At 66.2% G+C, this 55543-nt stretch carries 60 protein-coding genes (1 of these 60 cut by a window edge); 42 read left to right on the top strand and 18 right to left on the bottom strand.

Annotated features, from left to right (window positions below):
• Positions 1 to 1539: the 3' portion of a D-aminoacylase gene (locus VF651_04350; GenBank protein HEX7964931.1), read on the top strand. The gene continues 147 nt to the left of window position 1, outside the view; the window shows 1539 of its 1686 coding nt (coding positions 148–1686); its start codon lies beyond the left edge, outside the window; its stop codon occupies positions 1537 to 1539.
• 170 nt (positions 1540 to 1709) lie between these two features.
• On the opposite strand, the gene trxC is transcribed toward VF651_04350, so the two are convergent.
• From trxC to greB, 3 genes are all read right to left on the bottom strand, one after another.
• Complete coding sequence (trxC, locus tag VF651_04345) at positions 1710 to 2150, bottom strand: thioredoxin TrxC (protein HEX7964930.1); 441 nt, start codon at positions 2148 to 2150, stop codon at positions 1710 to 1712.
• A 50-nt stretch (positions 2151 to 2200) separates the two neighbouring features.
• Positions 2201 to 2686, bottom strand: coding sequence for a hypothetical protein (locus VF651_04340; protein HEX7964929.1), 486 nt, complete (start codon positions 2684 to 2686; stop codon positions 2201 to 2203).
• Between the two features lie 77 nt (positions 2687 to 2763).
• Positions 2764 to 3261 carry a transcription elongation factor GreB gene (gene greB, locus VF651_04335; GenBank protein ID HEX7964928.1) on the bottom strand — a complete coding sequence of 166 codons (498 nt, stop codon included), beginning with the start codon at positions 3259 to 3261 and terminating at the stop codon, positions 2764 to 2766.
• A 40-nt stretch (positions 3262 to 3301) separates the two neighbouring features.
• Here greB and VF651_04330 point away from each other — a divergent pair, with 40 nt between their 5' ends.
• A complete protein-coding gene (locus tag VF651_04330) occupies positions 3302 to 3850 on the top strand; it encodes a hypothetical protein (GenBank protein ID HEX7964927.1) in 549 nt (182 codons plus the stop codon).
• Positions 3851 to 3895: 45 nt separating this feature from the next.
• Here the strand turns inward: VF651_04330 and VF651_04325 are convergent, their stop codons facing one another.
• From VF651_04325 to VF651_04315, 3 genes are read right to left on the bottom strand one after another with little or no spacing between them, the layout of a single operon-like run.
• Positions 3896 to 4864: a DUF4097 family beta strand repeat-containing protein gene (locus VF651_04325; GenBank protein HEX7964926.1), complete on the bottom strand. Its 969-nt coding sequence runs from the start codon at positions 4862 to 4864 to the stop codon at positions 3896 to 3898.
• Positions 4861 to 5367: a hypothetical protein gene (locus VF651_04320; protein HEX7964925.1), complete on the bottom strand. Its 507-nt coding sequence runs from the start codon at positions 5365 to 5367 to the stop codon at positions 4861 to 4863. Before VF651_04320 ends, VF651_04325 begins: the two co-directional genes overlap by 4 nt.
• A gap of 2 nt (positions 5368 to 5369) precedes the next feature.
• Positions 5370 to 5945, bottom strand: a complete 576-nt coding sequence (locus VF651_04315; GenBank protein ID HEX7964924.1) for a sigma-70 family RNA polymerase sigma factor — start codon at positions 5943 to 5945, stop codon at positions 5370 to 5372.
• A gap of 110 nt (positions 5946 to 6055) precedes the next feature.
• Here VF651_04315 and VF651_04310 point away from each other — a divergent pair, with 110 nt between their 5' ends.
• The 8 genes from VF651_04310 (at position 6056) to VF651_04275 (ending at position 12140) form a co-directional block, all read left to right on the top strand.
• A complete protein-coding gene (locus VF651_04310) occupies positions 6056 to 6361 on the top strand; it encodes a metalloregulator ArsR/SmtB family transcription factor (GenBank protein ID HEX7964923.1) in 306 nt (101 codons plus the stop codon).
• 123 nt (positions 6362 to 6484) lie between these two features.
• Positions 6485 to 7591 carry an alkene reductase gene (locus tag VF651_04305; protein HEX7964922.1) on the top strand — a complete coding sequence of 369 codons (1107 nt, stop codon included), beginning with the start codon at positions 6485 to 6487 and terminating at the stop codon, positions 7589 to 7591.
• 19 nt (positions 7592 to 7610) lie between these two features.
• On the top strand, positions 7611 to 8213 hold the full coding sequence (gene gstA, locus VF651_04300; protein ID HEX7964921.1) for a glutathione transferase GstA: 603 nt from the start codon (positions 7611 to 7613) through the stop codon (positions 8211 to 8213).
• Positions 8214 to 8251: 38 nt separating this feature from the next.
• Positions 8252 to 8638 carry a DoxX family protein gene (locus VF651_04295; GenBank protein HEX7964920.1) on the top strand — a complete coding sequence of 129 codons (387 nt, stop codon included), beginning with the start codon at positions 8252 to 8254 and terminating at the stop codon, positions 8636 to 8638.
• Positions 8639 to 8771: 133 nt separating this feature from the next.
• The gene (gene msrA / locus VF651_04290) at positions 8772 to 9401 is read left to right on the top strand and encodes a peptide-methionine (S)-S-oxide reductase MsrA (protein ID HEX7964919.1); all 630 of its coding nucleotides are present in this window, start codon (positions 8772 to 8774) and stop codon (positions 9399 to 9401) included.
• Positions 9402 to 9418: 17 nt separating this feature from the next.
• A complete protein-coding gene (locus VF651_04285; GenBank protein HEX7964918.1) occupies positions 9419 to 10069 on the top strand; it encodes a LysE family translocator in 651 nt (216 codons plus the stop codon).
• Between the two features lie 585 nt (positions 10070 to 10654).
• Entirely contained in the window at positions 10655 to 11389 is a 735-nt protein-coding gene (locus VF651_04280) for a LytTR family transcriptional regulator DNA-binding domain-containing protein (GenBank protein HEX7964917.1), read from the top strand.
• Between the two features lie 238 nt (positions 11390 to 11627).
• Positions 11628 to 12140, top strand: coding sequence for a hypothetical protein (locus VF651_04275; GenBank protein ID HEX7964916.1), 513 nt, complete (start codon positions 11628 to 11630; stop codon positions 12138 to 12140).
• Between the two features lie 95 nt (positions 12141 to 12235).
• Here VF651_04275 and VF651_04270 read toward each other — a convergent pair whose 3' ends face one another.
• Positions 12236 to 13249, bottom strand: coding sequence for an Ig-like domain-containing protein (locus tag VF651_04270; GenBank protein HEX7964915.1), 1014 nt, complete (start codon positions 13247 to 13249; stop codon positions 12236 to 12238).
• A 93-nt stretch (positions 13250 to 13342) separates the two neighbouring features.
• A complete protein-coding gene (locus tag VF651_04265; GenBank protein HEX7964914.1) occupies positions 13343 to 14035 on the bottom strand; it encodes a YceI family protein in 693 nt (230 codons plus the stop codon).
• Between the two features lie 45 nt (positions 14036 to 14080).
• Here VF651_04265 and VF651_04260 point away from each other — a divergent pair, with 45 nt between their 5' ends.
• From VF651_04260 to VF651_04205, 12 genes are all read left to right on the top strand, one after another.
• Positions 14081 to 14653, top strand: coding sequence for a cytochrome b (locus VF651_04260; protein ID HEX7964913.1), 573 nt, complete (start codon positions 14081 to 14083; stop codon positions 14651 to 14653).
• Positions 14650 to 15207 (top strand): YceI family protein, encoded by a 558-nt coding sequence (locus VF651_04255; protein ID HEX7964912.1) that lies wholly within the window; start codon positions 14650 to 14652, stop codon positions 15205 to 15207. The genes VF651_04260 and VF651_04255 overlap by 4 nt, the downstream gene beginning before the upstream one ends.
• Positions 15208 to 15241: 34 nt before the next feature.
• A complete protein-coding gene (locus VF651_04250) occupies positions 15242 to 16540 on the top strand; it encodes a hypothetical protein (protein HEX7964911.1) in 1299 nt (432 codons plus the stop codon).
• Positions 16541 to 16554: 14 nt separating this feature from the next.
• On the top strand, positions 16555 to 17295 hold the full coding sequence (locus VF651_04245) for a hypothetical protein (protein ID HEX7964910.1): 741 nt from the start codon (positions 16555 to 16557) through the stop codon (positions 17293 to 17295).
• 78 nt (positions 17296 to 17373) lie between these two features.
• Positions 17374 to 17664 carry a hypothetical protein gene (locus VF651_04240; protein HEX7964909.1) on the top strand — a complete coding sequence of 97 codons (291 nt, stop codon included), beginning with the start codon at positions 17374 to 17376 and terminating at the stop codon, positions 17662 to 17664.
• A 75-nt stretch (positions 17665 to 17739) separates the two neighbouring features.
• The gene (locus VF651_04235; protein ID HEX7964908.1) at positions 17740 to 22065 is read left to right on the top strand and encodes a DEAD/DEAH box helicase; all 4326 of its coding nucleotides are present in this window, start codon (positions 17740 to 17742) and stop codon (positions 22063 to 22065) included.
• Between the two features lie 2 nt (positions 22066 to 22067).
• Positions 22068 to 22946, top strand: coding sequence for an ADP-polyphosphate phosphotransferase (locus tag VF651_04230; protein HEX7964907.1), 879 nt, complete (start codon positions 22068 to 22070; stop codon positions 22944 to 22946).
• Between the two features lie 3 nt (positions 22947 to 22949).
• Entirely contained in the window at positions 22950 to 23396 is a 447-nt protein-coding gene (arsN2, locus tag VF651_04225) for an arsenic resistance N-acetyltransferase ArsN2 (protein HEX7964906.1), read from the top strand.
• A 61-nt stretch (positions 23397 to 23457) separates the two neighbouring features.
• The gene (locus VF651_04220) at positions 23458 to 23838 is read left to right on the top strand and encodes a metalloregulator ArsR/SmtB family transcription factor (GenBank protein HEX7964905.1); all 381 of its coding nucleotides are present in this window, start codon (positions 23458 to 23460) and stop codon (positions 23836 to 23838) included.
• Positions 23804 to 24301 carry an ArsI/CadI family heavy metal resistance metalloenzyme gene (locus VF651_04215; GenBank protein ID HEX7964904.1) on the top strand — a complete coding sequence of 166 codons (498 nt, stop codon included), beginning with the start codon at positions 23804 to 23806 and terminating at the stop codon, positions 24299 to 24301. The genes VF651_04220 and VF651_04215 overlap by 35 nt, the downstream gene beginning before the upstream one ends.
• A gap of 6 nt (positions 24302 to 24307) precedes the next feature.
• Positions 24308 to 24805: an arsenate reductase ArsC gene (locus tag VF651_04210; GenBank protein ID HEX7964903.1), complete on the top strand. Its 498-nt coding sequence runs from the start codon at positions 24308 to 24310 to the stop codon at positions 24803 to 24805.
• Positions 24806 to 24937: 132 nt separating this feature from the next.
• Positions 24938 to 25600 (top strand): MIP/aquaporin family protein, encoded by a 663-nt coding sequence (locus VF651_04205; GenBank protein HEX7964902.1) that lies wholly within the window; start codon positions 24938 to 24940, stop codon positions 25598 to 25600.
• A gap of 13 nt (positions 25601 to 25613) precedes the next feature.
• Here the strand turns inward: VF651_04205 and VF651_04200 are convergent, their stop codons facing one another.
• Positions 25614 to 26414, bottom strand: coding sequence for a phosphoesterase (locus VF651_04200; protein HEX7964901.1), 801 nt, complete (start codon positions 26412 to 26414; stop codon positions 25614 to 25616).
• 197 nt (positions 26415 to 26611) lie between these two features.
• Here VF651_04200 and VF651_04195 point away from each other — a divergent pair, with 197 nt between their 5' ends.
• From VF651_04195 to VF651_04170, 6 genes are all read left to right on the top strand, one after another.
• Positions 26612 to 26851 carry a hypothetical protein gene (locus VF651_04195; protein HEX7964900.1) on the top strand — a complete coding sequence of 80 codons (240 nt, stop codon included), beginning with the start codon at positions 26612 to 26614 and terminating at the stop codon, positions 26849 to 26851.
• Between the two features lie 118 nt (positions 26852 to 26969).
• Complete coding sequence (locus VF651_04190; protein HEX7964899.1) at positions 26970 to 27635, top strand: aquaporin; 666 nt, start codon at positions 26970 to 26972, stop codon at positions 27633 to 27635.
• A gap of 277 nt (positions 27636 to 27912) precedes the next feature.
• Positions 27913 to 28632 carry a DUF899 family protein gene (locus tag VF651_04185; protein ID HEX7964898.1) on the top strand — a complete coding sequence of 240 codons (720 nt, stop codon included), beginning with the start codon at positions 27913 to 27915 and terminating at the stop codon, positions 28630 to 28632.
• Between the two features lie 258 nt (positions 28633 to 28890).
• Positions 28891 to 29739 (top strand): DUF1837 domain-containing protein, encoded by an 849-nt coding sequence (locus VF651_04180; protein HEX7964897.1) that lies wholly within the window; start codon positions 28891 to 28893, stop codon positions 29737 to 29739.
• Positions 29739 to 31907, top strand: coding sequence for a DEAD/DEAH box helicase (locus VF651_04175; GenBank protein HEX7964896.1), 2169 nt, complete (start codon positions 29739 to 29741; stop codon positions 31905 to 31907). Before VF651_04180 ends, VF651_04175 begins: the two co-directional genes overlap by 1 nt.
• Before the next feature lie 329 nt (positions 31908 to 32236).
• Positions 32237 to 33718, top strand: coding sequence for a PPC domain-containing protein (locus tag VF651_04170; protein HEX7964895.1), 1482 nt, complete (start codon positions 32237 to 32239; stop codon positions 33716 to 33718).
• 259 nt (positions 33719 to 33977) lie between these two features.
• Here the strand turns inward: VF651_04170 and VF651_04165 are convergent, their stop codons facing one another.
• Complete coding sequence (locus tag VF651_04165) at positions 33978 to 35750, bottom strand: monovalent cation:proton antiporter-2 (CPA2) family protein (GenBank protein HEX7964894.1); 1773 nt, start codon at positions 35748 to 35750, stop codon at positions 33978 to 33980.
• A gap of 109 nt (positions 35751 to 35859) precedes the next feature.
• On the opposite strand from VF651_04165, the gene VF651_04160 reads away from it, so the two are divergent.
• The 3 genes from VF651_04160 to VF651_04150 are packed head-to-tail and all read left to right on the top strand — an operon-like array spanning position 35860 to position 39372.
• Positions 35860 to 36063 (top strand): DUF3311 domain-containing protein, encoded by a 204-nt coding sequence (locus tag VF651_04160; GenBank protein ID HEX7964893.1) that lies wholly within the window; start codon positions 35860 to 35862, stop codon positions 36061 to 36063.
• Positions 36060 to 37604: a sodium:solute symporter gene (locus VF651_04155; protein HEX7964892.1), complete on the top strand. Its 1545-nt coding sequence runs from the start codon at positions 36060 to 36062 to the stop codon at positions 37602 to 37604. Before VF651_04160 ends, VF651_04155 begins: the two co-directional genes overlap by 4 nt.
• Positions 37605 to 37614: 10 nt before the next feature.
• Complete coding sequence (locus VF651_04150) at positions 37615 to 39372, top strand: amidohydrolase (GenBank protein ID HEX7964891.1); 1758 nt, start codon at positions 37615 to 37617, stop codon at positions 39370 to 39372.
• A gap of 6 nt (positions 39373 to 39378) precedes the next feature.
• Here the strand turns inward: VF651_04150 and VF651_04145 are convergent, their stop codons facing one another.
• Together VF651_04145 and VF651_04140 are read right to left on the bottom strand one after the other, a co-directional pair.
• On the bottom strand, positions 39379 to 39927 hold the full coding sequence (locus VF651_04145; protein HEX7964890.1) for a hemerythrin domain-containing protein: 549 nt from the start codon (positions 39925 to 39927) through the stop codon (positions 39379 to 39381).
• 94 nt (positions 39928 to 40021) lie between these two features.
• Positions 40022 to 40738, bottom strand: a complete 717-nt coding sequence (locus VF651_04140; GenBank protein HEX7964889.1) for a DUF2987 domain-containing protein — start codon at positions 40736 to 40738, stop codon at positions 40022 to 40024.
• 23 nt (positions 40739 to 40761) lie between these two features.
• Here VF651_04140 and VF651_04135 point away from each other — a divergent pair, with 23 nt between their 5' ends.
• The 4 genes from VF651_04135 (at position 40762) to VF651_04120 (ending at position 43990) form a co-directional block, all read left to right on the top strand.
• Positions 40762 to 41439 carry a hypothetical protein gene (locus VF651_04135; protein ID HEX7964888.1) on the top strand — a complete coding sequence of 226 codons (678 nt, stop codon included), beginning with the start codon at positions 40762 to 40764 and terminating at the stop codon, positions 41437 to 41439.
• A 92-nt stretch (positions 41440 to 41531) separates the two neighbouring features.
• Complete coding sequence (locus VF651_04130; protein ID HEX7964887.1) at positions 41532 to 43106, top strand: FMN-binding glutamate synthase family protein; 1575 nt, start codon at positions 41532 to 41534, stop codon at positions 43104 to 43106.
• Between the two features lie 8 nt (positions 43107 to 43114).
• On the top strand, positions 43115 to 43435 hold the full coding sequence (locus tag VF651_04125; GenBank protein HEX7964886.1) for a hypothetical protein: 321 nt from the start codon (positions 43115 to 43117) through the stop codon (positions 43433 to 43435).
• A gap of 228 nt (positions 43436 to 43663) precedes the next feature.
• Complete coding sequence (locus tag VF651_04120; protein HEX7964885.1) at positions 43664 to 43990, top strand: hypothetical protein; 327 nt, start codon at positions 43664 to 43666, stop codon at positions 43988 to 43990.
• 1 nt (position 43991) lies between these two features.
• Here VF651_04120 and VF651_04115 read toward each other — a convergent pair whose 3' ends face one another.
• Positions 43992 to 44735: a DUF1223 domain-containing protein gene (locus VF651_04115; GenBank protein ID HEX7964884.1), complete on the bottom strand. Its 744-nt coding sequence runs from the start codon at positions 44733 to 44735 to the stop codon at positions 43992 to 43994.
• 180 nt (positions 44736 to 44915) lie between these two features.
• On the opposite strand from VF651_04115, the gene VF651_04110 reads away from it, so the two are divergent.
• From VF651_04110 to VF651_04100, 3 genes are read left to right on the top strand one after another with little or no spacing between them, the layout of a single operon-like run.
• A complete protein-coding gene (locus tag VF651_04110) occupies positions 44916 to 47702 on the top strand; it encodes a phosphoesterase (protein ID HEX7964883.1) in 2787 nt (928 codons plus the stop codon).
• 44 nt (positions 47703 to 47746) lie between these two features.
• Positions 47747 to 48643, top strand: coding sequence for a tRNA 2-thiocytidine(32) synthetase TtcA (gene ttcA, locus VF651_04105; GenBank protein ID HEX7964882.1), 897 nt, complete (start codon positions 47747 to 47749; stop codon positions 48641 to 48643).
• A complete protein-coding gene (locus VF651_04100; GenBank protein ID HEX7964881.1) occupies positions 48640 to 48981 on the top strand; it encodes a gamma-glutamylcyclotransferase family protein in 342 nt (113 codons plus the stop codon). Before ttcA ends, VF651_04100 begins: the two co-directional genes overlap by 4 nt.
• On the opposite strand, the gene VF651_04095 is transcribed toward VF651_04100, so the two are convergent.
• Both VF651_04095 and VF651_04090 read right to left on the bottom strand, forming a co-directional pair.
• Complete coding sequence (locus VF651_04095; GenBank protein ID HEX7964880.1) at positions 48978 to 49805, bottom strand: PHP domain-containing protein; 828 nt, start codon at positions 49803 to 49805, stop codon at positions 48978 to 48980. The two genes, VF651_04100 and VF651_04095, sit on opposite strands and share 4 nt — an antisense overlap.
• Positions 49802 to 50005: a YdcH family protein gene (locus tag VF651_04090; protein HEX7964879.1), complete on the bottom strand. Its 204-nt coding sequence runs from the start codon at positions 50003 to 50005 to the stop codon at positions 49802 to 49804. Before VF651_04090 ends, VF651_04095 begins: the two co-directional genes overlap by 4 nt.
• Before the next feature lie 73 nt (positions 50006 to 50078).
• Between VF651_04090 and queD the strand changes: the two genes are divergently transcribed.
• Entirely contained in the window at positions 50079 to 50435 is a 357-nt protein-coding gene (gene queD / locus VF651_04085; protein ID HEX7964878.1) for a 6-carboxytetrahydropterin synthase QueD, read from the top strand.
• Between the two features lie 19 nt (positions 50436 to 50454).
• Complete coding sequence (locus tag VF651_04080; protein HEX7964877.1) at positions 50455 to 51303, top strand: alpha/beta fold hydrolase; 849 nt, start codon at positions 50455 to 50457, stop codon at positions 51301 to 51303.
• 3 nt (positions 51304 to 51306) lie between these two features.
• Here VF651_04080 and VF651_04075 read toward each other — a convergent pair whose 3' ends face one another.
• Positions 51307 to 52566 (bottom strand): retropepsin-like aspartic protease, encoded by a 1260-nt coding sequence (locus VF651_04075; protein ID HEX7964876.1) that lies wholly within the window; start codon positions 52564 to 52566, stop codon positions 51307 to 51309.
• A 111-nt stretch (positions 52567 to 52677) separates the two neighbouring features.
• Between VF651_04075 and VF651_04070 the strand changes: the two genes are divergently transcribed.
• Positions 52678 to 53232: a chalcone isomerase family protein gene (locus VF651_04070; protein ID HEX7964875.1), complete on the top strand. Its 555-nt coding sequence runs from the start codon at positions 52678 to 52680 to the stop codon at positions 53230 to 53232.
• Between the two features lie 50 nt (positions 53233 to 53282).
• Here the strand turns inward: VF651_04070 and cysQ are convergent, their stop codons facing one another.
• On the bottom strand, positions 53283 to 54080 hold the full coding sequence (cysQ, locus tag VF651_04065; GenBank protein ID HEX7964874.1) for a 3'(2'),5'-bisphosphate nucleotidase CysQ: 798 nt from the start codon (positions 54078 to 54080) through the stop codon (positions 53283 to 53285).
• Positions 54081 to 54130: 50 nt separating this feature from the next.
• Here cysQ and yrfG point away from each other — a divergent pair, with 50 nt between their 5' ends.
• Complete coding sequence (yrfG, locus tag VF651_04060; GenBank protein HEX7964873.1) at positions 54131 to 54802, top strand: GMP/IMP nucleotidase; 672 nt, start codon at positions 54131 to 54133, stop codon at positions 54800 to 54802.
• Between the two features lie 113 nt (positions 54803 to 54915).
• Here yrfG and VF651_04055 read toward each other — a convergent pair.
• A partial coding sequence (locus VF651_04055; GenBank protein HEX7964872.1) for an isoprenylcysteine carboxylmethyltransferase family protein occupies positions 54916 to 55543 on the bottom strand: 628 nt, incomplete at its 5' end.

Genomic DNA, 55543 nt, shown 5'->3' with positions numbered 1-55543 from the left:
ATCCGCGACGGGCACATCGCCGCCGTGGGCAAGCTCGGCGATACGAAGGCGAAGCGCGTCATCGACGCCCATGGCCTCACGGTGGCGCCGGGCTTCATCGACATGTTGGGCCAGTCGGACCTCTCCATGCTGGTGGATCCGCGGGTGCCCTCCAAGATCTACCAGGGCATCACCACCGAGATCACCGGCGAGGGCGAGTCGGCGGCGCCCTTGAGCGAGGAGATGATCAAGGAGAACCAGCCCGGCTACGACCACTACCAGATCAAGGTGGACTGGCGCACGCTGCCGGAATACTTCGCGCGCCTGCGCAAGGGCGGCATGGGCATCAACCTCGCCACCTATATAGGTGCGGCCTCCGTGCGGGAGATGGTGCTGGGTTACGGCGACCGCCAGCCCACGCCGGAGGAGCTGAAGAGGATGCAGGGTATCGTGGCGGATGGCATGCGGGCCGGGGCCATGGGCCTGTCCACGGCATTGCAATACACGCCGGCTCCCTACGCCAGGACCGAGGAGCTGGTGGCGCTGGCCCAGACGGCCTCGCAATACGGCGGCATCTATGCCACCCACATGCGCAGCGAGGGCAACGCCGAGTCCGCGGCCCTGGACGAGACCTTCCGCATCGCGCGAGAGGCGCACATCCCGGTGGAGATATTCCACCTCAAGGCCTCCGGCAAGCAGAACTGGGGCAAGGCGGGGGAGGTGATCAAGCGCATCGAGGCGGCGCGGGCTTCGGGCCTGGACATCGCAGCCGACACCTACGCCTACACCGCCTGGGAGAATTCCTTCTCCGCCTTCATCCCGCCCTGGGTCCACGACGGCGGCAACCGGAAGATGATCGAACGGCTCAAGGACCCGGCGCTGCGGGCCCGCATCCGCCAGGACATGCTCACGCCCACCGACAAGTGGGACAACGAGTGGCTCGCCATCGAGGGGCCGCAGGACATCATCATCGTGGCGGCCAACAAGCCGGAGCTGGCCCGCTACCAGGGCATGCGGGTGAGCGAGATCGCCGCCGAGTGGCACGAGGACGGCATCGACACCATCTGCGACTTCCTGGCGCAGGACAACGGCGCCACCATGGTGGCGGTGTTCGGCATGGCGGAGCCCGACGTGGCCCTGGTGCTGCAGCAGCCCTGGGTATCCATCGACAACGACGCCTCCGGCACCTCCCCGGAGGGCATCATGGGCCGCGAGCACCCGCACCCGCGCGCCTACGGCACCTTCCCGCGCATCGTGGCCAAGTACGTGCGCGACGAGCGCAGGCTCACGCTGCCGGACGCAGTGCGCAAGTTCACCTCCCTGGCGGCGCAGCGCATGGGCCTCAAGGACCGGGGGATGCTCAAGGCCGGGATGTGGGCGGACGTGGCGGTATTCGACGCGGACGCACTGCACGACGTCGCCACCTACGACGACCCCAACCGTTACTCGGTGGGTATGCGTTACGTGCTGGTGAACGGCGTGCCGGTGGTGGACGGAGGCAAGATGACGGATGCCCTGCCGGGGCAGGTCATCCTAGGCCCGGGCTACGGCAAACCCTGAAAAAGTTGGGCTTCGTCTGTAGCAGGATGCGTACGTGCCGCGGAGCACGGGGATGTGCGAGAGCGGCGAGTGTGTGGATTTGCCTCGTGGTGTGCCGCATGCGGCACACCGCTCTGCTTCGGCTCGCGACGCTTTTTCACGTAGCCCCGATTAAAGTACGAGGATCGGATTTAAGCAGCATTCTTCTTGACCCACTCCAGGAACGGCCCCAGCGGCAGCGCGCCGGAGACCCGCGCCACTTCCTTGCCACCCTTGAACATCACCAGCGTGGGGATGCTGCGGATGCCGAGGCGCGCGGAGACCGCCTGGTTGGCATCCGTGTCGAGCTTGGCAAAGCGCACTCTGGGTTCCAGCTTGGCGGCAGCCTCCTCGAACACCGGCGCGAAGCGCATGCAGGGGCCGCACCAGCTCGCCCAGCAATCCACCACTACCGGCAGATCGGTGCCGCCCACCAGCTTGTCGAAGTTGGCATCGGTCAGGGTGCTGGGATGCGCGCTGAACAGCGCCGCGCCGCACTTGCCGCACTTGGGCGCTTCGCCGAGGCGTGCCTCGGGCAGGCGGTTGCTGGCCCCGCAGGCGGGGCAGGCGACATGGAGGGTGGGGTCGGGCATGGGAGACTCCTGGCGGTGTACCCGCTAGATAGGTCCCGGCCCTGATGTTTTCAAGCCTCGCGCGTGGCGCGCGCCTTGCGGCGTGCGCTCTTCTTGCGGGGCGCTTTCTTGCGGCGCGGGTCCGGCGCGCCATGCATGCTCTTGCGCTTCTTGCTGTGGGTCTTCTTCTGGCCGGTGCGCCGGCCGGTGGGGTGGGTGCTGCGGCGCGGGCTCTTCCGCGGGCGCTTCGCGGCACGCTTCTTGCGCGCGACCTTGGACACCTTGCGCTGCTGCGCGTCTTCCTCCACCGCCGCTTCCACACTCACGGGGTCGCTGGCGGGGAATGTCCCGCGCAGTGCCTCGTCCAGGGCGGAATCGGTGTGGGTGGGGCGGGCTGCGCGCTTCTCTTCGGCATCCCGCTCCAGCACCTGGCGGCGGCGCTCCTTCTCTTCCTCCACGGTGGAGTGCACCGTGACGGGGTCGCTGGCGGGGAAAGTCTCCTGCAGCGCCTTGTCCAGGTCATGCTCGCTGGCGGCGGTCTTCTTGATGTCGGCCATGGGCCAATGATGCGCCGCACCGGAGAGGGCGGCAAACGGATTTGCCGTATTCCCTGGAGACATATGCACCGCGGCGCTCAGCCGGCGTAGCGCACCTTCACGATGTAGTAGTGCGCCTGGCCGGCGGGCGTCTTGAGGTCCACCTCGTCGTCCACGGCTTTCTTGAGCAGGGCCCGCGCCAGCGGGGAATCCATGCTGATATAGCGCTTGGCGGGGTCGAACTCATCCGGCCCCACGATGCGGTATTCGACTTCCTCGCCGGCCGGGTCCTCCAGCGTGACCCAGGCGCCGAAGAACACGCGGCTCCGCTCGCCCGGGGATTCGGTCACCACCTTGAGGTCCGGCATGCGTTTCTGCAGGTAGCGGATGCGCCGGTCGATCTCCCTAAGTTCCTTCTTGCGATAGATGTACTCCGCGTTCTCGGAGCGGTCGCCCTCGGCCGCGGCGGCGCTGAGCGCCGCGGTCACGCCGGTGCGCCGTTCCCACAGCCCCTTCAGCTCCGCCTGCAGCACGGCGTAACCCTCGGCGGTGATGTACGGCGAAGATCCAGGGGAAGGCGGGCGCCAGCGGCTCATGTCTTTATTATATGAGGGGCCACCCCCATACTCCGCCGTGATGCGATTCAACTACTACAAATCCCTCAGTGCGAAGGACAAGCAGGTCTACGACGCCAGCGACCGCATCGAGCGCACGCCGCTGCCGGATGCGGAGGGCCTGTGGCCGCTGCTGCCTGAACTGAAGGCGGCGCTGGAGGCGGACGACCGGGCCCGGGTGGAGCGGGTCTGCCAGGGGCTCGCCAGCGGCATCCTCGCGCGCCTCAAGGTGGCGCCGGTGACGCTGCGGGTGCTGGCGGTACGGCCGGCGGACGGTTCCGGCGAGCTGCATGGACTCTACGAGGGTGTGGAGGGCCGCATGCGCACGGCGCGCATCAGCCTGTGGATGCGCACCGCCCGCATCAAGCGGCCGGTGGCGTTCAAGAGCTTCCTGCGCACGCTGCTGCACGAGCTCGGCCACCACCTGGACTACGAGCACTTCAAGCTGGCCGATTCCTTCCACACCGAGGGCTTCTACAAGCGCGAGTCGAGCCTCTTCTACCAGTTGCTGCCGGAGGCGGCGGCGGAGAAGCAGAAGCGCGCCAAGCCCGCCGCCAAGCCGAAAAGATGAGGGGCGCCTCGCGGCGCCCCTCAGGGTCTCGGTTCCGGTAAGGCTTCAATTCTGCAGGTGGATCTCCCCACTCATGGTCTGGGCGTCGACCTCCGCATCCGCCGCGCCGTTGGTGAAGCGCAGCTCCATGCCGGGGCTGTACTTGCTGACCCGGGTGGGCTTGGGCCCGAAGCTGTTGTCGATGCCGCCGCTGAAGCTCGACAAGTCGAAGCGAGCCGAGGGATTCATCCCCACCGCCAGCTGCACGTCGCCGCTCACGTTGTGGAAGTCGTAGTTACCGCCCTTCGCCAGGGTGCCCTGGAACATGAGGTTGCCGGAGGTGGCGCTCATCTTCACGCCGGTGAGATGGCTCGCGCTCACCCTCACGTCGCCGCTCACGCTCTCGGCGTCCACGCTGCCGTCCACGTTGGAGATGTGCACCGTGCCGCTGACGCTGTTGCCGGAGACCTGGGCGTTCTTGGCCGAGCCCACCACCGTGACGTCGCCGCTCACGGTCCTCACCTCGACGCGGCCGGAGCCTGACCTCAGGATGATGTTCCCGCTCACGGTGCCGAGCTGCTGCGACCCGTTCACGTCGTTCGCCTCCACGTCGGCGCTGACGGTGCTCACCTCCAGGCGGCTGCTTCTGGGCACGTTGATCTGCAGGTCGGCCTCGCAGTCGCGGCAGTTGTGCTGCGGCAGGATCACGCGGATGCTGAGGCTGGAGTCATCGCCGGTGATCTCGAGCCTCTCCACCTGGCCGCCGAGGCTGCCGCTCACGCGCACCTCGTTCTTGTCCCAGCCCTCCACCCGCACGGTGCCGGCCAGGTTGTCCACCCGCACCTCGCCGTCCGGCTTGACCGGGCGGCTCTCGTTGACCGAGTGGCCGCCGTCACCGTCGGCGTCACTGTCGTAGTCGCGGTCGTTCCCGTGGGCGTAGGCGGTGCTGGAGGTGAGCGCCATGAGGGAGAAGGCTCCCGCCACGGCGGTCAGGCTCAAGAGCACGTAGGCGATGACGATGGCTAGGCGTTTCATAGTGAGTTCCTCGCGTTGGTCTTGGCATCCGCCTGCTGGGTCGCTGCCAGCAGCCGGGCTTCGTTCTGGTACAGGTCGTAGAGCAGGCCGCGCAGGCGCGGGTTGCTGGGGTCCTTGTCGAGGGCGGTCTGGATGTCCTGCATCGAGCCCTCGATGATGCGCAGATTCTTCAGGATCACCTCGCGCGTCGCCGGCGCGAGGTTCGTGGCGTTCTGCACGCTGCTCTCGGCGAAGGCGGCGCGCTGGGCGAAGTAGGCGCTGTCGTGGCTCGTGCCGGAAGCCACCACCTCGAGCGGCGCGGCGCCGTGCTGCAGGTGCAGGTAGTTCCACACGCTGCCGGCGGCCACCGCCGCCACCAGGCTCGCGGCCAGGCCGTAGGCCCATAGGGGCCGCACCCGGGACTTGCGCGCGATACGGGCCGAGATGCCCGGCCACAGGTCGCCCTGCGGGGCCGCTTCGCGCGGCAGCCGTCCGAGCGCCGCCTTCAGCTTGTCGTCGTTCATGTTCATGCCTCCAACCTCGCCCGCAGTATCTGGCGGGCCCTGTGCAGATGGGCCTTGCTGGTCCCCACGGCGAGGCCGGTCATGCCGGCGATCTCCTCGTGGGTGTGGCCCTCCACGTCGAAAAGTACGAATACCATGCGCGCCGCCGGCGGCAGCTCGGCGATGCACTGTTCCAGGTCCAGGCCGTGGCCGGGATCCGCGTCGGCGCCCGGGACCGAGGCCATCGCGTCCTCGTCGCCGGAGCTCACCCAGGCGGCTTGCCTCAGCTGCGTGCGGTGGCGTTCCAGCACCGCGTTCACGGCGATGCGGTGCACCCAGGTGCCGAAGCTCGCGTCGCCGCGGAAGCCCGCTAGGGATTCCCAGGCCTTCACGAACGCGTCCTGGGTGCATTCCTCCGCCAGCGTCCGGTTGCCGGCGAGCCTCAGGCACACCGCGTGCACCCGGCCCACGTGCTTGCGGTAGAGCTGCTCGAAGGCCCGCATGTCCCCGGACCGGGCGCGCCCGGCCAGCGCGGCGTCGTCGCCGGCTGCGGCCTTGGGTTCCAGTTCCGTGAGGCGCATGGCCGTGGCTGTTTCCATGCCCTTTGGACGGTCGGCGAGGGCAGCAGGTTTAGATGGAGAGGGCAGTCTAGGCCAGGCGGGAAGGGGAAGGCATTGACATATCGAAAAAACTCGATATACTACCGTCCATGGATCAGGTGCTGGTTTTCAAGGCGTTGGCCAACAAGTCGCGGCTGCAGATCCTGAGCTGGATGAAGCATCCGCAGCAGCACTTCGGCGGAGACTGCCCCTCCGGAGGCCCGCGCGGCAAGCTGGTGTGTGTGGGCGAGATACAGGAGAAGCTGGGCCTCTCGCAGTCCACCGCCTCCCATTACCTGGCCATGCTCATGAAGGCGGGTCTCGTGGTGGCGCGGCGGGAAGGGCAGTACACCTTCTATGAGCGCAACGAGGATGCGTTGAAGGAACTGGGCAAGTTCCTGAAGGAAGAAATTTGAGTTGAGCCAGGTCTAGGACTTGGACGACACATGTGCGTGCCCGCAAGGGCCATTTTTTGGATCGGGCATATCGAAATTCATAGATATTTAGTTACAACCCTGAAATAAAAGTAAGGAAGCACCATGAACCAGACGCAGCCCCTGTTGACCCCCGTGAAGCTCGGGGACTACGAACTCAAGAACCGCGTGGTGATGGCCCCCATGACCCGCGACCGTGCCGACAATCCGGCGCTCGCGCCCACGGCCCTGCATGCCGAGTACTACGCGCAGCGCGCCGGCGCCGGCCTCATCGTCACCGAAGGCAGCCAGGTCTCGCCCCAGGGCATGGGCTACCTCTACACGCCCGGCATCTACTCGCCCGCACAGGTCGAGGGCTGGAAGCAGGTGACGGCGGCGGTGCACGCGCGCGGCGGCCGCATCTTCCTCCAGCTCTGGCACGTGGGCGCGGTCTCGCACCCGGACTTCCACGGCGGCGCGCTGCCGGTGGCGCCCTCGGTGTTCAATCCGGGCGCCAAGGCCTGGACGCCCGCCGGCGTGGAGAAGGACACGGTGGCCGCCCGTGAGCTCAGCACCGCCGAGGTGCAGCAGGTGGTGCAGGACTTCGCGCAAGGCGCCAGGAACGCGCTCGCCGCCGGCTTCGACGGCGTGGAGATCCACGGCGCCAACGGTTATCTCATCCAGCAGTTCCTGCGGGACAGCATCAACAAGCGCACCGACCAGTATGGCGGCGGCATCGAGAACCGTGCGCGCTTCCTGTTCGAGGTGGTGGAGGCGGTGGTCAAGGCCGTCGGTGCCGGCAGGACCGGCATCCGGCTTTCGCCCACCAACACCTGGAACTCGCCGGCGGACTCCGACAGCCGGGCGCTCTACGACTACGTGATCGGCAGGCTGAACGACTACAAGCTCGCTTACCTGCACCTGCGTGACGCGGCGGGCCCCGTGGACGACCCGAAGCAGGTGGCGGACGTGACCGGCCATTACCGGAAGGTCTACCGCGGCACGCTCATCACCAACACCGGCTACGACCGGGACAAGGGCAATGCCGCCGTCGCGGAAGGCCGCGCCGACCTCGTGGCCTACGGCGTGCCTTTCATCTCGAACCCGGATCTGGTGGAGCGCTTCCGCCGGGGTGCCCCGCTCGCGAAGGCGGATTCCAACACCTTCTACAGCACCGGCCCCAAGGGCTACACGGACTATGCGCCGCTCTCAGCCGCGGCTTTGACGGCTTAACAACAAGGAGTCTAAGACCATGAAACTGTACTTCTCCCCCGGCGCTTGTTCCCTGGCCTCCAACATCGCTTTCCACGAAGCCGGCCTGCCGGTGGAGTTGGTGGCGGTGAAGGACCATAAGCTCAAGGACGGCACCGACTTCTACAAGATCAATCCCTATGGCTACGTGCCGGCGTTGCAGCTGGACGACGGCGAGGTGTTCACCGAGGGCGCCGCGCTGCTGCAGTACATCGCCGACCAGGCGCCCCAGGCGAACCTGATCCCGAAGCCCGGCACGTTGGCGCGCCTGCGTGCCAACTCGTGGCTGACCTTCGTCAGCAGCGAGATCCACAAGGGCTTCAGCCCCATGTTCAACAAGGAACTGAAGGACGACGCCAAGGAAGTGTTGAAGGCCAAGCTCACGAAGCGCTTCGACATGCTGGACAAGCACTTCGCCGACCACAGCTACCTCATGGGCGAGCAGTTCACGGTGGCGGACGCCTACCTCTATACGGTAGTAAGCTGGGCCCCGCACGTGGGCATCGAGCTCAGCGCCTGGAAGCACCTCTCGGACTACCGCCAGCGCGTGGCGGACCGTCCCAAGGTGCGTGAGGCGCTGCAGAGCGAGCGCGCCGCGGCCTGAGCCACGGGATCAACCAACGAAGAGAAAGGAGTCCATCCATGAGAGACGTCATCCTGGTCGCGGCCCGCATCCTGCTCGCCGCGCTGTTCATCTGGTCCGGCTGGAACAAGCTCGTGCACTACGAGGCCATGCAGGGCTACATGGTCTCCTACGGCCTGCCGGGTTGGTCCATGCCGATCCTGATCCTGTGGGAGCTGGGCGGCGGCCTGCTGCTCCTGGCCGGCGCCTTCACCCGGCCCGTGGCCTGGGCGCTGGCGGCGTTCTCGGTGATCTCGGCATGCATCGCCCACAGCAACTTCGCCGACCTCAACCAGTTCATCAACTTCATGAAGAACCTGGGCCTCGCCGGCGGCTACCTCTACGTGGCCGTGACCGGCGCGGGGCGCATTAGCCTGGATTCCAAGCTCCGGCTGAGATGGGCTTGAGACGGGAAGGGACGGGGCCGGCGGGGCCCCGTCCCTGTTGCGTCCGGTTGGGTACGCAATAAACGCGTCTCTATTAAGGTCTTAAGACGTATCCCCACCGTACCGACCCGGCGCAACGCCGGCAGGAGCCCCCATGTTCGCCGCCCGCAAGAGCCAGATGATCCCGCAGGACCTCGCGTTGCCCGGCCGCGCCGCGCCGCTGCCCGTGCCGGAGACCCACTACGTCAACGGCCATCCCCTGAAGGGGCTGCCGGCGGGCATGCAGGAGGCGGTGTTCGGCCTCGGTTGCTTCTGGGGCGCGGAGCGCAAGTTCTGGCAGGTCCCCGGCGTGTACGTCACCGCCGTGGGCTACGCCGGCGGCTACACGCCCAACCCCACTTATGAAGAGGTGTGCAGCGGCCGCACCGGCCACACCGAGGTGGTGCGTGTGGTGTACGACCCCAAGCGCGTGGCTTATCCGGAACTGCTCAAGGTGTTCTGGGAAGCCCATGATCCCACCCAGGGCATGCGCCAGGGCAACGACGTCGGCACCCAATACCGCTCCTGCATCTACACCTACGGCCAGCAGCAGAAGCAGGCGGCGGAGGATTCGCTCAAGGACTACCAGGACGCGCTGCGCCGCGCGGGTTATCCCGCCATCACCACCGAAGTGCGCGAGGCCCCGCCGTTCTACTTCGCCGAGGACTACCACCAGCAGTACCTGGCGAAGAACCCCAACGGCTACTGCGGCCTCGGCGGCACCGGAGTGAGCTGCGCGCTCTAGACAGGGGAGACCGGACGATGCCGCACGCTGCCACGAACCTGCTGCTGGCCTATTCCGCCTACGCCATCGGCGTGGCGAGCCCCGGGCCCAGCAACCTCGCCATCATGGGCATGGCCATGCGCGCGGGACGCCGGCCGGCGCTGCTGCTGGCGCTCGGCATCGTCTCGGGCTCGGTGTTCTGGGGGCTGCTCGCCGCCTTCGGCCTGTCGGCGCTGCTCGCGGCTTACGCGGGCGCGCTGGTCGCCATGAAGCTCATGGGCGGGCTGTACCTGCTGTGGCTGGCGGTGCGTTCCGCGCGCGCGGCGCTCGGCCCCCACGCGGAGGCCGCGCTGGGCGGCGGCATCGCGGAGAGCGGGCTGCGGATATACCTGCGCGGCGCCGCCATGCATGTCACCAACCCCAAGGCGATCTTCGTATGGTTGTCCATCGTGTCCCTGGCGGTACCGCCCGGGGCACACGCCGCAGAAGCCTTGTGGGTGGTGGCGGGATGCCTGCCGCTGGGCATCGTGATCTTCGGCGGCTATGCCTGCCTGTTCTCCGTCCCGGCCGTCCGCTCGGGCTACCTCGCCGTGCGGCGGGGTTTCGAAGCGGGGCTGGCAGTCGTGTTCGGCTACACGGGCCTCAGGCTGTTGATCCCCATGGACCATCTGCGCGGCGAGGCGCACTAGCGTCAGCTTGCAGGAGAGAAGGGACGCGGATCGGCGGCATGCAACGGGTCCCCTCGGGTCTGGTATGCGGGATTTAACGAGTGGAGGTGTAACCCCGGATACGTTAGGACCGATGGCTATCAGCCAAACACGCCGCTTAAAGGGGTGATCCGCGTCCCTGAAGCAAAAGTGGCCGGATTGTATAGGCCGCTTCCGGGCCGCAGGCGCACTAAGCAACGAAAGCGACCAACCTCAAGTCGAAAGCGCGCAAACTCCAGCCGAACATGCCGGCCGCGGAGCCGCCCCAGCGCCGGCCGTCCCAAGCCCGCTCCGGCGCATCCCCGTCCCGCCACCCTCAGCCCCCATGCGCACCTCTCCGTGGAGCGGCAGACCCCGCGTCCCTCGCCCCCAAAAAATAGGGAAAACGCCCGATACACCCCAGACAGCGGGGGGCTATGTTGCCAGCGTGGCCCCATCCGGCAGCACCTCCGTGGAGGTGGGGCGGCCGGCGGGAAGAGGGGCCGCACAACCGGTGCTAGGGAGGTCGATGTGACTCGGGTTCAGACTCCGCCCACCGGGCGGCAACAGGACCAGCTGGCAGGGGCCATGTACCAGAGCACCTTGGGCGGGCGTTTCATCGAGGTGGACCCGCTGTTCGCGGACATGCTCGGTTACCACTCCGCCCGCGACATGGTCGAGAACATCAAGGACATCGGCGCGCAGCTCTACGCGCAGCCCGACGTGCGCCTGCAGCTCATCGAGCAGCTCCAGGAGCACGGCGCGGTCTGCAACTTCGAGACCCAGCTGCTCCGCAAGGACGGCAGCCCGCTGTGGGTGTCCGAATACAGCCGCGTGCTGCGCGCAGCCGACGGCAGCGTCAGCCGCTTCCAGGGCGCCTTCGCCGACATCGACTACTACAAGAGCCTGGTGCTCGAGCAGGCCGAATCCAACCAGCAGCTCGCCCTCGAGATGGCGGGCCTCCGGCAGGCGATCCTGGGCAGGGGCCGGCGCCGCATCCCGGTCAAGGACGGCACCCGCGTCAAGTTCATGGAGACTTCCAAGATCGCCTTCATCAGGGCCGACGGGGACTACGTGCACGTGCACACCATCAACGGCGAGCGCACCATGACCCGCGACCGCATCAGCAGCGTGGCGCGGCGCATGGACAATACCCTGTTCGTGCGCATCAGCAAGTCGGCGCTGGTGAACGTCAACTACGTCAAGGAGATGCGCTCGCGCCGCCGCGGCGACTACGAGTTCATCATGGACGGCGGCGAGCAGCTCGCCTCCGGCCCCACCTACCGCGAGACCGTGAAGAAACTGCTGGAAGAGCTCCGCTAGGGCTCGGCCGCGCCTCCCGTCCCTTCGGCCGGGCGCACCGCATCTGCCTGCGCGGGCGCGCCGCGCTTCCGGCTTTTCTCCGCAGCCAGGTGCGTGTTCGTCGCGCGGATGGCGCGTTTCGTCGAAAGCGGGAACTGAAGTGTCAAGTCGTTCCCATGATGGGCGCCATGGACACGGCGTCATCCGGGATCAGGGGCAGGGGGCGGCCACGCCGTGCACCGGCGGGGATGGCTGCGGCGTGAACGGCGCGAACGCCTGGCTGCTCAACTTCGGCGCTGGCCTCCGGGCCGCCATCGGCATCCACGACCTGGTATACACCTTCTATCATCCGGAGACCTGCGAGGTCCCGGAGTCCCCGTCCCATCGCCGCCGCACCTTGCTGTGGCGCCGGCACCCGCTGCCGGTGTGGGACCTGCGCACCTGGCTGGACGGCGATGCCGGCGACGCGTGGCCCTACGCCGCGGTCGTGGGCTACCGGGGATGTGGGCGGCAGCCGCAGGAGTATGGCGCGTTGCGTCTCGCGGCACCGCCGCTCAAGGTGCGCCTGGAAGACGAGGACCTGTGTCCGCTGCCGGAGCCCGCGGCGCGCTGGCGCGAGGTGGCTAGTTGCTGCTTCGGCTGGCGGCGGCAGCCGATGCCGGTCCTGGACCTGCAGCGCATGTTCCAGCGCCGCGCCGCGCCCGCCTCCCTGCCGGTGGTCTCGGACCTGCCCCTGCTGCGCGACGCGCCGCCGGAGCCCGTGCCGGGCTAGCCTTCCCCTCCGGCAACTTCGCATGAAAGAAGAGCCGCCCTTGCGGGCGGCTCCCCGGGCGGTGCCGGTGTGACGTCCGGCAGCGCTACCACCCCTCAGAGCACTTCCAGCCTCTTCGTCTCCACGGCCTGGCCGTCCGCCACCACCGAGCTGAACTCCAGCACGCCGTGGCCGAAGCGCACGTCGGTGCCGCGCCCGCCGATCTCCACGTGCAGCCCGCCGGCGGCGGCGCTCACGCTCATCCGGTCCAGCACCGCGTCGAAGCCGGTGCCGTCCGCCAGGAAGGACGTGGTCATGAGGTCGAAATCGTCCGGCAGGTCCTGGGCCGCGAGCTCGGCCTGCATGAACTGCCGGAAGCCCGCCTCCAGCGCGGCGAGGGACTTCGCGTCGGGCGCGCCCGCGTGCATGTCGAACGCGGTCTCGGCGCGGGTGCCGTGCGCGCCGTACCAGCCGCGCAGCATGAGGTCCGTCACCGTATCCAGGTTCGCGATGCCGTCCGCGGCAGCGGCGCCGAACAGCACGCGGCCTCGGCCGTCCTCGGCCTTGAGCAGGAACGGCGCCTTCAGCCCCGCGGTGGAGAGCTGGTAGCGGCCGTTATCGTCCGAGAGCGTCGCCGCCGTGCGGCCCTGCGCGTCCTCGATCGTCACCAGCGCGCCCTTGAGCGGATGGCCCACCGCCACGGTGCCCATCACCGCTGCGGACAGCGTCACCGTGAGAGTGGCGGCGTTGCTGGTGTAGGTGGTGCCGAGGTAGACGGAGGAGGCGGTGATGCTGGCGGCGCCGGCCGCCACGCCGGTGGCGAGGCCATGGTTGTCCACGGTCGCGATCGCGGCGTCGGAGGACTTCCAGGTCAGCGCCGGGTTCGAGACGGTGTTGCCGGCGGAGTCCTTCGCCACGGCGATGAACTGCTGCGTGCCGCCGACGCTGACCGCCGCGTTGGTGGGGCTGATGGTGATGTTGGTGACGATGCCGCCGCCGCCGCCGCCGCCACCACCGCTGCCGCCGCCGTAGGCGCCCCCGGAGCCGTAGCCGCTGCCGCCGCAGCCGAAGGCCAGGAACGCGAGCAGGCTGGTGAGGACGAGACGGGGAGACAGGGTGGTCCTGGACATGGGCGTATACCTCGCGCCGAAAGTATGAGGACCGGCTGGCCCTCTCTACTGCGAGCTAACGCCCAATTCCCGGAGTTTATTCCTGCTTATGTATCAACCCTTGCGGGCCACGATGCGGAACTTGATCGCAACCACGTCCGCCACCGCCATGGCGCCGCCCAGGGCGCTGTGGGGCGTGATGCCGAACTCCGCCTGGCTGATCTTGAACTCGCCGCTGGCGGAAAGGTCGTCCCCGTCCTGGGTCACCGTCACCGGCACCTTGAGGTCGCGGGCCGTGCCGTGCAGGGTCACGCGCACCGTGGCCTCGGCCTTGGCCATCCCGCCCGTGAACTTCACCGATTCCACGCGCACCTCGGAGTAGTGCTCCGCGTCCAGCTCCTCGGGCCCCAGCATGTGTTCGGTGGTGCCCTTCACCGCCTGGGGCGAGGGCTGCTTGGCGAAGTCGGCGCCCTCGTGGGCACGGGCCTCCGGCTCGTCCACCACGAAGGACTTCACCGGCAGCACCAGCGTGAAGGAGGAATCGCCGAAGTCCTTGGCCAGGTACACGTCGCCCTTGAAGTCCTTGGCCAGGATCACGTGGTTGTAGCCGAAGGCGGAGAGGGCACCCGCCTTGTAGACCAGGAAGCGCACGTCCGAGCGCGCGGGATCCACCTGGTAGTGCGCCGCGCCCGCCGCGGCCTTCCCCACCTCGCCGCTGGGCGCGCTGCTGCCGGGGTGGGTGGGCGCAGTGCGGCAGGAAGCCAGCGCGACGGCGAAGAGCAGCAGGGGAATAAGAAACTTGCGCATGGCGTTCACCTTAAGCGATATCCTTAAGCATAGTCCGACCGGAGGGTGGCAGGCATTATTCCGCTTCGCAATTCTGCGATCCGCTTCGGCAGCGTGGCCCAGGGCTTCCACTGGCTCATCGTGGTGCTAGTGATCGTGCAGTTCCTGGTGGGCAGCTATGCCCACGACCTGCCCGTGAGCCTCTTGCGCCTCAAGCTCCTCACCTTACATAAATCCATCGGCGTCACCGCGTTCGCGCTGGTGCTGCTGCGCCTCGCCTGGCGCTTCTATTCCCCCGCGCCGCCGCTGCCGGCCCACATGCTCACCTGGCAGCGGTGCCTCGCCCATGTCAGCCACGTGCTGCTCTACGCGTTGTTGCTGGTGATACCGGTCGTCGGCTGGATCTCGTCCTCCGCCTCCAACCTCACGGTGCGCTGGTTCTTCCTGTTCAACCTGCCGGACCTGGTGGGGCCGGACCCGGCGCTGGCGAAGTCCGCCAAGGCGCTGCACATGGCCCTGGCCTGGACGCTGCTGGCGGTGGCCTCGCTGCACGCGGCGGCGGCGTTCTGGCATGAATTGATAGTGAAGGATGGCGTGTTGCGCCGCATGCTGCCCTTCGGCGGCGAGGAGAGACCGTGAGATACCTGTGCTTGTGCCTGATCCTCTGCGCCGGTGCCGCCCACGCGGATTGCTGGAAGCCGGTGCCCTCGCCCAAGAGCCTCGTGTTCAGCGCGAGCCAGGCCGGCGCGCCGTTCCCCGGCGAGTTCAAGAGCTACACCGCGAGCCTGTGCCTGGACCCGAAGGATGCCGCCCGGAACAAACTGGAAGTGCAGGTGGACGTGGGCTCGGTGGACACGGGCCTGCCGGAGATGGACGACGCCCTTAAGGGCGAGGACTTCTTCGACCAGCCCCGCTGGCCGCAGGCCAGGTTCACCAGCGATTCCCTCAAGCAGGTCTCGCCCGGCCGTTACAGCGTCACCGGCAAGCTCACGGTGCGCGGCGTGACCAGGCCCGTCACCGTGCCCTTCAGCTTCGCGCCGGCGGCGGACGGCAAGCAGGCCCGCCTGGAGGCGAAGCTCACCCTGAAGCGCCTGGATTACGGCATCGGCCAGGGCGAGTGGGGCGATACCCAGTGGGTCGGCGATCCGGTGGACCTCGTGTTCTCGGTCAACTTCGTGCCCGCGGACCGGTAGACTCTTAAGTCCCGGGGACCAGCGGGACAGGGGCATGACCGAATCCGACGCGCGCGAGTTCCGCCTCTACGATCCGGAGGCGGACCGGCTCATGGTGGCGACGCCGGAGCTGTGGCGCTACCTGCCCAAGCTGCTCCTCTATCCCGTCAGCGGCTACGCGCTCTACATCGTCATCATCATGGGCGCCCTGATCTGGCTCGCGGGCTACGCCGGGATATTCGGCCTCGCCCTCGCGGGCGTGCTGTTCGGCTGGATGGGTTACTACGCCATGGGCGTGGTGGAGCGCACCGCCACCGGCCATGCCACGCCGCCGCCCCTCGGTACGGAAGTGCTGTTCCAGGGCGAGAAGCTCAGGCTCGCCCTGCTGGTGCTCTACCTCGCCACGCTCCTGCTGCTCACCCTGGCGCACCTGCGCAGCGGCTGGGGCGTCGCCATCTTCATCGCGGGCGTCTACCTCTTCCCGGCCTTCCTCGCTTCCGTGGCGCTGCAGCCGGACCTGCTCTCGACACTGAATCCCTGGAGCACGCTGCGCTTCGCCTGGCTCACGGGCCTGCCGTACCTCTTCGCCAGCCTGCTCATGGCGGCGGTGGCATGGCTCGTGGCGGTGCTCTCCGGCCAGGTGGCGGGAGTGGTGGGCGGCATGCTCATGGTCTACATGCTGCTCTTCGTCTGTCACCTCATCGGCTACGTGGCCTACCACCGCCAGGACGACATCGGCCTCGCGGTCTCGGTGCAGCGCATGACGCCGGAGCTGCAGGCCGCCCTGGACCAGGCCGAACGCTTCAAGGGATTGCTCGCACGCATCGACAAGCACCTCGCCGCCCACGAGCCCCAGGCGGCCCGCGACGCGCTCATGGCGGAGGAGGGCGCGGCGCTCGCGAACCCGCGCAGCTTCCACGAAGACCTCTTCGACGCGCTGCGCCAGCGCCATGAGGACGCCCTCTCGCTGCTGCAGGGCACGCGCCTGATCCAGTTGCTGGCTCGGGAGAAGCGCTACGGCCGGGCGCTGGACATCTGCGAGCGCTGCCTGGATGTCTCGAAGGGATACCTCCCGCAGCCGCCGGCATTGACGGTGCCGCTGGCAGAGGAGGCGTTGCGCGACAAGCGCCTGCCGCTGTTCGCTCGCCTGGACGCCAACGTACAGGCCGGGCGCCCCGGCAGCGACGAGGCGGTGTCGCTGCAGTTCCTCAAGGCCCAGGCCCTGGTGCAGCAGCGGCAAGACGCCGCGGCCCTGTCGCTGCTCGCGCCGCTCACGGCCCGCGCCGGCCATCCCTGGGCGCCGCGCATCGCGGCCCTGCACCGGGCGCTCAGCGGCGCCCGCAAGAACACCTGAGACGGAGACAAGCCATGCGCCCCATCCTGTTGGCCCTCATCCTGCTGCTGCCGGTCGCCGCACACGCGGCCCTGCCGCCGGAGCTGCAAGCCAAGCTCGAGACCCTGGCGAAGGAATCCGACGGCCTCGCCAAGCAGCGCGCCAAGTGGGAGGGTGTGCAGAAGGCGCTGCTCAAGCAGAAGGAGGAGATCGACGCGGCGCAGAACGCGATCCTGCAGCGCCAGGCTGAGATCAACCAGCGCGGCGTGGCCCACAACCAGCAGGCGCAGCAGCAGTCCGCGCGCCTCAAATCCGCCCAGCAGGACTGCGCCAACGGCAGCAACAGCAGCGGCCATGCCAACGATTGCAAGAACACCGCCCAAGGCCTGAACCAGCAGACCGGCGACCTCAATGCCGACGCGGCCGCCCTCAAGGCGGAGCAGGACAGCCTGGACGCCCGGTACGCCCAGGCCAACCAGACCGCCAGCGACTGGAACCTGCACGAGCAGCAGGCGGTGAAGCAGTTGAACGCCGTCTATAGAGGCATGAACGACTGGCTGGACCGGGCCTACGACATGGTGGTGAACCCGGACTTCCGCGACGAGATCGGCGCGCGAAGCGTGGACGCCGTGTGCGAGAACCGCGGCCTGCCCTCCGGCACCCTGAGCATCCCCGCCATGAACCGCCTCTCGGACTACTACCGCAAGTGCCTGAAGTCCGTGCTGGCGGAGCAGAAGAAGGCCGCCGCCGCGGCGCCGCCCTCCCAGCCGAAATAATCCTCCGCCGCTCCGGGTCCAGTCTCTCGCCGGGACGCTGCGCGCGTCCCGGCGCACCCCCAACCCAGGAGACATGACTTGGATCGCAAAGCACGTGGATTGATGTTCGCCGCCGCCGCTGCCGGCCTGTTCGCCCTCGCGCCGCTCGCGGCCCAGGCCGACGCGGGTTCCAGCAAGCTCGGCGCCTGTTTCGGCGTGAACGCCTGCAAGGGCAAGAGCAGCTGCAAGACCGCCCACAGCGGCTGCAAGGGCATGAACGGCTGCAAGGGCCAGGGCTTCATCGAAGAGGTGAGCTCCGAGACCTGCGCCCAGCTGGACGGCACGTTCCGCACCTACGAGGACGTCCAGAAGGAACAGGCTGCGCACTGAGCCTTAAGCTCAGCCCCGGCCCCCGGCTGACGCCGGGTGCCGGGGTCCCTTGACGGGTGGCGTATCATGGACGGGATGTCTCTGGACCGCTTTCACCCAGCCACCGCAGCCTGGTTCCGCCAGACCTTCCCCGCGCCCACCGGGGCGCAAGCCCAGGCCTGGGCTGCCATCGGCGCCGGCAAGCACACGCTCATCGCCGCGCCCACAGGCTCCGGCAAAACCCTCGCCGCGTTCCTGTCTGCGATCGACGGCCTGATAAGGGAGGGGATCGAGCGCGGCCTCGGCAACGAGTGCCACGTCCTCTATATATCCCCGCTGAAAGCCCTCTCCAACGACGTGCAGAAGAACCTGCAGCCGCCCCTGGAGGGCATCCGCAACGAGCTGTTCGCCCAGGGCCTGCCGGACGTGGAAGTGCGCGCCTGGGTGCGCACCGGCGACACGCCCCAGGCGGAGCGCGAGCGCATGCGCCGCGAGCCGCCCCACATCGTGGTCACCACCCCCGAGTCCCTGTACATCCTGCTCACCTCCGACTCCGGGAGGAAGCTGCTCTCCACCGTGAAGACGGTCATCGTGGACGAGATCCACGCCCTGGCCGGCAACAAGCGCGGCGCGCACCTGGCGCTGTCGCTCGAGCGCCTCGCGGCCCTCACGCCCAAGCCGCCGGTGCGCATCGGCCTCTCGGCGACACAGAAGCCCATCGAGGAAGTGGCGCGCTTCCTCACGGGCGCGGGGCAGGACTGCAACGTCATCGACACCGGCCACGTGCGCAAGCGCGAGCTGCATCTCGAGATGCCGCGCTCGCCGCTCACGCCCGTCATGGCCCACGAGGTGTGGGCCGAGATCTACGACCGCCTCGCGGAGCTCGCGAAGTCCCACCGCACCACGCTCATCTTCTCCAACAACCGCCGCCAGGCGGAGCGGGTGGCGCGCCACCTGGCGGAGCGCATCGGCGAGGACCTGGTCACCTCCCACCACGGCTCCCTGGCGCGGGCGCACCGGCTGGACGCGGAGCAGCGCTTGAAGCGCGGCGAGCTGAAGGCCTTGGTGGCCACCGCCTCCCTGGAGCTCGGCATCGACATCGGCGACGTGGACCTGGTCTGCCAGCTCGGCTCGCCCCGCAGCATCAGCACCTTCCTGCAGCGGGTCGGCCGTTCCGGCCACGGCGTGGGCGCGGTGCCGGAGGGGCGCATCTTCCCCCTGAGCCGCGACGACCTCGTCGACTGCACGGCGCTGCTGGATTCCGTGCACCGGGGCGAGCTGGACACGCTGAAAGTCCTGGACACCCCGCTGGACGTGCTGGCCCAGCAGATCGTGGCGGAAGTGGCCTGCCGTGAGTGGGGCGAGGCGGCGCTCTATGAGACCTTCCGCCGCGCCTGGCCCTTCCGGGACCTGAGCGAGAAAGACTACGGCGAGCTGCTGCAGATGCTGGCGGACGGCTTCTCCACCCGCCGTGGGCGGCGCAGCGCGCACCTGCACCGGGACAAGGTGAACGGCAAGCTGCGCGGCCGGCGCGGCGCCAAGCTCATCGCCGTCACCAACGGCGGCGCCATCCCCGACCAGTTCGACTACGACGTGGTGCTGGTGCCCTCGGGCCTGCGCATCGGCACCCTCAACGAGGACTTCTCCTTCGAGAGCATCCCCGGCGACATCTTCCAGCTCGGCAACACCAGCTACAAGGTGGTGAAGGTCGAGACCGGCCGCATGCTCGTCGAGGACGCCCGCGGCCAGCCGCCCACCATCCCGTTCTGGGTGGGCGAGGCGCCGGCCCGCACCGGCGAGATGTCGCAAGCCGTCTCGCGCCTGCGCGCCGAGGCGGACCGCCGCTTGGGTGCCGGCGAGGACATCCTGCCCTGGCTCAAGGGCATGACGGGCAACGACGTGGCGGCGCAGCAGCTCTGCGAGTATCTCACCGCCGCCCGCGCCGCGCTCGGCACGCTGCCCACGCAAGACCAGGTCATCTTCGAGCGCTTCTTCGACGAGGCGGGCGACCAGCACTTCGTGATCCACTCGCCCTTCGGCGCGCGGGTGAACCGCGCCTGGGGCCTCTCCCTGCGCAAGCGCTTCTGCCGCAAGTTCAACTTCGAGCTGCAGGCCGCCGCCCTGGAGGACACCATCGTCCTGTCCCTGGGCGCCACCCACAGCTTCCCGCTGGAGGAGCCGGCCAAGTACCTGCATCCCTCTTCGGCCATGGACGTGCTGACGCAAGCCATATTGCAGGCGCCCATGTTCGGCACCCGCTGGCGTTGGGTCGCCACCACCGCGCTCGCGGTGCGGCGCAACCGCAACGGCCACCGCAACCCGCCGGCCTTCCAGCGGGCGGACGCGGAGGACCTGGTCTCAGTGGTGTTCCCGGACCAGCTCGCCTGCCCCGAGAACCTGGCCGGCGCCCGCGAGGTGCCGGATCATCCGTTGGTGCAGCAGACCCTCAAGGACTGCATGCACGAGCTCATGGACGCGGACGGCTTCATGCGCATCCTGGAGCGGCTGCAGACCGGCGAGCTGAAAGTGGTGGCGCGGGACCTCGCGGCGCCTTCGCCCCTCGCCCAGGAGATCCTCTCCGCGCGTCCCTACGCGTTCCTGGACGACGCGCCCATGGAAGAGCGCAAGACCCTCGCGGTGCAGTCCCGCGGCATGATGAGCCTGGAAGAGGCGGGTTCCCTCGCGGAACTGGACCCGGACGCCATCCGCGGCGTACGCGACGAAGTGTGGCCCACGGCGCGGGATGCCGACGAGCTGCACGATGCGTTGGTGGTGCTCGGATTCCTGACAGAGGAAGAGGGCAAGCGCGGCAACCCCGGCGACGCTCTCGATTTCGGGTGGACCAACCTCTTCGATACCCTGCGCCAGGCCAACCGGGCCGCGCGGGCACGCCTGCAGACCGGCCCCATCCTGTGGGTGGCGGCGGAGCGCCTGCACGAGTTCCTCTCGGTGTTCCCGGACGCGGACCTCGAGCCCGCGCTGGCCCCGCTCACGGAAGACCCGCTGCCCGCGCGGGAAGACGCGCTGCGGGAGCTGGTGAGGAGCCGCCTGGAAGGCTCCGGCCCCGTGACGGCAGCGGCCCTGGCCGCACTGATGGGCCTCGCCTCATCCGAGATCGATTCGGCGCTCCTCGCCCTGGAAGCGGAAGGCGGCGTCATGCGCGGCAAATATACGGCGGGCGCCACCGAGACCGAGTGGTGCGAGCGCCGCCTGCTGGCGCGCATCCACCGCTACACGCTGAAGCGCCTTCGCAGCGAGATCGAGCCGGTCACGCCGGCCGATTACCTCAGGTTCCTCTTCGACTGGCACGGCGTCGGTGCCGAGCGCACCGAAGGCCAGGCGGCGCTGGCCGCGGCTCTCGAGCAGCTCTCGGGCTTCTCCGCGCCGGCCTCCGCCTGGGAGCAGGACATCCTGCCGGCCCGGGTGCTGGACTACGCGCCCTACATGCTGGACCAGCTCTGCGCCGGCGGCAGCGTCGCCTGGATGCGCCTGGTCCCGCCCCGCGCCACGGACGAGGAGCGCCGCGCCGGTCCCGTGCGCGGCACGCCTATAGCTTTCGTCGAAAGAGATGCGCTCCAGCACTGGCGCACCCTGGCTGAGATGCCGGACGTGGGGGCCATCAACCTGAGCCACGGCGCCCGCGCGGTGCACGACGCGCTGCGCAGCCACGGCGCGCTGTTCTTCTCTGACATCACCCGCATCACGGGCTTGCTGCGGACCCAGGTGGAGCAGGCGCTGGCCGAACTCACCGCCTGGGGCCTCGCGGCCGCCGACACCTTCGCCGGCCTGCGCGCGCTCATCACGCCCGCGAGCAAGCGGCCCACCCTCTCGCACTCCACCCGCTACCGCATGCGCCGCGGCCAGGCGCCGGGGGTGGACGAGGCGGGCCGCTGGGCCCTGGTGCCGCGCCAGGCGGTGGCCGGCGAGGGCGCGGGCGCCGACGCCGAGGCGCTCACCCACCTGGCGGACGTGCTCCTGCGCCGCTACGGCGTGGTGTTCCGGAAAGTATTGGAGCGGGAGAGTGCGCTCCCGCCCTGGCGGGATCTCCTCTACATATATAGGAGACTGGAGGCTCGCGGCGAAGTGCGCGGCGGCCGCTTCGTGGACGGCTTCGCCGGCGAGCAGTTCGCGCTGCCGGACGCGGTGGGTGCCCTGCGCGAGACCCGCCGCCGGGAGAAGATCGGCGAACTCGTCTCCGTCTCCGCGGCGGACGCGCTCAACCTCGTGGGCATCGTGACGCCGGGCCAGCGCGTGCCGGTGGTGGGGGAGAACCGCGTGCTGTACCAGGACGGCGTGCCCGTGGCGGTGCAGGTGGCGGAGGAAGTGAAGTTCCTCGAACACACCGCGCCTGAACAGGAGTGGGAGCTGCGTAATCACCTCACGCGCCGGCGCCAGCCCTGGGGACCCCGCGGAGTGCAGTGAGCGTGGCGGCGATCAAGACCAAGGGTCTCAGGGTCAAACCCGGCGGGAAGCTGGACCTCGAGGACTGGCCCACCCGCATCGAGCCCGTGTACGGCTCCACCCAGCGCTACCGCGAGATTCTCGAGTCCCACGTGAGCCGCCTGAGCGAGCTGCAGCAGCTGCTCTATGCCTCGGAGCGCTACGCGGTGCTGTTCATCTTCCAGGCCATGGACGCCGCCGGCAAGGACGGCGCCATCAGCCACGTCATGTCCGGCGTGAACCCCCAGGGCTGCCACATCCGCAGCTTCAAGCGGCCCAGCGAAGAGGAGCTCAAGCACGACTTCCTGTGGCGCGCCAGCCGCGACCTGCCGGAGCGCGGGTACCTCGGCATCTTCAACCGCTCCTACTACGAGGAGGTGCTGGTCACCCGCGTGCACCCGCAGCTGCTGCGGGGCGAAGGCGTGAAGGCCAGGAAGGTGGACCAGGTCTTCTGGGCGGAGCGCTACCACGCCATCCGCGAGTTCGAGCGCCACCTGCACGAGGACGGCACCCGCGTGGTGAAGTTCTACCTGCACCTCTCGAAGGAAGAGCAGCGCAAGCGCCTCCTGGCGCGCCTGGACGATCCCCAGAAGAACTGGAAGTTCAACCCGGATGACCTCGAGGAGCGCGGGCACTGGAAGGACTACATGCGGGCCTATGCCGACTGCCTCGCCGCCACCAGCACCAAGGACGCGCCCTGGTACGTGATCCCGGCGGACGACAAGGAGAACGCGCGCCTGCTCATCTCCCAGGTGGCGGTGGACACCCTGGCGGGACTCAAGATGAGCTACCCTAAATTGGATGCCGGGCGGCGCAAGGAGCTCAAGGCCGCCCGCAAGCAACTCTCGAAGAAAGGGGCTTGAGCCATGTCAGAGATCGTCCTCGCACCGTTCAGCTCCCATGACGAGGCCACGATGGGCCTGCTGCTGGAAGCGGCGGATCTCTCCACCGAGGACATCACCCCCGGGATGCTGGAGCACTTCAAGGTGGCGCATCTGGGTCCCGTGCTCGTCGGCTGCGCGGGCCTGGACGTGCAGGGCGAGGCGGCCCTGCTGCGCTCCGTGGCGGTGGACGAGGCGCACCGCGGCCTGGGGCTGGGCAAGCGCCTGGTGCAGGCCATGGAGGACCATGCGCGGGAGGAGGGCGTGCGGGAGCTGTACCTGCTCACCACCACCGCGGAAGCGTTCTTCGCCGGCCTGGACTATCGCAAGCTCCCGCGCAGCGAGGCGCCCGCCGGCATCGCCGCCACCGAGCAGTTCGCCGGCCTCTGCCCCAGCTCCTCCAGCTTCATGGCCAAGACCCTTATCCCCTAGCGGAGCGCGGCTTCCAGCTCCGGCTCTTGACTTCCAGTTATATTTCCATATTATTAGAAATATGGAATCAACTACCGCCATCCGCGCCCTCGGGGCCCTGGCCCACGAGAGCCGCCTCGCGATCTACCGCTTGCTGGTGCAGGCGGGGCCGCAAGGCCTGCCGGTGGGCACCATAGGCGAGCGGCTGGACCTCGCGCCCGCCACGCTGTCCTTCCACCTCGCGGGCCTGCGCCATGCCGGCCTCGTGCTGGAGCGGCGCGAGGGCCGCACGCTGCATCAGACCGCCGATTTCGCCGCCATGAACGGCCTCATCGGCTACCTCTCGGAGAACTGCTGCCAGGGCGCCGACTGCGGCGTGGCCGGCGGCTGCGCTCCCGTACCCGCCAAGACCCGCAAGGAGAAGAGACATGAAACGCCTGCACGTGCACGTCGCCGTCGCTGACCTCGCCCAGTCCATCCGCTTCTACTCCACGCTCTTCGGCGCCGGCCCCACGGTGGAGAAGGGTGACTACGCCAAGTGGATGCTCGAAGACCCGCGCGTGAATTTCGCCATCTCCCGGCGCGGCCAGGTCCCGGGCCTGAGCCACCTCGGCATCCAGGCCGAGGACAAGGCGGAGCTGGAAGCCATCGGCGAGCGGCTGATGGCCGCCGAAGCGGTGGCCTACGCCGAGCACGACACCGCCTGTTGCTATGCCCGCTCCGACAAGTACTGGGCCGCGGACCCCCAAGGCATCCGCTGGGAGAGCTTCTTCACCTTCGGCGACGTCACCGTCTACGGCGGCCACGAGAAGGAGGCGGACGCCGCCTGCTGCACCCCGGAGCAGGCCGCCCGCGCGGCCGAGACCGCCGCCACCGCGGGTTGCTGCAAGCCCTCCGAGGCCGGCAAGCCCGGCTGCTGCGCCTGAGGTCCCGTGTCCAAGACCTACAACGTGCTGTTCCTCTGCACGGGCAACTCCGCGCGCTCCATCCTGGGCGAGGCGCTCATGAACCATCCGGCGCTGAACCACGGCCGCTTCCGCGGCTTCAGCGCCGGCAGCCAGCCCAGGGGCGAGGTGAACCCCTTCAGCCTGGAGACCCTGAAGCACAACCGCTTTCCCATCGAGGGCCTGCGCAGCAAGAGCTGGGATGAGTTCGCTCGACCCGGCGCCCCACGGATGGACTTCGTGTTCACCGTCTGCGACCAGGCGGCGCAGGAGCCTTGTCCCTACTGGCCGGGCCAGCCCATGACCGCCCACTGGGGCCTGCCGGATCCGGCGGCGGTGCAGGGCAGTGACGAGGACAAGCGCAAGGCCTTCCGGGACACGCTCCTGGCGCTGCGCCGCCGCATCGAGGTGTTCACCAGCCTGCCGCTCGACAAGCTCGACCGCATGGCGATCCAGAAGCACATTACCGAGATAGGCGCGCAATAAAACGCGTCTTTTGCTTCCTGGCGTCGTTGCGGCCGCCACTCGGAGTCCTCACGTACGTGAAGAGTACGCTCCGGGCTCCTCGGGACGCCCGCGCCTAGCCAGTAAGCAAAATCCATCGTTTTATGGGGATATATGAAACTGAAAGAAGCGCTTCTCGCCGAGTTCCTCGGTACCGCATTTCTATTGGCTGTCGTGGTGGGCTCCGGCATCATGGGCGAGCGCCTCGCGGGCGGGAACGCGGCCATAGCGCTGCTGGCCAACTCCGTGGCTACCGGCTTGGGGCTGGCGGCATTGATCCTCGTCTTCGCGCCCGTTTCGGGCGCCCACTTCAATCCCCTGGTCACCCTCATGATGGCGGCGCGTGGCGACCTCGCTTGGAGCCGCGTGCCGGGCTACCTGCTGGCGCAGTCCACCGGTGCCGTGGCGGGCGTCATCGTCACCCACGGCATGTTCGCGCTGCCGCTGCTGGAGAGCGCGAGCAAGCCCCGCTCCGGTCTCGCGCTCATGTGGTCCGAGTGCATCGCCACCCTGGGCCTGCTGCTCGTCATCCACTGCGTCTCGCGACAAGGGGTCGCGGCGGTGGCCGCCGCCGTGGGCTGCTGGATCACCGCGGCTTACTGGTTCACGGCCTCCACGTCCTTCGCCAACCCCGCCGTCACGGTGGCGCGCAGCCTCACGGATACGTTCACCGGCATCAGGCCTGCGGATGTGCCCGGGTTCATCGCCGGGCAATCGGCGGCGGCGCTGGTCATGTGGGCAGCCTTGTCCGCGGGCCGGCGGCAAACGGCGGGCTAGATGCCCGTCCCTCTCACGTCGAAGACCACCATCCCGTGCCCTCCCTCGGATTGCCGTGCATCTGCAGGGTGTAATCGGCCCTGAAATTCTCCACTCCCCGCAGACCCTTTCCCATGGGGACGCCGCGTGGGTTCGCCACCACGCGGGTGTTCCCGAGCATGTAATCCACCGGCCCATAGACTCCCGCATGCACCCATAGCATGGCGTCGGCCTCGATGACGAGCTCATCTAGGTTCGAGGCGAAGCAGGCGGCTGCCCGGTCGTCCTGGTATCCGGCCGGTATGGAACGCGACGAGGGTGCGTGATGGGTGACGATCACGGTGTGGCCGTCGTCGTACGGATCCGTCGCGGTGCGCCACAGGTAATCCACGCTCTGGCGATGCAGCGCCATCGTATCGGCCGGCGTGACCGGCTTTCCCTCGCTGTTGCGGATGTACTTGTAGTCCTCGCAGAGGTTATCGGCCGCCACCATCCCGCTCACCGCGTCGCCGAACAGCGCGAAGTCCGTCCACAGGGTGGCGCCTATGAAGCGCATGCCGCGGATGAAGATCGTGTCGTTCTGCAGCAGGTGCAGGTTCGAGCCCCAGGCGGTTGCGCGCAGCTCCTCGTCGAAGCCGGCGAGGTCATGGTTGCGGTAAGAGTAGTTTCCCAGCACGTAGATGACGGGGCAGGTGTAGGTCCTGGCCGCCCATTCGACGCCCTTGGTGCCGCAGCCGATGTTGCCGGCCAGCACCATGACGTCCGGCATCTCCGTCGGCAGCGGGGGGCTGCCGAGCTTGTCTATGTACAGGTCAGAGACGATACCGATTCTCACCGCCGCTCCCAGGGTCGCAGGAGCGGCGCCAGAATCCCGAAGATGGCCTGAGTCTTGACCCTCAAGCCCCCATTTAACGCACCGATTCGTCTTAACCCCGCTGCCCCAGGCCTGGGCGCCGCCGCTTGAGGCCGTCACCCGGCTGCAACTATGCTGTTATACGGTGACCGGGAGAATCACCTTTCCAGGAGAAGCCCATGGCCAAGAAACGCAAGAAGACCGCCTCCAGGAAGAAGAAGGCCAGCCGCAAGAAGCGCCCGGCCCGGAAGAAGAAGGCCGGCAAGAAGAAAGCCGGACGCAGGAAGGCAGGCAAGAAGACCGGCCGCAAGAAGGCCCGCGCCCGCAAGGCCCGCTCGATGGTCGCAGCCATGCAGGTCACACCCGTGGATCCCCTCATGGGCGCCGGCGGCATCATGGTGCCCGTGAACGTCGGTTGAGCGCTTCAGGTTCCGCATTTTTCCAAAGCCCTCGCCGGTGGATCGGCGGGGGCTTTGTCTTTATGACTTATGGTGAAATCCGGCGTGACCTTCGTGCCCGTGGCGATATGCTCGGGCGATGCGCCTCTCCGACGCACTCATCGCCGAGTTCATCGGCACCCTGCTGCTGTTCCTGGTGGGCGCGGGCGCGGACATCGCTGCCACGCGCCTCGCCGGCGGCGGCTTCGAGGTGGTGCTGGCGGATTCGCTCGCCGTGGGCTTCGGCATCTCGGCGCTGATCCTGTCGCTCAATCCCGTCTCGGGTGCCTACTTCAACCCGCTGGTCAGCGTGCTCATGTGCTGCCAGAAGGAGCTGGAGTGGAAGCACCTGCCGGCCTATCTCGCCGTGCAGTTCGGAGGCGCGCTCATCGGCGTGCTGCTCACTCACTCGCTGTTCGCGCTGCCGCTGTTCCAGCTCTCGGCCCACCCGCAGCCCGGCTTCACGCTCGCCTGGTCCGAGTGGGTCGCGACCCTGGGACTGCTCATCGTCATCCACCGGGTGGGGGAGACCCGCTCCCAGGCCGTGGCCTACGCGGTGGGCGCCTACCTCGTGGCCGCCACCTGGTTCACGCCCTCCCACGCCGTCGCGAACCCGGCCCTGACCGTGGCGCGCATGTTCACGGACACCGGCGCCGGAATCCGGCCCCTGGATGCGCTGGGCTTCCTGCTGGCTCAATGCCTCGCGCTGGCGGCGCTGGTGCTCGCCATCCGCGCCCGCAAGCGCTTCGGGGCACTCGGAGACTAGTGAGGCCGGTGTTTTATGGTCCTGCCGGTGGCAGGACCATCCGGCCGAATGGGTGGGCACGGGCTGGAAGCGCAGCTTCCAGCGGGCACGCAGGGATGCGTGTCCTGGACCGGGAGCGAAGCAGGATGCGTAGCGACAGGGCCCACCCCTAGCTGCCCGCGAAGCAGGATGCATAGCGGGGAAGGTGGCGTAGCCACCCAGGTCTCTTAGTTTTTTCATGCACGAAGCAAGGTAGATGTATCCTCTAGGGCATATGCCGAATGCCTGGAGCCCTCGCATGGTCCAGAAATCCCGCAAGAAGAAGACCAAGAAGTCCGCCAAGCCCGCCGGCCGTTTCCCCAACGAGACCCCCGCTTACCGCAAGGCGCGGGACAAGCTGCTGAAAGCCGAGATCGCCCTGCGCCGCCAGGTGGAAGAGGTGGCGAAGCAGCGCCGCAAGCTGCCCTTGGGGGGAGAGGTGCCGGAGGACTTCGTGTTCGACGAGGCCGCGGAGGTGGTGGGCATGCGCAAGGTGCGCCTCTCGGAGCTCTTCGCGCCGGGCAAGGACACCCTGATCCTCTACAACTACATGTACAGCCTCGCCATGGAGCACCCCTGTCCCATGTGCACCTCCATCATCGACTCCCTGGAGGGCGCCGCGGGCCACGTGAACCAGCGGGCCAACCTCGCCATCGTCGCCAAGTCGCCGCTGCCGCGCATCATGACCTTCGCCCGCAACCGCGGCTGGCGCAACCTGCGTTTCCTCTCGTCCGCCGACAACAGCTACAACCGCATCTACCACGGCGAGGACGCCTCCGGCGACCAGATGCCGATGATGAACGTGTTCGTGAAGCGGAACGGCAAGGTCCGCCACTTCTGGGGCAGCGAGCTCATGTTCGCGAAGGCCGAGAAGGGCCAGAACTTCCGGCATGTGGATCTCATCTGGCCGCTGTGGAATCTATTGGACCTTACCCCTGAAGGTAGGGGGCGCGACTGGTACCCCAGGGTCACTTATTGAAAAAGCTACTGCGCTCGCCAGGGCGTTGTCTGTAGCAGGGATGCGTACGTGCCGCGGAGCACAGGGATGTGCGGGAGCGGCGAGCGGGCCGCGCCTAGCTCCGCCTTCGCTCGCTACGCTTTTTCAGTGACATCGCCTGTATTAGCTGTAGAGATGTATTAATTAAGTGTGCAAAAGATCTAACTAAAGGCATTCATCCTCTATACTCAAGTTCGGGGAATATCGGGGGATACGGACGCGCTGCAGGGAGGGCTAGGCGTGGCCGATAACATACTTCATGCAAGCCGCGTAATTACGGAGCATTCGTGCACCGATAAGCTTCGTGTCTATTACGTTGGCTTCGAACAAAAGCAATTCCGTCTTGACGCTCTGGTAGAGATTATTACTGGAGTAATCCCGGAATTCGTCTTTGGGTCTAATGTCACAACGGTCGCGAACCGAGATCTTACATACAGAGTCCGAGAGTCAGCGAAACGTCTATACGAGACCGATAAATATCAACGTAGAGGTGAGTTTGGTGAAGTAATTCTTCATCTGCTTCTAAGTGATTTCGTCGGGACTGTCCCTCTTCTTTCAAAGATTTATTTCAAAGACTCAATGAACGCAACTGTTCATGGGTTCGACGGCGTGCATGTACTTGTGAAAGGCGAGAAGCGACAGTTGTGGCTTGGAGAATCGAAGCTTTACGATGATGGTGCCGCAGGCGTTGCTGAACTAGCCAAGGATATAGTGGAACATTTCAAGACGGACTATCTACGAAGCGAATTCTTGCTGCTCTCAGATCGGATAGCTGAAGATACGCCTGATATCCAACATTGGAAAGAACTACTTCATCAGCACACAGTTCTTGACAAGATACTCAACGAAGTTTGGGTGCCTTGTGTATGCACATACAGTGGCAGTGCTTACGATGGGAATGAAGATATATGCGAAAAGTTTACTAATGATTTAAATACAGAAGTAGAAAGATTAGAAAAGAAATTTTCTGAAGAATTAGAAAAAGTCGAGACAAAGTTGAATGTTATTTTGATTCTATTTCCAGTTAAAAATAAAGCTGAACTAGTTACTGCACTTCACGATAAGGTCCAAGCTTGGAGGGATCTCTGATGGAAACATTAGAGCAAGCTAAGGCAACTCTTCTCTCCGAGGCGCAAATCAATTCCGATACAAGTTTTGAAATTGCACGGCTATGCGCAAATAACTTGCGCGGAGCAAATCAGCATTTTGCACGTGAAATAGTGATTCGGATCTTGGATAAATATCATTTGGTACCCGCTGATACCAAGGAACTATGGGCTAGCGTTATCGCGGCTGCGGGATTATTCCCTTATCTTAAAAAGTCGGGTGAAAGTTTGCGAGATGCTCTGTTATATGAAGCGCATAGGTCATTTGGTAATTCCCAAATTATTCTTCACGAAGAGCAGCGCCAAGTAATTGATAAATTGTTGGGTGGTCAGAGCGTTATTCTTGCTGCACCTACAAGTTTTGGCAAAAGCCTATTGATTGATGAAATCATTGCGGCAGACCAGTACAGAAATATTGTGGTAGTGCAGCCCACTCTCGCGCTTTTAGATGAAACGAGGAAGAGGTTAACAAAATATAGTGACTACGCTCTAATAGTTAGTACGCGACAGCTCCCTAGTGACGCACAAAATTTATTCTTATTTACGGCAGAGAGAGTAGTCGAATACCAACATTTCCCAAAGATTGATTTCTTCATTATCGATGAATTTTATAAACTCTCCATAAGTCGCGATGATGATCGTTCAATCATTTTGAATCAGGCTCTATATAAATTGCTGGGTCATACAAATAATTTCTATATGCTCGGGCCTACTGTTAGTGATGTAAGTGGGAATTTAAGAACTAAAACAACGGCGCAATTATATAAAACTGAGTTTTCTACCGTTGCTGTAGATATCAGTAGTGTTGGCGCTCCTAGCCGATTAAGAGGAAAACAAGCAGAGAGAGAAGAAGATCTGTTTGAGTTGCTAGATGCACTGGATCAGCCAACCCTCGTTTATTGTTCATCCCCTGACAAGGCTGAGCGATTGGCGGCTGAGTACGCTAGAAGTTTTGAATTGGAAGACAACACAAAGCTCAAAAGCGCGGAAGCTGAGCAGGTCATAGAGTGGATTGTTGATAACGTCCATGATCAATGGGCTTTGGTACCTACTTTAAAAAAGGGTATTGCATTTCATCATGGCAATGTCCCGCGGCACCTTGGGAGTGCAATCGTTAGTCTTTTCAATTCGGGTTTTACAAGAGTCCTATTTTGTACGTCAACACTTATTGAAGGTGTTAATACTTCTGCAAAGAACGTTGTGCTTTACGACAACAAGAAGGGGAAAAAGGCGATTGATTTCTTTGATTATAGAAACATTGCCGGCCGGTCTGGAAGAATGCAACGATACTATGTGGGGCGTGTATATCAGTTTCAGACAATGCCTACGCAGACTGACTTTGACATTGATGTCCCGCTATTTGATCAGAAAAATGCACCAATCGAGTTGTTATTACAGCTGAGAAAAGATGATCTTGAGGAGGCGAGTGGTAAAAGAATTGAAGAATTTTGCTCCAATCAGGACGAAGGGCTAATTAATTTGATTCGCCAATCACCTGGTATCAGCGCGGCCGGGCAAGTGGCGCTCTATAACGAATTACACGAGAATTTTGGAAGACTTAGAAACCTTACATGGACAGGATGGCCAAGTTATCACGAGTTAGTCGCGGCACTAGAGTTGGGTTGGAAGCATTTTTATGGGAAGCGAGATGCCTTTGATGGCGTTAGTTCTCCCCAGCAGTTGGCTTTGCTAGCCCGAGAATATGGGAGGTTAAAATCAGTTAAGAGGTTAATACGAGGTCAATTGGAAAGCGAGTGGAGTATAAAAAACTATCCCGATGAAATGAAAAGAATACAGGTTACTGTTCAGCGCATGCTTATGATTACTAGGAGATGGTTCGATTTTAGGTTGCCTAAGTGGTTAGTTACAATTTCGCAAATTCAAGCTTATGTTTATAAACAGCATAATCAAACTGGAGGGAACTACGAATATTTTGCGACTGCAATCGAGAATTCTTTTGCTAATGGAATTTTTGCTGTATTGCTTGAATATGATATTCCTGCATCAGCAGCCCAAAAATTGCAGGACAGGTTGCCAACACCCAACTCATGGAGCGAGTTGATAAGAATTCTAAGAAATGCCGATTTAGGTTCATTAGGTTTGAGCTCTTATGAACAGGCTAAGGTAAGGGAAGCAATAGGCCTCGGATAATTTTTTAACTGTGCTCGGTCTTCTTGTGGGAGTTGCCCCAACTTCTGCGCCGCCTCCCGGGACGTCTGCACCAGCTTCGATGTCTGGAATGTCGCCCTGCTGACAAGAATGGCAGGCTCTTGCGTGGCTCTTTCCCTGCATTAAATTCGCTGCATCCCGCCTTTTCCTTCTCGTTATTCCTCCGAATTTAATTCGTCTCTGAACATGTGAAATCACACGCGGGACCGCCGTGTTCCTGTGCTAAATCCTGCCCGGGATAAATAGGGAATCAGCCGCCACGGAAGGTGCGGCCTCGGGTATCCGATCGTCAAACTCATAGGAGACTTGCCATGCGCAAGCAGCACGTCCGTTTGTCTCTGTTCGCATTCCTGGTGGTGCTAGCCACCGCGGGCGTCGCCGCCCGCTCCATCCACTTCAGCCATGACCCCGAGGAGAACGAGAACCTCGCCTACAGCACCAACGCCTCCACCGGCAACTGCGGCGTGGAGCGCTGGTCGGTCAAGACCGGCACCGATGCCGACAAGGGGCTGGTGGACGTCAACAGCAGCACCGCCGGGACCATCGCCGGGCTGCGCGCGCTGGCCAAGCCCGCCACCTTGCCCGCCAACAACCGCATCGCGCCCACCGAGACCACCCAGTACGCACTCTCCGCGACGCTCACCAAGTACAAGCTGGAGGACGACTCCGACTATCACCTGGTGATCCAGGACGCCAGCGGCAACACCATGATCGCGGAGATCCCGGACCCCGCCTGTGTAGGTTCCGGCAGCCCGTTCACCTCGGGCGTGCAGGTGGCCCGCGCCGAGTTCGACAACAAGTACGTCGCCACCGGCTCCTTCAAGACCGTGAGCGTGCCGGTCTGCATCCACGGCGTCGGCTTCTTCGACTTCCTTCACGGCCAGACCGGCGTGGCGCCCAACGGCATCGAGATCCACCCGGTGCTGGACATCCAGTTCAATCCCACCTCCTGCTCGGCGAGCGGCGGCGGGGGAGGCGGTGGCGGCGGCGCTACGGCCCTGAGCAACGGCGTGCCGGTGACCGGCATCGCCGGCGCGGCCGGCAGCCAGACCCAGTTCAGCCTGGCGGTGCCGAGCGGCGCCACCGGCCTCAAGTTCGTCACCAGCGGCGGCAGCGGCACGGCCGACCTCTACGTGCGCTTCGGCTCCGCCCCCACCACCGCCACCTACGACTGCCGGCAGTATCCCTCGGGCGGCAGCGCCACCTGCAGCATCGCCACCGCCCAGCCGGGCACCTACTACGTGATGCTCTATGGCTACACCGCCTTCTCCGGCGTGAGCCTCACGGGCTCCTATAGCGCCGGCGGCGGGGGCGGCGGCAGTTCGCAGCTCATCGGCGACCCGGGCTTCGAGGGCGGCTCCACCAACGTGGCGCCGTGGACCATCAGCAGCGGCGTGGTGAGCAACAGCAGCAGCGAGCCGCCCCACGCGGGGAGCTGGGATGCCTGGATGGACGGCTATGGCGCCACCCACACGGACACCGCCTCCCAGCAGGTGACGCTGCCGTCCACCCTCACCACGGCCTCCTTGAGCTTCTGGCTGCACGTGGACACGGACGAGAGCGGCAGCACCGCGTATGACAAGCTCACCGTGGCGCTCTACAGCACCGGCGGCACGCTGCTGAAGACGCTGGCGACCTTCTCCAACGCCAACGCGGCCAGCGGCTACGCGCAGCACAGCTACGACGTGAGTGCCTACAAGGGCCAGGCCGTGGTGGTGAAGTTCACCGGCACCGAGGACTCGAGCTACCAGACCTCGTTCGTGCTGGACGACGTGAACCTGAACACGCAGTAAGAAAGACGAGTCCGGCCGGCCGTCCAGGCCGGCCGGATTCATCACTCGAATACTAAAGCGTCGCGAGCGAAGGTAGGGCTAGGGCTCGGCGCATGCGCCGAGCCGGCGAACATGGATGTTCGCCGTGGGCTTTGAGCGGAGCAGGAAGCGAAGCGAAAAGGCGAGGCGAGTCCTCGCGCTCGCCGCTCTCGCACATCCCTGTGCTTCGCGGCACGTACGCATCCCTGCTACAGACAACGCCCTGCCGAGCGCAGTAGCTTTAGGCGGATTGCTGCCGGTCTTCCTGTAGTAGCTGCTCCAACTCCTGCGCCGCCTCCCGGGACGTCTGCACCAGCTTCTCCTCGTCCCGGAACACCGCGAACTGACGGTCGAGCAGGGTCTTGTCGTGTTTCTCGAAGGTGGCGACGAGTTTCTCTACCGCGAGCCGGTCCATGCCCATCCGTTCGAGCAAGTCTTCGGCCATCCTGAGGCTGGAGTAATAGGTCTCTCGCACGATCACCTGCACGCCCTGTTCCTTCAGCAGGTGCACGTGGTGGCGGTTGCGGGCCCGGGCCAGCACCGTGAGCTTGGGGAAGTGCTTGCGCACCATCTCGGCGGCCTTCACGGAGGCTTCGATGCCGTCTATGGCCAGCACCAGGTACTTGGCCTGGTCTGCCTTGGCGGCCCGCAGCAACTCCAGGCGCGAGGCGTCGCCGTAGTACACGCGGCTGCCGAACTTGCGCAGGGTCTCCACCTGCTCCACGTCCGCCTCCAGGGCGGTGAAGGGGATCTGCTGCATGCGCAGCAGGCGGCCCACCACCTGCCCGAAGCGGCCCATCCCGGCGATGATCACCGGGTTGCCGGCCTCGTCGATGCGGTCGAACTCCGGTTCCTTCCTATCCTCCACGAACTTCTCCAGCACCTTCTCGTTGAAGAGCACCAGGAAGGGCGTCGCCGCCATGGAGAGGGTGACCGCGAGGTTCAGGAGGTCCGTGAGCCGCCTGTCGAAGAGGCTGTAGTCCGCCGCGGCATTGAACAGCACGAAGGCGAACTCGCCGCCCGCCGGCAGCACGAAGGCGAGGTTCCGCGCGCCGGACTCCGGCAACTGGAAGAGCCTCCCCAGCCCATAGAGCGCCGCCATCTTGAGGGCGAGCAGCCCCAGCAGCACGCCCGCCACCGTGAGGGGCGCGTCCACCATGAGCCGCAGGTTCACGGACATGCCCACGGCCATGAAGAAGAGGCCCAGCAGGAGGCCCTTGAAGGGCTCGATGTCCGCCTCGAACTCGTGGCGGTAATCCGAGTCCGCCAGGAGCACGCCGGCGAGGAACGCCCCCAAGCCCATGGAGAGGCCGATGGAACTGGCCACGAGGCCCGCGCTCAGCACGATGAGCAGGGCCGAGGCGGTGAAGATCTCCGGGTTGCCGAACTGGGTGACGAGTCGGAACAGGAAGCGCAGCACCACGCGGTTGCCCAAGGCCAGCACCGTGAGCACCACGGCGATGACGAGGAGCTTCATCCCCAGGTGCTGATGCGAAGCGTCGCCGTCACCGTAGAGCACGCCCAGGATCGCCAGCACCGGGATAGCGGCCACGTCCTGGAACAGCAGGATGCCGAAGGAGGCGCGGCCGTGGCTCGCGGCGAGCTGCTCCTTCTCGCCCAGCATCTGCAGCACGAACGCGGTGGAGGAGAGGGAGAGGCCGAAGCCGGCCACCACGGCGGGCATGAGCCCGAGGCCCAGCCAGTAGGCGCCGGCCGCCAGCAGCAGGGTGGTGACGACCACCTGCATGGCGCCCATGCCGAACACCAGCCGGCGCATGATCCACAGGCGCGAGGGCTGCAGTTCCAGGCCGATGATGAAGAGCAGCAGCACCACCCCGATCTCGGAGAACTGCAGGATGGTGGGCACGTCGGTGATGAGCCGCAGGCACCAGGGGCCGATGACCACGCCGGCCACCAGGTAGCCGAGCACCGAGCCGAAGCCGGACTTGCGGGAGAGTGGCACCGCGAGACAGGCGGCGATAAGGAACACGGCGACTTGCGGTAGGAAACCCATCTGACCACCCCCACGACCCAGGCCTTTAGGCTACCGAAAAGCGCCGCCCGGCGCTTGCAGGACGCGGTCGAGGCCGCTACCTTGGGGAGCCTTCCGAAGGGAGCAAGCCATGGCCGCACCGCAGCCCAGCCGGGGCAAGCGCATCGTCTGGTACATCATCCTGTTCGTGCCGTTCTTCGCGGCCATCTGCGTGCCGCTGTTCAACCGCGTCGAACCCTCGATAGCGGGCATCCCCTTCTTCTACTGGTTCCAGTTCGTCCTCATCGTCGTGGCGGCCGCCGTCACGGGCGCCGCCTACAAGGCCAAGATATGAATTGGCCCGCGCTCACGGTCTTCTGCCTCCTGTTCGCCCTGGTCACGGTGCTGGGCTTCGTGGCCGCCCGCTGGCGCGCGGCGGACCTGAACCACATCAACGAGTGGGGCCTGGGCGGACGGCGCTTCGGCACCATCGTCACCTGGTTCCTGCTGGGCGGCGACCTCTACACCGCCTACACCTTCATCGCGGTGCCGGCCCTGGTGTTCGGCGCCGGGGCCATCGGCTTCTTCGCCGTGCCCTACACGCTGATGCTGTACCCCTTCGTCTACGTGGTGTACCCGCGGCTCTGGTCTGTGGCCCACAAGCACGGCTACGTGACCGCCTCGGACTTCGTGCGCGGCCGCTACGGCAGCCCGCTGCTGGCGCTCCTGGTCGCCATCACCGGCATCCTCGCCACCATGCCTTATATAGCGCTGCAGCTCGTGGGCATCCAGGTGGTGATCGCCGCCATGGGCTTCAACGACACGGGCTTCGCGGGGGACATCCCGCTCATCGTGGCGTTCATCATCCTCGCCGCCTACACCTACACCAGCGGCCTGCGCGCGCCGGCCCTGATCTCGGTGGTGAAGGACCTGCTCATCTACATCACGGTCATCGCCGCCATCACCGTCATCCCCGCCAAGCTCGGCGGCTACGGCGCCATCTTCGCCGGCATCGCGCCGGAGAAGCTCCTGCTCGCGCCGCCCACGGAGCACAACACTGGCGCCTACGGCGCCTACGCCACCCTCGCGCTGGGCTCGGTGCTGGCGCTGTTCCTGTATCCGCACTGCGTCACGGCGCTGCTGAGCTCCAGCAGCCGCAGCGTCATCAAGCGCAACATGGCGCTCTTGCCGGCCTATTCCCTGGCACTGGCGCTGCTGGCGTTCCTGGGCTACGTGGCCGTGGTGGCCCACGTGCAGGACAACCCGGCCTACAGCGGCTACTTCGCCAGGTACCACAACAACTTCGCGGTGCCGGCGCTGATGCTGGAGTACTTCCCGGACTGGTTCGTGGGCGTGGCCTTCGCCACGGTCGCCATCGGCGCGCTGGTGCCGGCCGCGATCATGTCCATCGCCGCCGCGAACCTCTTCACCCGCAACATATATAAAGAGTACCTGCGCCCCGACGCCACCCCGGCGGATGAGGCGCAGATGGCGAAGCTCCTCTCGCTGATCGTGAAGGTGGGGGCGCTGGCGTTCATCCTGTTCGTGCCCACCCAGTTCGCCATCAACCTGCAGCTCCTGGGAGGAGCCTGGATCATCCAGACCCTGCCCACGGTGGTCATCGGCCTCTACACCCGCTGGCTGCACCGCTGGGCGCTGGCGTTGGGCTGGGGCTTCGGCATGGTCCTCAGCACCTGGATGGTGGTGTCCCAGCAGTTCAAGCCCACCTTCCCCTTGCACCTGGGCGACTGGACGCTGCCGGGCTACGCCGCCTTCTACTCGGTGCTGGTGAACCTCATCATCGCCGTGGTGCTGACCTTCGCGTTCCGTGCCCTCAAGGTCGCGGAAGCGGCTGACCAGACTAGCCCCGCCGATTACGAACACGATCCTGCCTAAGGAGCCGCCCATGCGCCGCATCGCCGTATTCCTGTCCGCTGCTCTTGCCGCGGGAGCGGCGGGCGCCGCGCCCGTAGCCGACCTGGTGCTCATCCACGGCAAGGTGGTGACGCTGGAGGCGAAACAGCCCAGCGCCGAGGCGCTGGCGGTGAAGGACGGGCGCATCCTCGCCGTCGGCAGCGAGGCGGACATCAAGCCTTATATAGGCAAGGCCACCCAGGTCGTGGACATGCATGGCGGCACGGCGGTGCCGGGGTTCATCGAGGGCCACGGCCACTTCCTGGAGCTCGGCCAGTCCCTGCAGCAGCTCGACCTCACCAAGACTAAGGATTGGGACGGGGTGGTGGCGCTGGTGGCGGCGGCGGTGAAGAAGGCCAAGCCCGGCCAGTGGATCCTGGGCCGCGGCTGGCACCAGGAGAAGTGGACGCATCCGCCGCAGCCCAACGTGGAAGGCCTGCCGCTGCACGCGAGCCTGGATAAGGTGTCGCCGGCCAATCCGGTAATGCTCACGCACGCCAGCGGCCACGGCATCTTCGTGAACGGCGTGGTCCTGAAGCTCATCGGCGTGCAGAAGGGCACGCCGGACCCGGCGGGCGGGCAGATCGTGAAGGACGCCGCCGGCGAGCCGGTGGGCTTCCTGAGGGACAACGCCATGAACCCGGCTCACCAGGCCTACCAGGCCGCTATCCAGGGCGCCGGCGAGCAGCAGAACGTGGCGCAGCTGCGCGAGGCGGCGAAGCTCGCATCGGCGGACGCGCTCGCCAAGGGCATCACCAGTTTCGTGGACCAGGGCGAGAGCTTCGCGGCGCTGGACGCGCTCAAGCAGCTCGCGCATGACGGCGGCCTGCCGCTGCGCCTCTACGCCGAAGTGGACCCGGGCGGCGACGACATGGGCCTCGCGGCCGCCGCGAAGTACCAGAAGTATCCGCCCCTGGAGCAGCTGCAGCGCTTCCTGCCTGACCATCGCATCATCGGCTACGCACAGGACCACTTCACGGTGCGGGCCGTGGGCGAGGTGTACTCGGACGGCGCGCTGGGCACCCACACCGCCTGGTTCCTGAAGCCCTACGACGACCTGCCCAGCAGCACCGGCGTGAGCGTGCTGGCGCCCAATGACATCCGCGCCTGGGCCGAGGCTTCCCTCAAGGCCGGCTACCAGGTGACCACCCACGCCATCGGCGACCGGGCCAACCGCGAGGTGCTGGACGTGTACCAGGCGCTCTTCGCCGCCCACCCGGAGGCCAAGGACCAGCGCTGGCGCATCGAGCACGTGCAGCACCTGGACCCCGCCGATATCCCGCGCTTCGGCAAGCTCGGCGTCATCGCCTCCATGCAGTCCATCCACGAGTGCTCGGATGCGCCCTACGTGGTGAAACGCCTGGGTGCAGAACGCGCGAAGCAGGGCGCCTACGCTTGGCACGCCATCATCGCCAGCGGCGGCATGATCGCGAACGGCACCGACGTGCCGGTGGAGGACGAGGATCCCATCCCGAACTTCTACTGTGCCGTGACGCGCCGCGCCAAGAACGACGGCACGCCGTTCTACCCGGAGCAGGCCATGACCCGGGAGGAGGCGCTCAAGTCCTACACCTGGAACAACGCCTACGCCACGTTCACCGAGGGCAAGCTGGGGTCGCTTAAAGCCGGCAAGTATGCGGATATCACGGTGCTGTCCCAGGACATCCTGACGGTGCCCGAGGCGGACATCCCGGCGACGAAGGTGCTCTACACGCTGGTGGGCGGCAAGGTCGCTTACCGGCGCCCGTGATCCGGCTCAGGTCTGCTGCATGAGGTGCTCATAGAGCAGCTCGTAGCGTTCCCCCGGGTTGCGGCCGAACAGCGGGTCATCCACCATCCCGAACTGCCGCTCCGCGTCCTCCCAGTCCGCGGCGGTCAGCGCCTGTTCCGCCCGCGGGAACAGCACGTGCTCCTCCCGCTCCGAGTGCTTGCGCTGGGACTCGAGGTAGGCCCGCCCGATGTCCAGCAGCCGGCCGCGGGCCGTGGTCCCCGGCTTGGGCGCGTTCAGCGCGCATTCGATGATCCACTCTTCCTGCTCGTAGATCTCCCGGTGCTCGCGGCGCGCGTGCTCCACCGCCTCGCGCATGTCCGGCGCGCGCGCCACCAGGCGCGCGAAGATGAAATCCTCCTTGGGATGGTGCACCAGGCCGGGGAAGCGCCGCATGTAGTGCATGGCGTTCGCCAGCAGCACGAAGTCCGGCACGCCGCCGCGCTCCAGGACGGCGAGCTGGTCGCGCACCACCACCAGCACGCTGCGCATGTTGCCGTGCTCCTGGCGCAGGGCGTTGATCGGGTTCACGGGCATGGCTTCCTCCGCCTTGCGGACCAGCCTTTTTATAGCCCGGCGGGACGGGGACCGCCTTGACCTGGATCAGTCGGAGGCGGAAGTCGCGGAAGCCTCAGATGGCGGGTATCACGCCCGTCGGCAGCGCATCGAGGACGGCGGGCGGGTCCTCGTCCAAGAGGTCGTCGTCCAGCGGCACGTAGATGAACGTGCGCTTGCCCGAGTCCTCCGTCAGCTTCATGGATTTCAGGTGCTTCTGGGCCTCCGCCAGGGAGGCGCTCTTCAGCACCCGGTCTCCCTTGGTCGTATGCAGCGTGAGCGTGTGACCGCCGGAGTCGAAGGCGATCAGCAGGCCCCCGACCTTTGGCCCGAACATGGAGGCCATGAACCCCTGGCGCCTGATCGCCTCGTTGAACTGGGTGGCACCAAGCATGAGGCTCGCGTAGGTATCTGAGAGCCTGGTGGGCGTCTTGATATCGAACTTCACATTGAGCCCCAGGGTGCCCTTGGGCTGGTTGCTCACGAACAGTGGGTCCTCTTTCTCGAGCTCAGGCGAGGAGGGCAGGGTGAACCGGCCGTCGGAGTCGATGGGGATGTCCACCGCCTGGCCGGACTTGAGTTTTGCCGTGAGCTTGATGTCTTGGGGCTTCACGGCGGCTTGCGCGGATTTGATGCTCGCGGCGGCCGTCAGATGATCCAGGTCCTTCAGGCCATCCAGGCGGTCCAGGTAGCCTTTGAGGTCGCTGTAATGCAGCGAGGCGCGGGGCGCATCGTCGGCCAAGACTGCAGGACCGGCGAGCAGCAAAGAGGCGGCCAAGACGATGCGGAGCATGTCCGCAGTATATCATTGGGGTCATGCACCCCCTTCGATCCCTGCCCTTCCTCGCGCTGTGCGCGTCGCTCGTCGTCGCCCCCGCCCGCGCGGATTCCCTGTATGACGCCGGCGGCAATACCTACCTCGACATCGGCCGCTTCACCACCGGCTTCCGCTACGCCGACGGCGACCACGAGGGGCACGTGGGGCGCTACGGCGTCGCGTTCGAGGAGCCCCTGGCGGACGACGTCACCTTCGGCCTGCACGGCGGTTATCTCACCTGGGACGCGCAGGGCGAGCCGCCCACTGCGCCGCTGGACTTCAGCGGCCGTTACCTCGGCGTGCTGGGACGCTACCAGGGCAGCCGCGGCGACTACTTCAACCTCGCGGCGGAGTTCTCCTACACCTGGCATGACGTGGACAGCGTGGGGTTCGCCTCGGCGCAGTCGGAAGTTACCTGGTACGAGACCTGGGCCAGCTTCGGCCCGCTGCTGCAGGCCGGGCGCTGGCGGCTCGGCTTCGGCGGCTATTACCAGGGCTTCGACGGCGGCACCGAGACCGATACCAATCCCGGCCGCAAGGCAGGGTTCGAGGCGGCCCGGCACACCGGCGCCTATGTCGGCCTCACGTTCTACGTGGACCCCACGGGCTCGTTCTCCATCATCGGGACCACCGGTGCCCGTCGCGGCGTGAGACTGGTCTTCAAAAGGGAATTCTAAGTACCCTGAAATATCGGCTCCGGCGGGACGGTCGAAGCCTGGGACCGCTGGCTTGGTATGCTTAGGCCAGGGAACCAAGCGGGGTAGGGGTCATGCTCATCTTCCTTTGGATCGTCGGCGGCATCCTGGTCTTCCTGGGGATCGTGGCCCTCTACGACATCCGCCAGCAGCGCCACGCCATCACCCACAACTATCCCGTGATCGGGCACCTGCGCTACCTGATGGAGTTCATCGGGCCGGAGCTGCGCCAGTACTGGGTGGCGGACGACAAGGAAGAGCTGCCCTTCAACCGCAGCGAGCGCACCTGGGTCTACGCCACCTCCAAGGGCCAGAACAACTTCTTCGGCTTCGGCACCGAGGAGCAGCAGTACTCCGTCGGCTATCCCATCATCAAGAACAAGGCCTTCCCCTTCCCGGAGGACAAGGCCGTGCACATCGGCGGCGATCCCAGCGCCGTGCCCTGCCTCAAGGTGCTGGGCGCGACCCACAAGCGCAAGCACGCCTGGCGCCCCACCTCGGTGGTGAACATTTCCGCCATGTCCTTCGGCTCGCTGGGCAAGAACGCGATCTCGGCCTTGAACCTCGGCGCCAAGATGGCTCACTGCTTCCACAACACCGGCGAGGGGGGCTTGAGCCCCTACCACCTCCTGGGCGGCGACGTGGTGTTCGAGATCGGCACCGGCTACTTCGGCGTGCGCGGCAAGGACGGCAAGTTCTCCATGGACGTGCTGGCGGAGAAGTGCGCCCGCTACCCGCAGATCAAGGCCATCGAGCTCAAGCTCTCCCAGGGCGCCAAGCCCGGCAAGGGCGGCGTGCTGCCGGGCGTGAAGGTGGTGCCGGAGATCGCCGCCACCCGCGGCGTGTCAGCCTTTAAGGACTGCATCTCGCCGAACGCCCACGCCGAGTTCGGCACCGTGGACGAGATGATCGACTTCATCGAGCGCATCGCGGACCGCACCGGACTCCCGGTGGGCATCAAGTCCGCCATCGGCTTCACGGACTTCTGGGAGGAGCTGGCCCAGCGCATGAAGAAGCGCAAGGAAGGGCCGGACCACATCACCATCGACGGCGGCGAGGGCGGCACCGGCGCCGCGCCGCTCACCTACGCGGACCACGTCTCGCTGCCGTTCAAGATCGGCTTCGCGCGGGTCTACCAGATCTTCCAGAAGCAGGGCGTCTCGAAGGACGTGGTGTGGATCGGCAGCGGCAAGCTGGGGTTCCCGGACCGGGCCGTGGTGGCCTTCGCCATGGGCTGCGACATGGTGAACGTGGCGCGCGAGGCCATGCTCTCCATCGGCTGCATCCAGTCCCAGAGCTGCCACACCGGCCATTGCCCCACCGGCATCACCACCATGAGCGCGTGGCGCCAGGCGGGCCTCAACGTGGACATCAAGGCCATCCGCTGCGCGAACTACCTCAAGGGCTTCCGCAAGGAGCTGGTGGCGCTGGCCCACACCGCGGGCTACGAGCACCCCTGCCAGTTCCGCGCCTCGGACATCGAGCTCTCCACCGGCGTCAACAAGTTCTCACCGCTCGACCAGGTGCTGGGCTACATGGCGGACAAGGCGCAGTTCACCAGCATGTATGACCTCGCGCCGGCCTCCGCCAAGCCGCCGGTGAAGCTTGAGGCCGTGAAGCCCAGGAAGACAGCGAAAGCCACCGCATAGGAAGACCCATGAGACGCATCGTCCCGCTGATCCTCGCCGCCCTCCTGCTGCCTGTGGCCCACGCCAGCAAGGACGTGGAGGTGCAGGTGAAGTACCTCGGCCAGGGCGTGTTCCAGTTCGGCAAGAAAGCCTACGTCTACGACGCGCTGGTGGACACCCTGCACACGGTCTACAAGGACAAGCCCATAGACTGGGTGATCGTGGACATGGGCACCGTGGTCTCGCAGGCCGACAAGGCCAAGGTCTGCCAGCTCCGGCAGTCCCTGCTCACCAAGGTGATCATGTTCATCACCGTGGATAAGGACAAGCGCGAGCTGTTCTGCAACTAAAGCTGCTGCGCCTCGCATAGCGTCGTTGCACTTCGGATTCGCAGTCGGTCATGCACACTAAGAGTGCATTCCCTCCCGCTCGCCTCGTGCGCCTCGCTCTGCTTCGGCTCGCGACGCTTTAGTGCAATTCTTTTGGCGCCGCTGAAAGGGCGGGCCTGGTCAAGCCGACGTGCTGGTATGCTTTAGGCAGTGACAGCCTGATCAGCATCCTGCGTCGAGGAGAATGAGATGAAGATCTGCAGTCTTGCTCTTGCTGCCGTATTGGCGCTGCTCGCCGCCTGCGCCTCCGGCCCCACGCCCGGCGGCCCCGTGCTGCAGGTGAAGTTCGTGGCGCAGGGTCAGTATTCCTACGACGGCACGGTCTACAGCTACGCCGACTTGCTGAAGCAGCTGCGCGCCGCCCACGGCAGCGCCATAGAAGCGGACATGGATGATGCCGCCACCATCGGCGACATCATGTCGGTGTGCACCCTGCAGTCGGACACCAGCCTGCCGGTGCGGGGCCACTACCTCAGCAACGGCGAGAGCAAGTCCATCACCTGCCAGCAGCAGTAGCTCAGGGCTTCAGCATCCCGCCCGCCGCCTGGATCGGCTCCGGGTCGCCCTGGCGCGAGACCCAGCCTGCCAGCGCATAGTGCGTGGCCTTCGCCGCCGCGAGCGGCGGCGCCAGCGTCATGACCGCCTCGTAGTCGCCGCCCTTGGCGGCGAGGGGCCCATGGGTGTCCGAGACCACCAGGAAGTCGTGCCGCAGGGTCTTGCCGTGGTTCTCGCCGGCGCCCACCGGCACGTCCACGCCGAAGGCCAGCAGCACCACGTGGACTTCCAGCCGGTCGTCCCGCGCCTTCTGCGGGGCGAAGTGCACCGTCACCTTGCGCCCGTCGGCGGCGAGGGAGAGCACGCCCACGGTCCAGCCGCCGTCCAGCGTGAGCGGGCGGTGGTCGAAGAAGTTCAGCCAGTCCTTGCCGTCCATCACGAACTGCGGCGTGTAGATGGTCTTGCCGCCCGCGGCGGCGGCGATGGCCTGCTGGCGCTGGGTGTAGGCGTGGCTATCGAAGGGGTCGCGCCAGCCGAGGTAATCCCAGTAGTCCACGTGGAAGGTGACCGGCACCACGCGCTTCCACAGGCGCTCGTCCCCCTGCAGGTCCGAGAGCCAGGCTTCCGCCGGCGGGCAGCTGTCGCAGCCTTCCGAGGTGTAGAGCTCCAGCAGGCTCACCTTGGCGGCGGGACTCACGATGGTCTGGGGTGCGGCGAGGGCGCCGGTGCTCAGCAGCAACAACAGGGCAGGGGCTGACCGGATCAAAGGCGTTCTCCACGTGGCCGTATAAAGGGAGGACCCAGGCTCCTGTCCGGTTATTGCAGGTGCAGCCGGGGCGGTGGAAAAACCCCTCCGGACGGCGAATTCCTGCCGGGCAAAACGGTCACAAGGAGCAGTATCTTTATAACCGATATCGGCCGGGACCGCTGCCAGGAGGGTGTTGTGATGAAGATCTGCGGGTATGTCCTCATGGGCTGCATGGCCATCTTCTCTCTGGCGCTGCACGCGGACGACGATGATGACCGCGACCGGCTGCCCACGGGCCAGTTCATCACGCCCCTGGCCGCGCCCGGCGCGAGCTTCGAGTCCCTGAACCCGCATCTCAAGGACTTCCCGGCTTACACCGCCGGCCAGGCCATGAGCGAGGCCCTGAGCCCGGACGGCCGCACCCTGCTGGTCCTCACCACCGGCTATAACGTGCTGAACAATGCCACCGGCAAGCCAGACCCGAAGAGCTCGAACGAATACGTCTTCGTCTACGACGTGAGCCAGCCGAAGGCGGTGCAGACCCAGGTGATCCAGGTACCCAACACCTTCGCCGGCATCGTCTTCGCCCCGGACGGGCGGCACTTCTACGTCTCCGGCGGCGGGGACGACGTGGTGCACGCCTATGAGTACTCGGGTGGCGCCTGGGCGGAACCCCGGCCGCCTATCCCGCTCGGCCACAAGGAAGGCAACGGCCTGTTCACGGGGCCGGTGGCGGCGGGCCTCGCCGTGACCGCCGACGGCCGGCGCCTGGTGGTGGCGAACTACTACAACGACTCCGTCTCCATCGTCGATCTCGCGAGCGGCAAGGTGACCGGCGAAGTGGACCTGCGCCCCGGCAAGTCCGGCGGCAAGTCCGGCACTCCCGGCGGCGAGAACCCCTTCTGGGTGGCGGTGGCCGGCGACACCACGGCCTACGTGGGCAGCCAGCGGGACCGCGAGGTGGACGTGGTGGACATCGGCGCCGCGCCGAAGCTCACCGGCCGCATCCCCCTGAAGGGCACGCCGGTGCAGATGCTGCTGGACGCGCCGCAGAAGCACCTCTACGTGGCCTGCGACAACAGCGACGTGGTGGCGGTGATCGACACGGCCACCAACCGTGAGATGGATGCCATCCCCGTGCTCGCGCCGCCGGGCGTGGTGAGCGCGTCCTTCGACTACCGCGGCGTGGCGCCCAACGGCCTTGCGCTCTCGGCGGACGGCACGCGGCTCTACGTGACGGACGGCGGCACCAACGCGGTGGCGGTGGTGGCGCTGGACGGGCCGAAGCCGCAGGTGATCGGGCTCATCCCCACCGGCTGGTATCCCCAGGCGGTGGCGGCGGGCCGCCTGCAGCCGCGGCTCTACGTGGTGAACAGCCGCTCCAAGCCGGGAGCCAATCCGGACAATCCGACCCACCGCGTGAACCCGGTGAAGGCCGGGGCGAACAACCACTACGTGCTGCAGCTCTCCAAGGCGGGGTTCCTCACGCTGCCGCTGCCTTCGGACGAGAAACTCGGCACGCTGACGGAACAGGTGATGGCGAACGACGGCTTCCGCGGCCAGCCCACGCCGGCGGATAAGGCCATGATGGCGGCGCTGCACGCGCGCATCAAGCACATCATCTACATCATCAAGGAGAACCGCACCTACGACCAGATCCTCGGGGATCTGGGGAAGGGCAACGGCGATCCCACCCTGGTAGAGTTCGGCGCCGCCACTACGCCGAACTTCCACGCCATGGCGTCGGGCTTCGTGGACCTGGATAACTTCTACGTCTCCGGCGAGGTGAGCGGCGAGGGTTGGCCCTGGAGCACGGCGGCGCGCGAGAGCGACCAGGGGGCTAAGACCGTGGCGCCCGCCTACGCGGGCCGCGGGATGCAGGACGACACCTTCGCCCTCAACCGCAACATCGACATCGCGGTGCCGGACGTGAAGTCGCGCCTCGAGGTCGATCCCGAGACGCCCCAGGACCCGGACATCCTGCCGGGGACGGCGGACGTGGCGGGCATGGACGGCCCCGGCGGCAGGAAGCAGCAAGGTTATCTTTGGAGCGCGGCGCTGCGCGCCGGGCTCTCGGTGCGCAACTACGGCATGGACGACGACGGCGCGCGCTACCAGCCAGACAGCAAGGCCTTCGTGCCGCCGGAGCGCAACCCCTACGCCAAGCACATGAAGCTCGCGTTCCCGGCGATCACCGACCTCATCGGCATCACCGACCCCTATTACCGTGGCTTCGACGCGGCGTTCCCGGACTTCTACCGGGAGCGGGAATGGCAGCGGGAGTTCGCCGGGTTCGAGCGTGACGGCAAGCTGCCGGCGCTCTCGCTGGTGCGACTCGCCGGCGACCACATGGGCGCCTTCGACCGGGCGCTGGATGGGGTGAACACGCCGGAGCTGCAGCAGGCGGACAACGACTACGCCGTGGGCCTGCTCATCCAGGCGGTGGCCGGGAGCCCGCGCTACCGGGACAACACCCTCATCTTCGTCATCGAGGACGACGCCCAGGACGGCCCGGACCATGTGGACGCGCACCGCAGCACGGCCTACGTGGTGGGCCCTTACGTGAAGCAGGGTGCGGTGGCGAGCGAGTTCTACACCACGGTCAACATGCTGCGCACCATCGAGGACATCCTCGGGATCGACCACCTCAGCATCTTCGACGCCAACGAGCGTCCCATGACCAGCGTGTTCGACTTGGACCGGAAGGAGTGGAGCTTCAAGGCCGTGCCCTCCCAGTTCCTGGTGAAGAACACCAAGCTGCCGTTCCCGAGAGGCACGAAGGCCGAGGCCGCCGCGCCGAAACCCACCCACGACGGCGCCTACTGGGCGAAGCTCACCGCCGGCATGGACTTCTCCAGCGAGGATCGGGTGGACGCGGTGGGCTTCAACCGGCTCGTCTGGGAGGGGCTGATGGATACCCCTTACCCGGAGACCCGCAGCGGCCTGGACCTGCGCTCGAAGGGCGCCGGCGGGGGTTCCGACTAGGGCCCATCCGCGTCGAGTAGAATAGCGGCCCTATGAAGCCGTCAGTGAACCAAAAGAAGCTGGAGAAGCGCCTGCGCCACGGCGTGGGCAAGGCCATCCAGGACTTCAACATGATCGAGGCCGGCGACAAGGTCATGGTGTGTTTGTCGGGCGGCAAGGATTCCTACACGCTGCTCGACATGCTGATGAAGCTCAGGGACAGCGCGCCGGTCGAGTTCGAGCTCCTGGCGGTGAACCTGGACCAGAAGCAGCCCGGCTTCCCCGAGGACGTGCTGCCCGCGTACCTGACCGAAGTGGGCGTGCCGTTCCGCATCCTGGAGCAGGACACCTACAGCGTGGTGAAGCGGGTGGTGCCGGAAGGCAAGACCACCTGCGGCCTGTGCTCGCGGCTGCGCCGCGGCGCGCTCTACAGTTTCGCCGCCGGGAACGGGGTCACCAAGATCGCGCTGGGCCACCACCGGGGCGACATCCTGGAGACGTTCTTCCTGAACCTCTTCTACGGCGGCAAGCTCAGGGCCATGCCGCCCAAGTTACTCTCCGATGACGGCCGCCACGTGGTGATACGCCCCCTGGCTTACGTGGAGGAGGCGGACATCGCCAAGTACGCGGAGCTCAAGCAGTTCCCCATCATCCCCTGCAACCTCTGCGGCTCCCAGGAGCACCTGCAGAGGAAGGCCGTGAAGGCCATGCTGCAGGAGTGGGAGCGCAAGTTCCCGGGCCGCACCCAGACCATCTTCTCGGCCCTCTCCACCGTGGTGCCGGAGCACCTCCTGGACCCGCGGCAGTTCGACTTCCAGTCCCTGGGCGCGAAGGCCGCGCCGCGAACCGACTGGCTGGACTCCGAGCGCACCGAAGATCAGTCCGATGCCATCATGGCGACGGTCTCAGTCGATCAGCTCAAGCAGACCATCAAGAAAACTTCCAATTCGTCCGTCGAATGAGCGCTGCCAGCGAGAAGCTATTCTCGTACGGCACTCTTCAGCAAGAGTCCGTCCAATTAGCCAACTTCGGCCGTCGCTTACAAGGGCGCGCCGACGTGCTCACGGGCTGGCGTCTCTCCACGGTGCAGATCACGGATCCGGAAGTGCTGGCCGAGAGCGGTCTCAGCGTCCACAAGATCCTGGTGCCGGGGAAGCCTTCCGACGAGATAGACGGTGTGGTGTTCGAGATCACGCCCGCAGAACTTGCTGCTGCGGACGGCTATGAGACGGATGCCTACAAGCGAGTGAAGGTGAAGCTGCGGTCCGGCACGGAGGCCTGGGTCTACGTCGCCGCTTAGTTCCTGAACCGTTCCCAAATTTTAGGGACGTTCATCGTCAGTTCTTCTGTCTTCACGCCCGGCTGCGAATACGGCGCCGGCGCATGAAAATCCGAACCCACTGAAGCCGCCAGCTCGAAGCGCTGCGCGAGATGCAGGGCCACGTGGAACTCATCCGGGTTGCCGCGGCCGCTCACCACTTCCATGGCATCGCCGCCCGCCTGCTTGAACGCCGTGAGCGCCTTCACCAGCCACGCGCGGGTGAGGCCGTAGCGGAAGGGATGGGCCAGCACCGCCTGGCCGCCGGCGGCATGGATCCAGCCGATGGCTTCTTCCAGGCTCGCCCAGGTGGCGGAGACATGAGCGGGTTTCCCGCGCCCCAGGAACTTGCGGTAGGCCTGGGCCTCGTCCTTCACGTGGCCTTGCTGGTGCAGGAAGCGGGCGAAGTGGGTGCGGGTGGGCCGCGCCACGCCTGCAAGGGCAAGGGCGCCCGCGTAGGCGCCGGTGATGCCCTTGGTCTCCAGCTTCCTGCCGATCTCCACGGCACGGGCGTCACGCACCTCTTGCAGCCGTGCGAGGCCTGCCGTGAGCGCAGGGTGGCCCGGGTCCACGTCGAGGCCCACCACGTGCAGGGCCTTGTGCTGCCAACTCACGGAAACCTCCACGCCGCTCACCAGCCTCAAGCCAGTGCCGGCCGCGGCAGCGCGGGCGGCGGGCAGACCCGCCAGGGTGTCGTGGTCCGTGAGGGCCAGGGTCTTCACGCCGCGCCCGGCGGCGAGCGCCACCAGGGCCTCCGGGACCAGGGTGCCGTCGGAGTGCGCCGAATGGGTGTGCAGGTCGATCACGCGTCCAGGTCCGGGATCAGCATGCTCTCGAGGCGGGCGATGTAGTCCTTGAGCTGGAGCTTGCGCTTCTTCATGCGCGAGATCTGCAGCTCGTCACTGGTGGGGTCCGCCGCCAGGCGCATGATGGCCGTGTCCAGGTCGTGGTGCTCCAGCTTGAGCTGGATGATCTGTTCGCGGATCTTGCGTGCGTCCTTGGCCATGCTCACCCCACCGTCAGCCCACAACTTTAACACGCCCCTTCCGGACGCCGCTCCCCGCGGGGATAATGGGGGCATGGAGATATACAAGGTCTTCCACATCGAAGCGGCCCACCGCCTGCCCAACGTGCCGGAAGGGCACAAGTGCAGCCGGCTGCACGGGCACTCGTTCCAGGTGCAGGTCCACGTGGCCGGGCCGGTGGACGCCCGCACCGGCTGGATCATGGACTTCGCGGACTTGAAGGCCGCGTTCGGCCCGGTGTTCGAGGCCCTGGATCACCGCTACCTCAACGAGGTGCCGGGCCTGGACAACCCCACCAGCGAGAACCTCGCCCGCTGGATCTGGGCCAGGCTCAAGCCCACGCTGCCGCAACTGTCGAAAGTCGTGATTGCGGAAACCTGCACTTCCGGTTGTGTGTACACGGGAGACTGAACCCCACAAGGAGAGTCCCATGCGTCGCCTGCTGCTGCCCCTCGTCTGCTTCCTCTTCTCTCCCACTGCCTTCGCCGCCATGACCGACCAGCAGTACATGGCCGCCATGGCGGGGATGCACGCCCATGACACACCCGCACCGAGCCCCGTGGCGGTGGAGAAGCCGGCGAAGCCGGTGACCAGCAGCCGCGTGGCCTACGGCCAGATCGGCGACCGGCCCATCTACGGCTACCTGACGCGCCCCGCCGGCGCCAAGGGCCCGCTGCCGGGGATCATCGTGGTGCACGAGTGGTGGGGCTTGAACGACAACATCCGCCGCACCGCCGACCGCTTCGCAGGCGAGGGCTACGAGGTGCTGGCGGTGGACCTGTACGGCGGCGATAGCGCGCAGACCCCGGAAGAAGCACGGGCGCTGGTGACCCGTGTGTACAACGACAAGACCCGGGCCCAGGCCAACCTCACCTACGCCTACCATTACCTGAAGGACCACGAGCACACCGCCCGCACCGGCGTGGTGGGCTGGTGCTTCGGCGGCGGCTGGGCGCTGCAGGCGGCGCTGCTGCTGCCGGACAAGCTGGACGCGGCGGTGATGTACTACGGCCAGCCGGAGACGGATGTCTCGAAGCTCGCCACCCTCAAGATGCCGCTCTTGGGCCTCTTCGGCGAGAAGGACCAGGGCATCACCGTGGCGGACGTGCAGGAGTTCGAGAAGGCGCTCAAGACCGCCAAGGTGGACGCCGAGATCCACGAGTACCCGGGCGCGGGCCACGCCTTCGCGAACCCCTCGGGGGACAACTATCAGCCGGAAGCGGCGAAGGATGCGTGGGAACGGACCCTGAAGTTCTTCAAGGCGCACTTACAGGCGTAGTAGCTAGTCGAGGGTGAGTGCCATCGCTTGTAAGTTGATCGTGTAGGACCGGTAATCCCGGAACGCATCCTGCCCGATGTTGCACTGGATGTAGTCCTCCGGGAGCACCTTGTCGGTGTATACGTCCACCCGGTTCAGGTTCACGCGCCGTCCCGCCAGCTTGAACTGCAGGCTCGGCAGGCGATAGGCCTTGTGGGACCTGACGCCCCCGGCGCCGCCGCTGCGGGCGAAGTGCGCCTTGCCCGCCTTCTCGATGTCGTCCTTGTACAGGTCGTAGTAGGACTTGTAGAACACCGTGCGGTCCGCGCCGGTGTCCACGCGGCACAGCGCCTCGTGGTCGCCCACCTGGATCTTGGTGAGGATGTCGTTGCCGTCCAGCGCGATGTTGTAGACACGGCGGGTGGGCGCGTCCTTGGGCACGTCGATGACGTGGCCGCGGCCGACCTTGACCGCGCCGAGCCCCGCGAAGACGGGGTAGCCCAAGAGTCCCCGGATCTGGAAGTCGCCGAAGGTGAAGGCCGCGTCCGGCATCACCAGGAACACCACGTTGTCGTACTGCACGTTGCCGAGCAGCATGGAAGGCGCCACCGCCACGTCCGCTGTCACCACCGAGCCGTTGCTGCTGCCCACCTGCACGCCGGCGGGGATGATCTTGAGCTTGAGCCGCTCGGCTTCCGAGCGGATCAGCATCGAGAAGTTCGCGCCGCTGTCCAGCGCATAGCAGGGGTCCACGCCGATAGTCACCGGGATGCAGTAACCGCGCTTGCCGTCCGGCGCCAGGATGATGTGGGAGTCGCCGCTGTGCCGCACCTGCAGCGCGGGGGTGCCGCTCAGGGCCCCCAGCAGGCGCGCGTCGTTCTGCGCGTCCGCCAGGCGCGGGTCTCCCTTGCGTTCGTAGAGATCGATGAGCGTGCGGGCCGTATCCAGCGCGCCGGCATAATCGTGCAGTTGCCGGTCGTTCTGCATGCGCATCTTGAGCAGGAACGGCATCAGCGCGGTGTCGATGTTGTTGGCCAGCATCGGATCGATGAGCCGGTTCGCCGCCGCCGGCTGGTTGAAGGCGGAGAGCACCGCGGCGGTGTAGAAGCGCTTCTGCTCGGAGTCCGGGCCCTTGTCCGCCGCCACCATGGCGCGCAGGGTGAAGAAGTCGTGGGCCGCGTACACCCGCGCGTAGTCCGCGCCCGGATCGGCCAGGGCCTGGCCGCAGAGGAGGGACGATGCCAGGGCGAGGGCCCGGGCGAGCAGTGAACAAGGTCGTGGCATGCACTGATTTTAACCCGCCACCGGCCGGCAGGTGCACAGTCAAAAGCCGTGTTCGGCAGGCGAAAGTGCTAGTCTGTCGTGCACAGGACCATCCCATCCAGGAGCCCAGCCATGCGCCTGACCGCCTTCATCCTCGTGGGCCTCGCCTTCTGTTCCAGTGCCGGAGCCGCGACCCTCGCCGGCGTGGACGTGCCCGACACCGCCCAGGTGGCGAACACCGCCCTCACGCTCAACGGCGTGGGCCTGCGCAAGAAGTTCTTCATCAAGATCTACGTGGGCGGCCTTTACCTGCCCCAGAAGAGCACAGATGCGGACGCCATCATCGCCGCGGCCGGCCCGGATCGCATCCTGATGCACATGATCTACGCGGTGGACAAGGGCCAGTTCGCCGATGCCTGGCACGACGACTTCAAGGGCAACAACAAGGACGGCTATGCCGCCCTGCATGACCAGGTGGAGCAGTTCATCGGCTTCTTCAGCGACAGCAAGAAGGACGATGTCATCACCATGGATTACGTCCCGGGCCAGGGCACGCAGGTGAGCTGGAACGGGACGCTGCGCGGCACCGTCCCCGGTGAGGATTTCCACAAGGCTCTGCTCAAGGTGTTCCTGGGCCCGAATCCCCCCACCTCGGACCTCAAGGACGGCATGCTCGGCAAAGACTGAAGGGTCGGGCTGCCGCAAAATTAAACGCCGGCCTCAGGCCGGCGTTTTTTTTACAGGTAGCTGCGCCAGTCCCGCGAGCCATCGGCATATGCGATGAAGTGCTCGTTGAGCAGCGAGTCCTTGCTGTTATAGGGCAGCGGTTTCCCATCCATGCCGATCACCTGGCCGCCGGCGGCCAGCAGCACCGCGTGGCCGGCGCCCGTGTCCCACTCCGAGGTGGGGCCCAGGCGCGGGTACACGTCCGCCGCACCTTCCGCCACCAGGCAGAACTTCAGGGAACTGCCGCGGGACAGGGTCTCATGGGGGCCGAGCTTCGCCAGGTAACCGTCCAGCAGCGGCCCGCGGTGGGAGCGGCTCGCAACCACCTTCACGGGCGCATTGGGCACGAGCTTCCTGGCCTTGATCGGCGCGGCCTGGCCGTCCTTGTCGCGGCGGAACGCGCCCACGCCCACGCAACCGTAGTAGGAGAGGCCGTTCACCGGCACGTACACCACGCCCGCCACCGGTGCGCCGTCCTGGATCAGCGCGATGTTCACCGTGAAGTCGCCGTTGCGGTTGATGAACTCCTTGGTGCCGTCCAGGGGATCCACCAGCCAGTAGCTGCCCCAGCGGCGGCGCTCCTCGAAGGGGATGCCGGCGGACTCCTCCGACAGCACCGGCAGGTCCGGCGTGATGCGCTTCAGGTCCGCCACGATGACCTTGTGGGCAGCGAGGTCCGCGTCGGTGACCGGAGATTTGTCGGCCTTCGTCGCCACGCCGAAGTCGGTTCCGTACACCTGCATGATCTGCTGCCCGGCGGAGCGGGCGATGTCGAGCAGGGGGCTGAGCAGCTTCTCGTCGGCGTTCACGCGGGCCTCGGGGGTAAGGTGGCGGGAGGGCGGTATATGATACCGGCTCCATGCAGCCCGTCACCCACAGCCTCCCCGATTGGTCGCAAGTCGAGAGCGTGTTCCTGGACATGGACGGCACGCTCCTGGACCTGCACTTCGACAACCACTTCTGGCTGGAGCACATCCCGCTACGCTACGGCGAGCGTCTGGGCCTGTCCAAGGAGGCGGCGCTGGAGGCGCTCACGCCGCGCTTCCGGGCGGTGGAGGGGACCCTGGCCTGGTATTCCCTGGATTACTGGTCCCGTGAGCTGGACATGGACGTGGTGACACTGAAGCGCGAGGTGGATCACCTGATCCGGGTGCTGCCCCATGCGGAGGATTTCCTCCGGGCGGTGCGGGCCGCCGGCAAGCGCCTGGTGCTGGTGACCAACGCCCACGCGCCGGTGCTGGAGATGAAGATGGAGCGCACGGGCCTGGACGCGCATTTCGACAACATCATCTCCTCCCATTCCCTGGGCAACCCCAAGGAGACGGCGGAGTTCTGGCACAGCCTTCAGGAGGCCGAGCCCTTCGACCCGAACCGCACCCTATTCGCCGACGACAGCCTGGCGGTGTTGCGGGCGGCGCGGGGCTATGGGATCCGCCACATCGTGGCCATGCGCAAGCCTGATTCCAGGCGCCCAGCCAGGGACATCGCGGAGTTTCCGTCCATCGAAACTTTTGCGGAGCTAATGCCTTAGGCGGACCTGCCGTCCCTGGCGCGCCTTCCAGCCCCGCCATCCCTGGCGGGTCGCTCGCCGCAGTGCGGCTCGCCCCTTCTATCGAGACTTTTGCGGAATTGATGCCGTAGGCATCAGATCAAGAAGGGGATCAGCGTCTTGGTCTGCTTGCGGTAATCGGCGTACTTCGCGCCGAAATGCTGCTCCATCACCCTCTCTTCCAGCCGGATCTTGTGCGCGAAGATGGCGAGCATCAGGGCGATGGCGAAGAGACCGCCCATCCACCCCAGAGCCAGGGTCGTACCCGTGAAGGCGAAAAGCACACCGGTATAGATGGGATGGCGTACGAAACGGTAGGGGCCGCGGGTCACCAGCTCATGGTCTTCCTTGATGGTGACCCGGCCGCTCCAGTTGGTCCCTAGCGTGTGGCGCGCCCAGAAGGCCAGGCACACGCCGCACAGCAACAGGAAGACGCCGGCCGCATACAGAAGCCTGTCATCCGGCAGTATGCGCCGGCCGAAGAAAGGCCCCAGCCACCAGGGCGCCAGCAGCAGCACGAAGCCCAGCAGCAAGCCCATGAGCACCGGGACGCGGGTGAGGAGGGATTCCTTGGAGGCGGCGCGCTTCACGCCGCGGGCCGAGACGCCCCAATAGACTTCCCAGACCAGCCAGATAGTGAAGACCGTAGCGTAGCGCCAGGCGAAATGATCAGCGGCGGCCACGCGAACCGCCGCCGCCGCTGCGGCCACGTCCGCCGCCACC

This window comes from Gammaproteobacteria bacterium, assembly GCA_036383255.1.
Lineage (GTDB): Bacteria > Pseudomonadota > Gammaproteobacteria > Natronospirales > REEB76 > DASUBN01.
This window is presented reverse-complemented; position numbering and strand designations above follow the sequence as displayed.

Coding starts and splice junctions, on each gene's coding strand:
- VF651_04295 (HEX7964920.1), top strand. CDS start 8,252: ATGAGAGACGTCATCCTGGTCGCGGCCCGCATCCTGCTCGCCGCGCTG.
- queD (HEX7964878.1), top strand. CDS start 50,079: ATGGAGATATACAAGGTCTTCCACATCGAAGCGGCCCACCGCCTGCCC.
- arsN2 (HEX7964906.1), top strand. CDS start 22,950: ATGTCAGAGATCGTCCTCGCACCGTTCAGCTCCCATGACGAGGCCACG.
- VF651_04075 (HEX7964876.1), bottom strand. CDS start 52,566: ATGCCACGACCTTGTTCACTGCTCGCCCGGGCCCTCGCCCTGGCATCG.
- VF651_04310 (HEX7964923.1), top strand. CDS start 6,056: ATGGATCAGGTGCTGGTTTTCAAGGCGTTGGCCAACAAGTCGCGGCTG.
- VF651_04160 (HEX7964893.1), top strand. CDS start 35,860: ATGGCCGCACCGCAGCCCAGCCGGGGCAAGCGCATCGTCTGGTACATC.
- VF651_04170 (HEX7964895.1), top strand. CDS start 32,237: ATGCGCAAGCAGCACGTCCGTTTGTCTCTGTTCGCATTCCTGGTGGTG.
- VF651_04215 (HEX7964904.1), top strand. CDS start 23,804: ATGAAACGCCTGCACGTGCACGTCGCCGTCGCTGACCTCGCCCAGTCC.
- VF651_04140 (HEX7964889.1), bottom strand. CDS start 40,738: ATGCTCCGCATCGTCTTGGCCGCCTCTTTGCTGCTCGCCGGTCCTGCA.
- VF651_04070 (HEX7964875.1), top strand. CDS start 52,678: ATGCGCCTGACCGCCTTCATCCTCGTGGGCCTCGCCTTCTGTTCCAGT.
- VF651_04130 (HEX7964887.1), top strand. CDS start 41,532: ATGCTCATCTTCCTTTGGATCGTCGGCGGCATCCTGGTCTTCCTGGGG.
- VF651_04285 (HEX7964918.1), top strand. CDS start 9,419: ATGCCGCACGCTGCCACGAACCTGCTGCTGGCCTATTCCGCCTACGCC.
- VF651_04150 (HEX7964891.1), top strand. CDS start 37,615: ATGCGCCGCATCGCCGTATTCCTGTCCGCTGCTCTTGCCGCGGGAGCG.
- VF651_04195 (HEX7964900.1), top strand. CDS start 26,612: ATGGCCAAGAAACGCAAGAAGACCGCCTCCAGGAAGAAGAAGGCCAGC.
- VF651_04165 (HEX7964894.1), bottom strand. CDS start 35,750: ATGGGTTTCCTACCGCAAGTCGCCGTGTTCCTTATCGCCGCCTGTCTC.
- VF651_04110 (HEX7964883.1), top strand. CDS start 44,916: ATGAAGATCTGCGGGTATGTCCTCATGGGCTGCATGGCCATCTTCTCT.
- VF651_04220 (HEX7964905.1), top strand. CDS start 23,458: ATGGAATCAACTACCGCCATCCGCGCCCTCGGGGCCCTGGCCCACGAG.
- VF651_04185 (HEX7964898.1), top strand. CDS start 27,913: ATGGTCCAGAAATCCCGCAAGAAGAAGACCAAGAAGTCCGCCAAGCCC.
- VF651_04330 (HEX7964927.1), top strand. CDS start 3,302: ATGCGATTCAACTACTACAAATCCCTCAGTGCGAAGGACAAGCAGGTC.
- yrfG (HEX7964873.1), top strand. CDS start 54,131: ATGCAGCCCGTCACCCACAGCCTCCCCGATTGGTCGCAAGTCGAGAGC.
- VF651_04270 (HEX7964915.1), bottom strand. CDS start 13,249: ATGTCCAGGACCACCCTGTCTCCCCGTCTCGTCCTCACCAGCCTGCTC.
- VF651_04340 (HEX7964929.1), bottom strand. CDS start 2,686: ATGGCCGACATCAAGAAGACCGCCGCCAGCGAGCATGACCTGGACAAG.
- VF651_04090 (HEX7964879.1), bottom strand. CDS start 50,005: ATGGCCAAGGACGCACGCAAGATCCGCGAACAGATCATCCAGCTCAAG.
- VF651_04155 (HEX7964892.1), top strand. CDS start 36,060: ATGAATTGGCCCGCGCTCACGGTCTTCTGCCTCCTGTTCGCCCTGGTC.
- VF651_04235 (HEX7964908.1), top strand. CDS start 17,740: ATGTCTCTGGACCGCTTTCACCCAGCCACCGCAGCCTGGTTCCGCCAG.
- VF651_04250 (HEX7964911.1), top strand. CDS start 15,242: ATGACCGAATCCGACGCGCGCGAGTTCCGCCTCTACGATCCGGAGGCG.
- VF651_04245 (HEX7964910.1), top strand. CDS start 16,555: ATGCGCCCCATCCTGTTGGCCCTCATCCTGCTGCTGCCGGTCGCCGCA.
- VF651_04190 (HEX7964899.1), top strand. CDS start 26,970: ATGCGCCTCTCCGACGCACTCATCGCCGAGTTCATCGGCACCCTGCTG.
- VF651_04100 (HEX7964881.1), top strand. CDS start 48,640: ATGAGCGCTGCCAGCGAGAAGCTATTCTCGTACGGCACTCTTCAGCAA.
- VF651_04145 (HEX7964890.1), bottom strand. CDS start 39,927: ATGCCCGTGAACCCGATCAACGCCCTGCGCCAGGAGCACGGCAACATG.
- VF651_04305 (HEX7964922.1), top strand. CDS start 6,485: ATGAACCAGACGCAGCCCCTGTTGACCCCCGTGAAGCTCGGGGACTAC.
- greB (HEX7964928.1), bottom strand. CDS start 3,261: ATGAGCCGCTGGCGCCCGCCTTCCCCTGGATCTTCGCCGTACATCACC.
- VF651_04315 (HEX7964924.1), bottom strand. CDS start 5,945: ATGGAAACAGCCACGGCCATGCGCCTCACGGAACTGGAACCCAAGGCC.
- trxC (HEX7964930.1), bottom strand. CDS start 2,150: ATGCCCGACCCCACCCTCCATGTCGCCTGCCCCGCCTGCGGGGCCAGC.
- VF651_04175 (HEX7964896.1), top strand. CDS start 29,739: ATGGAAACATTAGAGCAAGCTAAGGCAACTCTTCTCTCCGAGGCGCAA.
- VF651_04265 (HEX7964914.1), bottom strand. CDS start 14,035: ATGCGCAAGTTTCTTATTCCCCTGCTGCTCTTCGCCGTCGCGCTGGCT.
- VF651_04320 (HEX7964925.1), bottom strand. CDS start 5,367: ATGAACGACGACAAGCTGAAGGCGGCGCTCGGACGGCTGCCGCGCGAA.
- VF651_04135 (HEX7964888.1), top strand. CDS start 40,762: ATGCACCCCCTTCGATCCCTGCCCTTCCTCGCGCTGTGCGCGTCGCTC.
- VF651_04205 (HEX7964902.1), top strand. CDS start 24,938: ATGAAACTGAAAGAAGCGCTTCTCGCCGAGTTCCTCGGTACCGCATTT.
- VF651_04080 (HEX7964877.1), top strand. CDS start 50,455: ATGCGTCGCCTGCTGCTGCCCCTCGTCTGCTTCCTCTTCTCTCCCACT.
- VF651_04325 (HEX7964926.1), bottom strand. CDS start 4,864: ATGAAACGCCTAGCCATCGTCATCGCCTACGTGCTCTTGAGCCTGACC.
- gstA (HEX7964921.1), top strand. CDS start 7,611: ATGAAACTGTACTTCTCCCCCGGCGCTTGTTCCCTGGCCTCCAACATC.
- VF651_04120 (HEX7964885.1), top strand. CDS start 43,664: ATGAAGATCTGCAGTCTTGCTCTTGCTGCCGTATTGGCGCTGCTCGCC.
- msrA (HEX7964919.1), top strand. CDS start 8,772: ATGTTCGCCGCCCGCAAGAGCCAGATGATCCCGCAGGACCTCGCGTTG.
- VF651_04125 (HEX7964886.1), top strand. CDS start 43,115: ATGAGACGCATCGTCCCGCTGATCCTCGCCGCCCTCCTGCTGCCTGTG.
- VF651_04280 (HEX7964917.1), top strand. CDS start 10,655: ATGTACCAGAGCACCTTGGGCGGGCGTTTCATCGAGGTGGACCCGCTG.